Origin of the sequence: Pseudomonas sp. KB-10 (genome assembly GCF_018221585.1) — a bacterium.
Taxonomy (GTDB): domain Bacteria; phylum Pseudomonadota; class Gammaproteobacteria; order Pseudomonadales; family Pseudomonadaceae; genus Aquipseudomonas; species Aquipseudomonas yangonensis.
The window spans coordinates 279364-334809 of record NZ_QYYB01000003.1; the positions used below are offsets into that span (position 1 = coordinate 279364).

Consider the following 55446-nt stretch of genomic DNA (forward strand, 5'->3'; position numbering starts at 1 on the left):
TGACGAGATTCGCCGCCTGCGCGGCGAGTACCCGCAGACCAAGGTCTATGCGGTGATCAGTGACCTGGGGGCCTCTGGTGCCTATTACATCGCCAGTGCGGCCGATGTGATCTATGCCGACAAGGCGAGTCTGGTCGGTTCCATCGGTGTCACGGCAGCCAGTTTCGGTTTCGTCGAAACCATGGAGAAGCTCGGCGTCGAGCGTCGCGTCTACACCTCGGGTGAGCACAAGGCATTCCTCGATCCGTTCCAGCCGCAGAAGGAAGAGGAAACCCGTTTCTGGAAAACCGTGCTCGATACCACTCATCGCCAGTTCATCGACAGTGTGAAGAAGGGGCGTGGTGATCGTCTCAAGGCAGACGAGCATCCCGAGTTGTTCTCGGGGTTGGTCTGGTCTGGAGAGCAGGCGCTGCAACTTGGATTGGTCGACGCGCTGGGCAGTGCCAGTTACGTGGCGCGTGAAGTGATCGGCGAGAAGGAAATGGTCGATTTCACCCAGCGTGACACGCCGTTCGACCGCTTCGCCAAGCGTCTGGGTACCAGTGTGGCCGATCGCATTGCGTTGTGGATGGGCTTCCAGGGGCCGACGCTGCGCTGAGTTACAAGAAGGCCCGTTCACAGGCCGTGTGAAAACGTAGCGAGCGAAGGTCAGACAAGGCAAAAAACGGCGAAAAAGCGCAGTTTACGAGCTGTAAATGAGCATTTTGAGCCGTTTTTTAACGCAGCATGGCCGAGCGCAGTAGTTTTCTCACAGTCTGCTCAGCGGGCCTTCTTCTTTTTATGGGTGGCTCAAGGGACTTCGATTCCCTCGTTCAGCAGCATGTCCACCAGGCGAATCAGCGGCAGGCCGATCAGGCTGGTGGCGTCCTCGCCCTCGGTGCTGCGGAACAGGCTGATACCCAGTCCTTCGGACTTGAAGCTGCCGGCACAGTCGAATGGCTGCTCGCGTTGCAGGTAGCGCAGAATCTGCTCGTCGCTGAGCGGGCGGAAATGTACGGTAAAGGGCACGCAGTCCACCTGGCACCTACCGGTACTGGTATTGAGCAATGCCAGGCCGGTCAGAAAGGTAACACTGCTGCCGCTGGCGGCGCGCAGCTGTTGCTGGGCTCTTGGCAGGTCGTGTGGCTTGCCGAGTATCTGGCCGTTGCCCAGTACGGCGACCTGGTCAGAGCCGATGATCAGGTGGTCGGGTTGGTCGGTGGCGAGGGCGCGGGCCTTTTCTTCGGCCAGGCGCTTGACCAGATCGATGGCCGCTTCGCCCTCTCGTCGGCTTTCGTCGATGCTGGGCGACTGCCAGGTGAAGGGCAGTCGCAGGCGTTCGAGCAGCTCGCGGCGGTAGGGGGAGCTGGAGGCGAGCAGCAGCGCGGGCATGTTCTTTTCCTTTTATATATGTCTGCAGGCGGGCGGGAAATTCTACTGATCGTTGCTATTGGACGACAGGCCGAATTTCCTTTGACATGGGCAGGGTGCATCCCTAGAATGCTGCGCCTATGTTGAATGGGCCGATTCCACCTCACGTTGATCCGCGCAAGCTCGCCGACCGCGAAGCTACCCTCGAAGGGCAGCTCGAACTGGCCAGCCTGCCGCGTCTCTGCGACCCGCTTGCCGATACGGCTGGCACGGTGCAGGCGAAATTTCATTTCGGGCGTGACGAGCAGAAAACTGTGGTGATCCGCAGTGAGCTCGAGGTTGAGGTCAAAATGGTCTGCCAGCGTTGTCTGGAGCTGGTCGCGCTACCCATCCGCAGCGAATGTGAATACGCGGTGGTTCGGGTTGGAGCGAACACTCAGTCCTTGCCGAAGGGCTACGACGTGCTGGAAGTGGGTGAAGAGCCGCTGGAGCTGCTCGGTCTGGTCGAGGATGAATTGCTTCTCGCCCTGCCGATCGTTCCTGCTCATGCCCCAGGTGATTGCCAGCAGCCGGACGGTCTCGATGAGCCCGAGCCGGGCGAGGACGAGGTATCGCGGTCCAACCCGTTCAGTGTATTGGCGCAGTTAAAGCGTGACCCAAACGTTTAGGAGTTAATGAGTTATGGCTGTTCAGCAGAACAAAAAATCCCGTTCCGCCCGCGACATGCGTCGTTCGCACGACGCTCTCGAGGCCAGCACCCTGTCCGTAGAGAAGAGCACCGGTGAAGTTCACCTGCGCCACCACGTTTCTCCGGAAGGCGTGTACCGCGGTCGCAAAGTGATCGACAAGGGCGCTGACGAGTAATCCTTGTCCGCCTCGATCATCGCGATTGATGCAATGGGTGGGGACTTCGGTCCCCACTGCATTGTTCCGGCCTGCACTTCTGCGCTGGCTGAATTCCCCTCGCTGCACCTGGCTCTCGTCGGCCAAGCTCCCCTCATCGAAGAACAGCTCGCTCGCCAGTCCGGCGTCGATCGCTCGCGCCTGCAGGTTCATCACGCCAGTGAAGTGATCGCCATGGACGAGCGTCCGGCTCAGGCCTTGCGCGGCAAGCCCGATGCCTCGATGCGCGTGGCCCTGGAGCTGGTACGTCAGCGTCAGGCGCATGCCTGCGTCAGTGCCGGTAATACCGGTGCGCTTATGGCGCTTTCGCGTTATGTGCTCAAGACGCTGCCAGGTATCGACCGGCCGGCCATGGTCAGCCCGATTCCGACCGAGCGGGGCCATTGTTACCTGCTGGATCTGGGCGCCAATGTCGACTGCAGTGCCGAGCATCTCTATCAGTTCGCGATCATGGGCGCCGTGGCGGCCGAGACGCTGGGTGTGTCTCGGCCGCGGGTCGCCTTGCTCAATGTCGGTACCGAAGACATCAAGGGCAATCAGCAGGTCAAGCTGGCCGCCAGCCTGCTGCAGCAGGCGAGCGGGCTGAACTTCATCGGCTATATAGAAGGCGATGGAGTGTACCGTGGCGAAGCCGATGTCGTGGTGTGCGACGGCTTTGTCGGCAACATCCTGCTCAAGTCCAGCGAAGGCCTGGCGAAGATGATCACTGGCCGGGTCGAGACGCTGTTCAATGAGGGGTTGTTCGCTCAGGCGGTCGGGGCTTTGGCGATGCCGCTGCTGCGCCGTCTCAAGGCCGACCTGGCTCCCGCTCGGCACAATGGCGCGAGCTTTCTCGGGCTGCAGGGCATCGTGGTCAAGAGCCATGGCGCGGCGGGGCAGGAGAGCTTTCAGAGCGCCATTCGCTGTGCGCTGCGTGAGGTGCAGGAAAATTTGCCGCAGCGACTGCATGGTCGACTTGAGGACTTGTTGCTGTAGACTCGTCGCGTTTTCAGGGTATGGGCTGCGGCGGAATGTGACCGCGGCACGCGGCCTGTCATCCAACTGTCAGTTTGCTGCGCCAGGCTCGCCTGGCGCTGGTTTTTCGACTCAAGGGACTTATTCATGTCTGCATCCCTCGCATTCGTCTTTCCCGGTCAGGGTTCGCAAGCCCTGGCCATGCTCGCCGATCACGGTGCCCAGCAGAAGCTGGTGCTCGATACCTTCGGCGAAGCCTCCGAAGCGCTCGGCTACGACCTCTGGGCGCTGACCCAGCAAGGCCCGGAAGAGCAACTGAACCAGACCGACAAGACCCAGCCGGCCATTCTCACCGCCTCCATCGCCCTGTGGCGTTTGTGGCAGGCCGAGGGAGGCGCCAAGCCGGCGTTCGTCGCCGGTCACAGCCTGGGTGAGTACTCCGCGCTGGTCGCCGCGGGCAGCATCGGCTTTGCCGACGCCGTGAAGCTGGTGGAGCGCCGCGGTCAACTGATGCAACAGGCCGTTCCGGCCGGGCAGGGCGGCATGGCCGCCATCCTCGGTCTGGAGGATGCCGATGTGCTGGCTGCCTGTGCCGAAGCGGCGCAGGGCGATGTGGTCAGTGCAGTGAACTTCAACGCCCCGGGCCAGGTGGTGATCGCCGGTAGCGCGGCTGCCGTCGAGCGTGCCATCGAGGCGTGCAAGGCGCGTGGTGCCAAGCGCGCCATGGCGCTGCCGGTCAGCGTGCCGTCGCACTGCGCGCTGATGAAGCCTGCTGCCGAGCGTTTCGCCGAGTCGGTCGAGGCCTTGAACTGGCAGGCGCCGCAGATTCCGCTGGTGCAGAACGTCAGCGCCGCCGTGGTGTCCGACCTGGCCACCCTGAAGGCCGACCTGCTGGCGCAGCTGTACAGCCCGGTTCGCTGGGTCGAGTCCATGGTGCGTCTGTCCGAGCAGGGCGTAACCGATCTGGTCGAGTGCGGCCCCGGCAAGGTGCTCAGCGGCCTGAACAAGCGCTGCGTCAAAGGCATCAACACCCACAGTCTGGATACCCCCGACGCTTTCGCCGCTGCTCGTGCTGCGTTGGCTTGAGAAAGGAGAACGAACATGAGTCTGCAAGGTAAGGTCGCGCTGGTCACTGGCGCCAGCCGCGGTATCGGCCAGGCAATTGCCCTGGAGCTGGGCCGTCAGGGTGCCATCGTCATCGGCACAGCCACTTCGGCATCCGGTGCCGAGCGCATCGCTGCCACGCTGAAAGAGCACGGCATCAGCGGTACCGGCATGGAGCTGAACGTGACCAGTGCCGAATCCGTCGAGGCCGTGCTGGGTGCTATCGCCGAGCAGTTCGGTGCGCCGGCCATTCTGGTCAACAACGCCGGTATCACCCGCGACAACCTGATGCTGCGTATGAAAGACGACGAGTGGTTCGATGTCATCGACACCAACCTCAACAGCCTCTATCGGCTGTCCAAGGGTGTGCTGCGTGGTATGACCAAGGCACGCTTCGGCCGGATCATCAACATCGGTTCCGTGGTTGGTGCCATGGGCAATGCCGGACAGGCCAATTACGCTGCCGCCAAGGCCGGTCTGGAAGGTTTCAGCCGCGCTCTGGCGCGTGAAGTCGGTTCGCGCGGCATTACCGTCAACTCGGTAGCTCCTGGTTTCATCGATACCGACATGACTCGCGAGCTGCCGGAAGCACAGCGCGACGCGCTGCTGACGCAGATTCCGCTGGGCCGTCTGGGCCAGGCCGAAGAGATCGCCAAGGTCGTCGGTTTCCTGGCTTCCGATGGCGCAGGCTACGTCACTGGGGCTACTATTCCGGTGAACGGCGGTATGTACATGAGCTAAAAAGGGCGCCTCCGACTGTCCGGAGGTTCTCGAATGTGACGCGAGCCATCAGAAAACTGTCATAGTGGCTGTCTAAAATCCGTTATAAAGCTGCAACAGGTTTATAGACAGATCGTTGAAGTGTACCTGGGGGCTCCCCGGCATTCAGCTTGAAATGCTAAAAACCCTTTCTATACACTTGGCCGCTACCAGCTGCCTGGATTTGTCCAATAGGAGTGAAAACAAGGTATGAGCACCATCGAAGAACGCGTCAAGAAAATCGTTGCTGAGCAACTTGGCGTCAAGGAAGAGGAAGTAACCAACAGCGCTTCCTTCGTCGAAGACCTGGGTGCCGACTCTCTTGACACCGTTGAGCTGGTGATGGCTCTCGAAGAAGAATTCGAGACCGAGATCCCGGACGAGCAAGCTGAGAAGATCACCACCGTTCAGGAAGCCATCGACTACGTGACTGCCCACGCGCAATAAGTCACAGTCAGCTTTCTGACCGAGAAAAGCCGCACTGCCCTTATCAGGCGTGCGGCTTTTCTTTACGTGCAAGGCGCATGTAGCGCCTGAGTAGAACAAGAGGAGATTGCTGTGTCGCGTAGACGCGTCGTGGTTACCGGTATGGGCATGCTGTCGCCGCTGGGTAACGATGTGCCGAGCAGCTGGCAGGGCATTTTGGCCGGGCGCAGTGGCATCGGTCTGATCGAGCATATGGACCTGTCGGCCTACTCCACCCGTTTTGGCGGGTCGCTCAAGGGCTTCAACGTCGAGGAGTACCTCTCTGCCAAGGAGGCGCGCAAGCTCGACCTGTTCATCCAGTACGGTCTCGCTGCCTGCTTCCAGGCCGTGCGTGATTCCGGGCTGGAAATCACCGACGCCAATCGCGAGCGTATCGGTGTGGCCATGGGCTCAGGTATCGGCGGCCTGACCAATATCGAGAACAACTGCAAATCGCTGCACGAGCAGGGGCCGCGGCGCATTTCGCCGTTCTTCGTGCCGGGCTCGATCATCAACATGATTTCCGGTTTCCTGTCGATCCACCTGGGGCTGCAGGGGCCGAACTACGCCATCGCTACGGCGTGTACCACCGGCACCCATTGCATCGGCATGGCCGCACGCAATATCGCCTATGGCGAAGCTGACGTCATGGTCGCCGGCGGCGCCGAGATGGCGGCCTGCGGCCTGGGCATGGGCGGCTTCGGTGCGGCGCGTGCGCTGTCGACTCGCAACGACGAGCCGACCAAGGCCAGCCGCCCATGGGACAAGGGCCGTGACGGCTTCGTGCTGTCCGACGGTTCCGGCGCCCTGGTGCTGGAAGAACTGGAACACGCCAAGGCGCGTGGCGCCACCATCTATGCCGAGCTGATCGGTTTCGGCATGAGCGGCGACGCCTTCCACATGACCTCGCCGCCCGAGGACGGCGCCGGTGCAGCGCGCTGCATGGCGGCAGCCCTGCGCGATGCCGGCATCAATGCCGACCAGGTGCAGTACATCAACGCGCACGGCACCTCGACCCCGGCTGGCGATATTGCCGAAGCCGCGGCGGTGAAGAGCGTGTTCGGCGATCACGCCTACAAGCTGGCGGTCAGCTCGACTAAGTCCATGACCGGTCACCTGCTGGGGGCTGCGGGCGCGGTGGAGGCGATTTTCAGCGTGCTGGCGATCCGCGACCAGGTCGCGCCGCCGACCATCAACCTGGACGAGCCGGACGAAGGCTGCGACCTGGACTTCGTCGCGCACCAGGCCAAGGCCATGCCGATCGAGATCGCCCTGTCGAACTCCTTCGGCTTCGGCGGCACCAACGGCTCGCTGTTGTTCCGTCGGTACCACGGCTGATGCTGAGCTGGGTCAACGGCGCGCCCGGCGAGCAACTGTCGGTTCGCGACCGTGGCCTGGCTTACGGCGATGGTCTGTTCGAGACCATCGCTGTGCGTGGCGGGCGCATCCCGTTGCTGGCGCGGCATATGGCGCGCCTGGCTGAGGGCTGTCGGCGCCTGTCCATTCCTCTCGATCTGCCGCTGATGGAAGGCGAGTTGCAGGCCTTTGCCGGGCAACTGGGCGAGGGCGTGGCCAAGCTGGTCGTTACCCGAGGTGAGGGCCAGCGCGGTTATGCGTCGCCACAGCCCTGCCAGCCGCTGCGCATCCTGCAGGCCGCACCTTTGCCGCAGTATCCCGCTGTGCACGCCGATCAGGGCGTGCGTCTGTTCCCCTGCGTGACACGTCTGGCCGAGCAGCCCTTGCTGGCCGGTCTCAAACATCTCAACCGTCTGGAGCAGGTGCTGGCGCGTGCCGAGTGGCAGGACGCCGAGTGTGCCGAGGGGCTGATGCGTGACAGCCATGGTCGGGTCATCGAAGGCGTGTACAGCAACCTGTTTCTGGTCATCGAAGGCGGGCTGGTGACGGCCGATCTGTCGCGCTGTGGCGTGGCGGGGGTGATGCGTGCGGAGATTCTGCAGCAGGCGCAGATGCTCGGGCTGGCCATCGAGTTACGCGATATTTCATTGGAAGAACTGCTGAGTGCCGATGAAGTCTTTCTCTGCAACAGCCTTTACGGCATCTGGCCTGTACGGGCGCTGCAAGAGCGACACTGGTCGGTCGGGCCGCTCACCCGTAAACTGCAGGCCATCGTCTGCGACCTACTGAGTAAATAACTGGTGCTACGCAAGATCTTGTTGCTGCTCGAGTGCGGTGTGCTGCTGGCTGCGCTGCTGGTGGTAGGGGCCGCCTGGCAGCAGCACAGAGCGCTGGAACAGCCTCTGCATCTGACTGAAGAAATGCTCCTGGAGGTGCCGTCCGGCGCCACGCCGAGCGGCCTGCTCAATCGTCTGGAAGCCGACGGCGTGATCGACAACGCTTTCTGGCTGCGCCTTTACTGGCGTTTCAATCTGCGTGCTCCGGCCATGCACAGCGGCGAATATCGCCTGCTGCCCGAGCACAGCGCGCGGGACATGCTCGGCCTGTGGCAGCGCGGCGAAGTGGTGCAGTACAGCCTGACGCTGGTCGAGGGCTGGAACTTCCGCCAGGTGCGTGCGGCCCTGGGGCGTCAGGAGCGCCTGGAGCAGCGTCTGGCCGATCTCACCGATGCCCAGCTGATGGAACGTCTGGGTCTGGCCGGACAGAATCCGGAAGGGCGCTTCTTTCCCGACACCTACCGCTATGTGCGCGGCATGAGCGACGAAGACCTGCTCAAGCAGGCCAACACTCGCCTTGAAGCCGTGCTTGCCGAAGAGTGGCAGAAGCGCGCCGAGGGTTTGCCCTACCGCGAGCCGTACGAGGCACTGATCATGGCCTCGATGATCGAGAAGGAAACCGGCGTGCCCGAGGAACGCGGCGAAATCGCCGGTGTGTTCGTCCGCCGTCTGCGCATGGGTATGCGTCTGCAGACCGACCCTACTGTGATCTACGGCATGGGCGAGCGCTACAACGGTCGTATCACTCGTGCAGACCTGCGCACGCCGACGCCCTACAACACCTACACCATCGACGGCATGCCGCCGACGCCGATCGCCATGGTCGGGCGTGAGGCCATTCACGCTGCGCTCAACCCGCTCGATGGCACCACCCTGTATTTTGTCGCGCGAGGCGACGGCAGCCATGTGTTCTCCAACACCCTGGATGAGCACAACCGCGCCGTGCGCGAATACCAGCTCAAGCGTCGCGCCGACTACCGCTCCAGCCCCGCGCCTCGCGCGGCGGCCGAAACTGAATAAGGGCAATCCGTGACCGGTCTGTTTATTACCCTGGAAGGCCCGGAAGGTGCTGGCAAGAGCACCAATCGCGAGTATCTGGCCGAACGCCTGCGCGAGCAGGGCGTCGACGTGCTGCTGACCCGTGAACCGGGCGGCACACCGCTGGCCGAGCGTATCCGCGATCTGCTGCTCGATCCCAGCGACGAGCCGATGGCGGCCGATACCGAGCTGCTGCTGGTGTTCGCCGCCCGTGCTCAGCACCTGCAACAAGTGATTCGCCCGGCCTTGGCCAAGGGCAGCGTGGTGCTGTGCGACCGTTTCACCGACGCCACCTACGCCTATCAGGGCGGCGGGCGAGGACTGTCCATCGAGCGCATTGCGCAGCTGGAGCAGTTCGTCCAGGACGAGCTGCGCCCCAACCTGACGCTGATTTTCGATCTGCCTGTGGAAGTGGGGCTTGCGCGCGCAGCGGCGCGCGGGCGCCTGGACCGTTTCGAGCAGGAAGGCCGTGGCTTCTTCGAAGCGGTACGCCAGGCCTACCTGCAGCGCGCCGCGCAGGCGCCGCAGCGTTATCGCGTGCTCGATGCCGGGCAGAGCCTGGTCCAGGTTCAGGCTGATATCGATACCTTGTTGCCGAGCCTGCTGGAGGCCTGCCGTGGCTGAGATCTACCCCTGGCAGCAACCGCTCTGGCAGCAACTGGCCGGGCGCAGCCAGCATGCCCATGCCTATCTGCTGCATGGTCCCAGCGGCATCGGCAAGCGCGCGCTGGCCGAGCGCCTGATGGCATATCTTCTCTGTCAGAGTCCGAGCGGCCTGGATGCCTGCGGCAACTGCAAATCCTGTCATCTGCTAGTTGCCGGCACTCACCCGGACAACTTCGTGCTCGAGCCCGAGGAGGCGGACAAGCCGATCAAGGTCGATCAGGTGCGCGAGCTGGTCGATTTCGTGGTGCAGACCGCGCAGCTTGGCGGGCGCAAGGTGGTGTTGCTGGAGCCGGCCGAGGCGATGAACCTCAATGCCGCCAATGCGCTGCTCAAGAGCCTGGAAGAACCGTCCGGCAATACCGTGCTGCTGCTTATCAGCCATCAGCCCAGCCGCCTGTTGCCGACCATCAAGAGTCGCTGCGTACAGCAGGCCTGCCCGCTGCCGAGTGAGGCGACGAGCCTGGCCTGGCTGGCCCAGGCGCTGCCTGAGCTGGGCGACGATGAGCGCGCCGATTTGCTGACCCTGGCAGCGGGCTCGCCACTGGCCGCTGTGCGCTTGCAGGCGCAGGGCGTGCGCGAGCAGCGCGCGCAGGCGGTGGAGGGGGTGAAGAAGCTGCTCAAGCAACAGGTTTCGCCAAGCCAGCTGGCGGAAAGCTGGAACGCGCTGCCATTGAATCTGTTGTTCGACTGGTTCTGCGACTGGGCACAGCTGATGCTGCGTTACCAGCTGACCAGGGACGAGGAGGGCCTGGGCCAGGCCGATATGCGCAAGGTGGTGCAATATTTGGCGGACAAGACGCCGCAGGCCAGGGTGCTGGCCATTCAGGAATGGCTGCTTGGCCAAAGGCAGAAGGTGATCGGCAAGGCCAACCTCAACCGTGTGCTGCTGCTGGAAGCCTTGCTTGTGCAGTGGGCCGCTCTGCCTGAGCAGGGGCGCGGCTGACCGAGGTCGCATCGGGATTCGGCAAGGCGTCACATTCTGCTGGCTGCGTGCCACCCGGTGGTTTGCGCCGGAGTATGAACAGGCCCTAGAATCAAGCATTAAGCAATAAACGCCAGGAATGTGCTGATGAGCCTGCCACCCAATCTGGGGCCCCGTAACGGAATTCTGTCCCTGACCATCAAGGACAAGTCCGTGCTGTACGCGGCCTACATGCCTTTCATCAAGAACGGCGGGCTCTTCATTCCCACCAACAAGAGCTACAAGCTCGGTGATGAAGTGTTCATGCTGCTCAACCTGATGGACGAGCCGGAGAAGATACCGGTGGCCGGCAAGGTGGTGTGGATCACTCCGAAAGGTGCCCAGGGCAACCGCGCTGCCGGGGTTGGCGTACAGTTCAACGATGGTGACAATACCGCCCGCAACAAGATCGAAACCTACCTGGCCGGCGCGCTGAAATCCGACCGCCCGACGCACACCATGTAATGCGCTGGCCGCGAGCGAACTCTCCTCGCGGTCAAAGCCCCTCCCTCTTGACGACCAGGCACCTGCCTCTTTCGATTACAATTCGGGCTTTCCCTTTGCCCGAGTTTTCCCGCTGTGCTGATCGACTCCCATTGCCACCTTGATCGTCTTGACCTCGCTGCCCATGGCGGTTCGCTGGATGCTGCCCTGGATGCGGCGCGTGCCGTCGGCGTCGGCCATTTTCTGTGCATCGGCGTAAGCGCCGACAACGCGGCCACGGTCAAGGGCCTGGCTGAGCGCTACGCGGACGTCGATTGCTCGGTGGGCGTGCATCCGCTGGACCTCGAGCCAGGCGCGGAGCCGGCGCTGGACTGGCTGCTGGGCGAGCTGGCGCATCCGAAGGTGGTCGCCATCGGTGAGACCGGACTGGATTACCACTACGAGCCGGAGTCTGCTGCATTGCAGCAGGCGTCCTTCCGTCTGCATCTGGAAGCGGCGCGCATCACCGGCAAACCGGTGATCGTACATACCCGCGAGGCTCGCGCCGATACTCTGGCCCTGCTGCGCGAGGTGGCGCTGCCGCAGGCCGGCGTGCTGCACTGCTTCACCGAAGACTGGGAGATGGCCAAGGCCGCGCTGGACATCGGTTTCTATATTTCTCTGTCCGGTATCGTTACCTTCCGCAATGCCGAAGCGCTGCGCGAGGTCGCCCGCCAGGTACCGGCCGACCGCCTGCTGGTAGAAACCGACTCGCCTTACCTGGCGCCCGTGCCGCATCGCGGCAAGCCCAATCTGCCGCAATACGTTCGAGAGGTGGCTGAATACCTGGCGGTGCTGCGTGGCGTCAGTTACGAGACCCTGGCCGAGCAGACCTCGAGCAACTTCAAGCGCCTGTTCCCGCTGGCCAGCGTGGCCTGACGCCGGACTACGGTTCGCGCTTCTGTCATCAGACCAGGCAAAAAAAACCCGGACTCTGGGGGATGAATCCGGGTTAAGACCATTAGGAGTAAATCAAGGTACGCGGTCCACGGTACCTTGGCTGGCGGGGCACTTGGGGGGAGATGCCGCACACCAGTAAGTTTCAGTATTGGTCATGTTGGGCGAGCGTCCAGGCAAAATCGTGTGTTTTTTAAACAGATTTGGAATACCGCGGTCGCTGTTGAGTCCTCACCCTTTTGCCAGCTGGGCTAGAAGCGCCAGCGTTTCCTCGATTACCTGCTCCTGGGTGTAGAAGTGCGGTGACAGGCGGACCCCGGGCCCGCGCTGCACACAGATCACCTGTTCTTCGCGCAGGCGCTGATACAACGCAGCATTGTCCCGGCCCGCCAGGCTGAAGTTGAGGATGCCGGCGCGGCGTTGCGTATCCAGCGGACTGTGCAGCGTAGCGCCGGGTAACCTGGCTATGCCGTCGGTCAATTGCCGCACACGTTCCTCCAGCAAGGTGCCGACGCGCTCCATGCCCACTTCCTCGAGTAGCGCCAGGCTCGCTTCCAGGGCGAAGGCGCCGAGCATGTTCGGGCTACCGCATTCGAAGCGCCGGGCGCTCCGTGCCGGTTGCCAGTCCTGGCGGGTATAGTCGCCGGCATGCTCCAGCATATGCCAGCCGTATTCGTGCAGCTGCAACTGATCACGCACGGCGGTGCGGCAATAGAACACGCCGAGACCTTCCGGGCCGAGCATCCATTTGTGGCCATCGGCCATGGCGAAATCACAGTCGTAAGCCTGCACGTCGAAGGGCAGGGCGCCCAGCTGCTGGATGGCATCCACGCAGAACAGCACGCCGTGCTGACGGCAGCCGCGGCCGAGGCGCGGCAAATCCAGACGCAGGCCGCTGGCGAACTGCACGGCGCTGATAGACAGCAAGCGTGTACGTGGGGTGAAGGCTGCGAGCAGCGCTGCTTCCGGATCGTCGCCCTTGAGGCTGACTTCGACCACCTCCACGCCCTGGGTTGCCAGCGCCAGCCAGACGATGCGGTTGGAGGGGAATTCCTCGTCACTGATGATTACCTGGTCGCCGGGGCGCCAATCCAGACCGAAGGCCACGAACGACAGCGCTTCTGACGTGTTCTTGACCAGAGCGATATCGCCGGTGCTTGGCGCGTTCAGCAAGCGCATCAGACGTTCGCGCAGGCTACGCTCCAGTTTCAGCCAGTCGGGATAATCACGCGCCCCGCTGGTCACGTTCGCTTCCGAGAACCGGCGCACCGCTTCGGCACTGCGTTTCGGCCAGGGGGCAACCGCGGCATGGTTCAGATAACGCAATCCACTTTCTTGGGGAAACTCATCATGAAACACGTACATGGTCGGATGATCCGTGCAATTTGGCTACATTTGGGCATAATAGGCGGCTTCGATTTTTGACCCCGCAGTCCCTTTATGCAGAAAGAACCCCGTAAGGTCCGCGAATTCCGTCGCCGCGAGCAAGAAATTCTCGACACCGCGCTGAAACTCTTCCTCGAACAAGGAGAAGACAGCGTCACCGTCGAGATGATCGCTGATGCGGTTGGTATCGGCAAAGGCACTATTTACAAGCACTTCAAGTCCAAGGCGGAGATCTACCTGCGCCTGATGCTCGATTACGAGCGCGATCTGAACGAGCTGCTGCATTCGGCTGATGTGGATCGCGACAAGGAAGCGCTGTCGCGTGCCTACTTCGAATTCCGCATGCGCGATCCGCAGCGCTATCGCCTGTTCGACCGCCTGGAAGAGAAGGTGGTCAAGGGCAATCAGGTGCCGGAGATGGTCGAGCAGCTGCACAAGATCCGCGCCTCCAACTTCGAGCGCCTGACCCAGCTGATCAAGGGGCGCATCGCCGAAGGCAAGCTGGAAGACGTGCCGCCGTACTTCCATTACTGCGCCGCCTGGGCGCTGGTTCACGGCGCAGTAGCGTTGTACCACTCGCCGTTCTGGAGCAACGTGCTCGAGGATCAGGAAGGCTTCTTCCAGTTCCTTATGGACATCGGCGTGCGCATGGGTAACAAGCGCAAGCGCGACTGAGTCGGCGCGGGGCGCCGAGCCGAGGCGACACTGACCTGCGGCAAATGCGACCCCGCTCATTCAGCCGGCCGATGGTCCATGTGCCACGGCCGGTTACGGCGATATACTCCAGTCATCCTGCTTGGAGTACGCCATGATCGTTGACCGCCAGGGCAGACGCTTTCGCAACCTTCGCGTCAGCCTGACCGCCGCCTGCAATTACGCCTGCACCTACTGCGTGCCGAATGGCAAGCGCCTGGTCGCCGCTCAGGACGAACTCTCCGCTGACGCCATGGCACGCGGTGTTGCCTACCTGATCGAAGCGGCCGGCATCGAACGTCTGCGCATCACCGGTGGCGAACCGCTGGTGAGCACGCGTCTGGAGCCTTTCCTGCGCCAGGTCAGCCAGCTCGGCCTCGATGACATCAGCCTGACCACCAACGGTCAGTTGCTCGAGCGCAAACTGCCGGTGCTGGTCGAATGCGGTATCCGTCGCTTGAACGTTTCCCTCGATACCCTCGATGCCGAGGCTTTTCGCGGCATCGCCCGTGGCGGGGACCTGGCTACCGTGTTGGCTGGCATGGAAGCGGCGCGTGATGCCGGGATGAAGATCAAGGTCAATATGGTGCCGTTGCGTGGGCAGAACCTCGACCAGGTGCTGCCGCTGCTCGACTATTGCCTGGAACGCGGCTTCGAGTTGCGCTTCATCGAGTTGATGCGCATGGGCCACCTCGCACGTGACCCCAACACCTTCAATCAGCAGTTCGTCGGCATGCCCGAGCTGCTGGAACTGATAGGGGGTCGTCACCAGTATGTCCAGGCCAGCGCTCCGGTGGATGCCACCGCGCTGCGCTACGCCATTCCCGGCGTGGGGCACTTCGGTGTGATCGCCAATGAAAGCGTACCGTTCTGCCGGACCTGTTCGCGCCTGCGCCTGTCCTCCACCGGCTGGCTGCATGGCTGCCTGTCGTCGAGCAATCGCCATTTCGTCGGCGACCTGCTGGACAAGCCGCGCCACCAGGCCCTGCCAGCGCTGCAGCGTCTATTGGTCAAGGCGCTGGGTGACAAACAGGACCTGGCTTTTTCCGGTGGCGTGACGGTGATGAAGATCATCGGCGGCTGAGCCGCAGGGCGCGCCATGCACAACGCTGGCGGCAAGACGGCTGGGGCGATGTTCGCCTGCTGCGATAGTCCGCGTGGCTCGGCAGTCACGTCCGACCCGGATACACTGCCGGGGCGTCAACCAACCGAGTGCCCTCCCGCATGTCCGCCACCTTTCCCATCGCCTACATCGAGCCGGTGTTCCGTCCGCCGAGCGAAGCCCAGTCGTTGATTTTGCCGGTCACCAATGGCTGCTCCTGGAACCAGTGCACCTTCTGCGAGATGTACACCGCACCGCAGAAGAAATTTCGCGCCCGTGACGAGGCGCAGGTGCTGGAGGAGATTCGTCGCGCCGGCGAGCAACTGATCGTCAGCCGCGTATTTCTTGCCGACGGCGATGCGCTGGTGCTGCCGACCCGGCGTCTGCTGGCCATACTGCAAGCCATACGTGACTACATGCCCGAGGTCCGCAGGGTCTCCAGCTATTGCCTGCCGCGCAATCTGCGTAAGAAGTCGGTGGAAGAGCTCAGGGAACTGGCCGATGCCGGGTTGAAGATGGCCTATGTCGGTTGCGAGTCCGGTGATGACGAGGTGCTGGCACGGGTCAACAAAGGGGAAACCTTCGACTCCAGCCTCAGCGCTCTGGACAAGCTCGGCCAGGCCGGCATCATCCGCTCGGTGATGATTCTCAACGGGCTGGGCGGCCAGGCGCTCAGCGATCAGCACGCCGACAATTCTGCGCGCCTGATGAACGAAGCTCAACCCGAGTACCTGTCCACCCTGGTGGTCAGTTTCCCCATGGGCGAGGCGCGCTTTCGCCAGCAGTTCGCCGATTACCAGCCGCTGACGCAGTTGCAGCTGTTCGCCGAAGTCGAGCGGTTGCTGCAGGGGCTGGAGCTGCAACAGACGGTGTTTCGCAGCGATCACGCCTCCAATTATCTGGTGCTCAAGGGCAACCTGGGGCGCGACAAGGAACGTCTTCTGGCCCAGGTGCGCAGCGCCATCGAGCGACCGCAGCAGGCGAACCTGCGTCAGGAGTGGCAGCGCGGGCTTTAACAAGGCTGGCGCAAAATCTGCATCTATGCCTCATTCGCCGGTTTTCCGTCACCGGCACGAGGAGGATTCATTCATGCGTAACCTGCTTCTACTGGTGGCCTTGCTGGGGCTGGCTGGCTGCATGAAGGTCAGCGATCTGGCCAGTGGCGCCGAGTACCACCTGCGCGATGCCGGTTTTCTCGATCATGGCCGCACCGAGCGCATGGCTTCGCGGCGCCTGCAGCAGGATTCGTTCATCTATATCGCCCAGGGCCATTTCGTACCGCCGGGCCACGGTTACCCGCGGCCCAACGTGGTGGCCGAGGAAGCCTTCAAGGGCTTCGTCGAATACTTCCCGTTGGTGCGCCGTGCCAGTCAGCCTGCAGGCCTGGATGAGGCCATGGCCGAGGCGCGTAGCGCTGGCGCGCACTATCTGTTGTATGCGCGCTTCGCCTACAGCGATGACCGCATCGGCACTCTGGAAGAATGGGAAGATCAGGAAGTGGTGGACCGGCTCGGTACCGACCGTGCTTCGATCCAGTTGATGCTGATCGAAACCAATACCCGATATCTGGTGGATACGGCGCGGATTCGTAGCCGTGGCGGATTCCTGACGTTTTACGATGCCAAACCCCAGGACCTGATCGGCCCGCCGCTGCATGACTATGCACGCAGCCTGATGGGCGTTGGGCGCTAAGGATAGGGGCAATCGGGGCGCCGGACTTGTGGGAGGGGCTTTAGCCGCCACAGGTGGCACGGTGTATCCTCTTCGGTTCGCGGCAATCTGAACGAGGAGAGAGCATGAGCGATCCAGGCAAGGCTGGCGACCTGCTGGCGCAGATCCCCGAGGGCGAAGGCAAGGGCCTGCCACCCGTTCACCTGTGGAACCCGGATTTCTGTGGCGATATCGACATGCGTATCGCCCGTGACGGCACCTGGTATTACCAGGGGACGCCCATTGGCCGCAAACCCATGGTGCGGCTGTTTTCCACCATCATCCGCCGTGACGGCGACGACTACTTCCTGATCACGCCGGTGGAGAAGGTCGGCATTCAGGTCGAGGATGCGCCCTTCGTGGCCGTGACCCTGCAAGTGGAAGGCGAGGGCGAGGCGCAGGTGCTGCGCTTTACCACCAATGTCGAGGATGAGGTGGTGGCCGGCGTCGAACACCCGATCCGTGTACAGATCGATCCTGCGACACTCGAACCCTCGCCCTACATTCTGGTGCGGCGTAACCTCGAAGCGCTGATTCACCGCAATGTGTTCTATCAGTTGGTAGAACTGGCGGTGGAGCGCGAAATCGACGGAGAGCCCTGGTTGGGCGTGTGGAGCAGCGGGCGGTTCTATCCCATAGGGCCATCTCCGGCCTGAGAGTGATTGGCTTGAGCGACTGCGACGGTGCGCGCGGGCACACCACTGGTATGAAGGGAGACGCAAATGGATGAGCAGCGCATCGAAACCGAACGCCTGACACTGCGACCGCCGCAGCCGCAGGATGCCGACGAGGTGCAGCGCCTGGCCGGTGATTTTCGTATTGCCGATGTCACCCGCAGCATTCCCCATCCCTATCCGCCCGAGCTGGCGCAGCGGTGGATCGAACGCTGCGCGCAGGAGTGGGCCAGCGGCGCGGCGGCCAACTTCATCATCACCGAGTCGGGCAGCGGCCAGCTGGTCGGCAGCATTGCGCTGAAGGATATCGGCCGCGGCGAGGCCGAGGTGGGTTACTGGCTCGGCGTGCCGTACTGGAGCCGTGGCTATGCCAGCGAGGCCTGCAATGCACTGGTGGATTTCGCCTTCCGTCAGCTGCGTCTGCGCCGCTTGCATGCCAGCCATCTGGCGCGCAATCCGCAGTCCGGGCGTGTACTGTTCAAGGCCGGATTTCGCCATCTCGGGCTGGGTCATAGCACGTGCGGCAGCCAGGGCAAGGTCGAGCCGGTGGAGTTGTACGAGCGCGTTTGCGGCGAGTGATCGTAGGGTGCGTCAGCGTACCCGGTCGCGACTCTGCACTGCCAGGTCCAGCGCCTTCTGCATATCCAGCCGTGCGGAGCGGCCTACGTCCTTGTCGCTCAGTTCATAGTTGCGCTCGGACGGCAGGATGGGTGCGGTCAGGTCCTCGGCGTCCATCGGCTCGAAATCGTATTCGCCGCCGATGGTCATGGCGCTGCGCCTCAGCAGCATGCGCACCTGCTCCGGTTGCAGGTCCGGGTTGATCGACAGCATGGCGGCGACCACGCCGGTCACCAGTGGGGTGGCGTAGGAAGTGCCGCAATGCACGTCGCCAGTGGCGTCAACTTCGCTGGTCGAAGCCTGAGCACAGGCGGCCGCGGTGATGTCGACGCGCATGTCGACGTTCGACGAGTTGCGTTTGACCACGTAGCCCGGGTCGTCTATTTCAACCTCGTCCTTCTTGCTGCGCTGGTGCCCGCCGACCACCAGCAGCTGTTCGGTGATGAAGGAGGAGGGCAGGCGGTACTCGTCTCTGCCGGAGTAGGAGGAGCCATTGCCGGCTGAGTTGATCACCATCACGTCCGGGTGTTCCTTGCGCAGCCAGAGGAAGAATTCCTCCAGCAACTCCTCATAGCCACTCATAGCGATGCCCGAGCGCACCAGCGAATCGATCTCGTCGCCTTCGACGTTGCGCGTGCCGACGCGGTGGATGCCCCAGCTCCAGTTGAGGACGCGTACGCCGTCTTCCACCAGATTGACCGACGCGGCGATATTGGCCGTGATGCCCGCATCCGAGTTGCGCTCGACTATGACGTCGAAGCCGTTGCTGGCCTTGTCCATCCCGCGCAGGAAACCGGTGTTGCCGCCCTTTTCCCAGTGCGCGGCGAGAATGCCGGCGACGGTGCTGCCATGGTTGTCCGGCTCGTCGGCGTCGCGCGCGTAGACGCAGGTGCGCGACTTGCCGTCCGGGCAGGCGCCCAGGTAGTCGGCAAAATCAGGCGCGTCGAAGTCGACGTTACGTTCGATCACGCCCACGCGGATGCGCTCGGCCTCGATGGGCGAGTCGCCTGCGGGAATGCGCCGCTGGTAGTAGTTCACCGCATCCATGAAACGGTTGGCGGCCCATTCCTCGGAGTTCTTTTCCGGTTTGCGTGCCGGCTTGCGCGCGGCTTCGCTCTCCTCGCCGCGTTCGGGGGCGCTTTCCTCCACGACCACGGCATCGACGCTGGTTTCGTTGCCGATACGCAGTACCAGCGCATCGCGCTCGGTAAGATCTTTCACTGGCAGGCGCAGCTGGTAGACGTTTAGCGGCGGGATGGCGCCGACCACCTTGGCGTCGTATTTCTTCGCCAGACGCTTGGCCTCTTCCAGGCCGTCGTGGCTTTCCTCGATCAGCAGGCTGACCAGATCGACGTAGGTGGTCAGGCCGTCCATGTTCTTCGCCACTTCATCGGGGCCGGCGGCGAGCACATGGCTGCGATGCAGTGACAGCCATACCGGGTTGCTCGCGCGGGCGCCGTCTGCCAGCCACAGTGGCGCGCTGCGGTGTTCGTTGCTGTTGAGCCGCAGGCGCAGGGTGTCGCCGCTGCGTTGCACCGCCGAGGTGGGCAGGGTGTCGTCGCCGAGGTGCAGCTTGGGCAACGTCTGGCCAAGGCCACGCACCTGCATGCACCATTGCTGCTGTTCACTGGCAAGCAGATCGCCACAGCGTTGCAGGCTCTGGATGCGCAAAGCTTCCTGCGCATCGGCAAGCGGGCTGAGCACAGCCATGACGAGAGCGGACAGAAGAACGCGGTTGGGCAGCATGGGGCGGGGCCTCCGTGGCGGATGTTCAGCTTTTCCGACTTTTTTCGGCCGCCTTCGTTCAGCTTGGGTGCGTGCGCTCGGTCGCTGTGAATCCTTGTGGCAGTGGCGCCGTTGCGCCTGATTTTGGTTATAGTATTACGTTTCAATCACGTCCTGCTCGAAGTCTTACATGCCCTCCAATCGTCTGCTTTCGATCGATGCCCTGCGCGGCTTGGTCATCCTCTTCATGCTGCTCGATCACGTTCGCGAAACCTTCTACCTGCATCAGCAGGTTGGCGACCCCATGGATGTGGCTGTCACGGAACCGGCGTTGTTCTTCAGCCGGACCCTGGCGCATCTGTGCGCGCCGGTGTTCATCCTGCTCACCGGGCTTTCGGCCTTTCTCTACGGGGAAAAGCAGATGAGCCGCACGGCGACCAGCGCCTTTCTGTTCAAGCGCGGGCTTTTCCTGGTGGTGCTGGAATTCACCCTGGTCAACTTCGCCTGGACCTTCCAGTTCCCGCCCACGGTGATCTACCTGCAGGTGATCTGGGCCATCGGCCTGAGCATGCTGGCGCTGTCCCTGCTGCTATGGCTGCCGCGCGCGTTGCTGGCCGTGCTGGGCCTGATGCTGGTGGCCGGGCACAACCTGCTCGACGGGCTGCACTTCGGTGTCCAGTCGGCCATGCACATTCCCTGGGCGATCCTGCATGACCGTGGCTGGCTCGAGTTTTCCGAGTCGCTGCGTCTGCGTACCTCTTACCCCGTGTTGCCGTGGATCGGTGTGATTGCCCTGGGCTATGTGATCGGTCCCTGGTTCCGCAGCTCGCGCGACCCGCGGCAGCGTCTGCACTGGCTGCAGTTGTCTGGGTTCGGCGCGCTGGCGTCGTTCGTGGTGCTGCGCCTGGTCAACGGCTATGGCGAGAAACCCTGGACGGTCGGGGAGAGCGGGTTGCAGACGCTGATGAGCCTGCTCAACATCACCAAGTACCCGCCGTCGCTGCTGTTCCTGGCGCTGACGCTGGGCGTCGGCCTGCTACTGCTGGCTGTTTTCGAGCGCCGCAATGAAGGGCGCATGGTGCGTACGCTGGCGGTGTTCGGCAGTGCGCCGATGTTCTTCTATCTGCTGCACCTGTATGTGCTGAAGCTGCTCTACATCGCCGCGTTCGCCATCTGGGGCGCAAACCAGGGGCATTATTTCGGCTTCGCCTCGATGGTCTGGGTCTGGGCCGCGACAGTGGTGCTGGCCGTGTTGCTGTTCCCGCCAACGCAATGGTTCGCGAGGCTCAAGGCGCAGCGTCGCGACATTCGCTGGCTGAAGTACTTCTGATCAGCAAATAGAAAAGGCCAGGGTTGTTCCCTGGCCTTTTCATTCGAGCTTCTGGCGCACCTGCGGCGCGGCGTGTTGGGCTTACAGTTTCATGTTCACCGACAGATAGGCCGAGCGACCCGGCGCCGGGGAGAACATCGGCTGGTCGTCACCGCCCCAGAAGAAGTTGTCGAACCACACGTACTCATACTCGCGATCGGTCAGGTTCTTCAGCTGCAGGTCGAGGCTGGTGGTCGCGGAGACCTGATAGCGCACGTTGGCATCGAGCACCGCGAAGCCGCCGTACTTGCCCTGTTCGTTGAGCGTGTCGATGTAGTAGTCGCCCTGGGCGCGGGCTTGCAGGCCGAAGCGCCAGGCGTCGTTGAACTGGTAATCGACACCGGCATTGCTGATGTAGCGCGGGGTGGAGATCACTTCGTTACCTGCCAGGGAGCGACCGCCGTCGGTGAAGGCGCTGCGTACCTTGGCTTGCTGGATGGCGTGCGAGCCCCATACCGTCCACTGCTGGTTGAGTTGCGCGGTGATCTGCATGTCGACACCGCGGCGGCGGGTTTCGCCGAGGCCGACCGTGGTACCGGTCGCGGGCATGTTGGAAACCTCGTCGGTGGCGTCCTGCTGCCATACGGCGATCCGCGCCTCGGAGCCGGCGAAGGGCTTGAACTTCACGCCCACTTCCTTGCCGGTGTTGATCGAGGGCTTGTACGCAGCCTGGCCGGCGGTCATGTAAGCCGGGCCCTCCGAACCCGTGAGAATCTGGAAGGTACGGCCCCAGTTGGCATATACGTTCGTATCCGGGGTGATGCTGTACACCACGCTGAGCTTGGGTTGCTCGATCCAGCCGTAGTCCTGCAGCTTGGCTTTCTCACCGCTCATCAACTCGGTGTTGCCGGAAAACTTGTCCACCCGGTAGGCCGGGATGATCTTCAGTTTTTCGATGGGCTGGATGATCGCCTGAGCGTAGGCACCGGTGTTGTACAGCGTGTAGCTGTCATCGTTCTGCGTACGTGCCGGCGGCGCGTCGAAGTCGGTGGGGATGCCGAAGTTGTAGCGATAGCGGCGGTACTCGTTGTTCTGCTGCTCGTAGTTGACGCCACCATCGAGGGTGAGCATCTCGTGGGCGCGCCAGGTCAGGTTGCTCAGCACGCCGGTCTTGCGTTCCTGCCACTGGCGGCGCTGGCGTGGGGCGTTGCCGACCGGGTAGTCGGTGAAGGTCACGGTGCGGTCATCGTCGTAGCTGTTGTAGTACAGCTTGTTGCTCAGGCTCAGGTCGTCGCTGAGCTGGAAATCGGCATGCCCGCTGAAGTGCTTCATGTCGCGGTCGTCGCCGTCGTTGGCGTTCTTCGCTGGCGACTGCGTGCGGCTGGCGGCCAGCTGCCGGGCGGTGAGAAAGCCCGGTTCCTCGGCTTCGTGATGATAGAGGCGGGCGACGACACCGAGCTTCATGGTCTGCTCGTCATCGGTGACGAACCACTTGCCGCCCAGTGAGTATTTGTTGGAGTCGCTATGGTCGCGGAAGCCGTCGGAGTCCTGCTTGGCCAGGAAATAGTTCTGCGCGAAGTTGCCTTCTTCATGGCCGACCGCCAGCTGGAATTCGCGGGTGTTGAAGCTGCCGTAGGTCAGGCGGCCATCGGTGTAGTTGCCGCCCTGACGGGTGACGAAGTTGATGTTGCCGCCAATGTTGTGCAGGCCGTAGCGCGGATCGTTGGTGCCGCGCACCACCTCGATGTAGTCGATGTCCAGCGGGAAGACCATGTCGATGAAGCGCTGGTTGCCGCTGTTGACGTTGCTCGGCACGCCGTCGATCAGGGTCTTGATGCCGTTGATGTAGCCCTCGCCGTTGAAGGCGCGGAAGGTCACCTTGCCCGATTCGGCGCCCATGCGCGTTTCGGTCAGCTGGATGCCGGGCATCTGGCCCACCAGCTCCCAGCTGTTCATCACGGTTTTGTCCTCGATCTTGTCGCTGCCCATGATGTCGACCGAGGTCAGGATATTGTCGGTGCGCAGCGTGCCGGTGGCGTCTGGGGTGACGTAGACCGAGCCGAGCGAGACGGTGGAATTGCCGGAGGAGGCTGCATGGATCTGAGGCGTGACCAGTGCGGTCATGACGGCGAGGGAGGCCGAAGTGGCTTTCATGGGTATTCCTAGCATTGCTTTTCTAAGTGTCGGGAGGTTGTTGCGTTGGCCTGCAGCGCGGGCTGGCGAATCTCCAGGCCGCAGCGAGCTGTCCGGTTGTGCCGGAGCGTTGCCAATTATGTGGTGATAAATATGTTATATCATAATGATTTTGTGGCGGACGGCCAGCCTTAAAGCCCCGTGGCCGGCACCCGCGGATACTCAGGCTAGACGCCTTGGTCACCTGGTGGCGCTGCAACGCCACCGACATTCACCTGAACGGCATACCGGAGCCAGTCCGTCATGAGCGTCGGGCGAAATTTCTGAATTACCAGTAGATGGATGCGCAGGGCTGACAACCGTACGCCTGGTGGACGGGGATTATGCAGCGGTGTTCAGTCAGGCGAGCCTGGAACTGGCCAGGCACGACGCCGCGCGCTTTCAGAGCCAACTGGCCCGTCAATCAAGCCAGCAGCCAGGAGAACCGATCTGCCTGGCCGCCAGCGTTGGCATCTCAACGCTCGATGCTAGCGTCGAAACTGCCTTGTCGCGCAGCGACATCGCCCAGTGCTGCGTCAGGCGCGGCGGGCGAAATCGCCTTGAGCACTTTTGATGGCCGACTCGATCAAGCCGCCCGCAACGCCTGGCTGATCGCATCGTTGAACGCAGGAATGTCGTCCGGGTTGCGTGAGGTGATCAGCGTCCAGTTCTGCCCCGGGCACACCTGCACTTCGGCGTCTACCCAGCTGGCGCCGGCGTTGGCCAGGTCCAGGCGCACGCTGGAATAGGAGGTCATCACCTTACCCGGCACCACGCCGGCATCGATCAGCAGCCAGGGCCCGTGGCAGATCGCCGCGACCGTCTTGCCGGCAGCCTTGAACTCCTGAACCAGGCGCTGGGCATCCTCGTCCTGGCGCAGGTTGTCGGCATTCACCGTGCCGCCGGGGATCACCAGCAAGTCGTAATTCTCTGCGCTCTGCCCCTTGATCTGCGAGTCCGACTGCACGGTAACGTCTTTCTCGCTGTCCTTGAGCCAGGTTTCGGCCTCGCCACCCTTGACGCTGGCATGGGTGACGCTCGCTCCCTGATCCTTCAGGGCCTGCATCGGCTTGAGCAACTCGTCGCGCTCGATGCCACTGTTGGCGGTGATAAACAGCACCTTTTTGCCTTGCAGATTCGAACTCATGATCGATACCTCCGCTGATGCGCCGCACGGACGCGATGAGTGGCCGCGTAGGTGAACGCGGCATGTATCAGGATTGAAAGGTTCGAGACGCAGAAGTTCGAATTGATTACTCGTCGTTGATGGGGCGCTGATGGCCAGCCTCGATTTCGACAACGTGGCCTCAGTCGCGCGTTTCGATCCGGCTAAGCACGAAGCGATGATCGAAGCGTAGCGGAAAACTATTGCGTGCCGGCATACCCTCCAGCAGAGGCGCCTGATAGTGAATGTTTCGGCAGAGCTTGCGCAGGCAGGCCTGCATGATGTCAAGCGTGACCCATTCTCCCGGGCAGCGATGCCCTGTGCCATGAGATCCGCCGCCCTGGGGGATCATCGTGTAAGGGTCTGGTTGCCGAGACAGGAAGCGTTCCGGGGCGAATACATTGGGATCATTCCAGGAATCGCGCTCGCGGTTGCTGCCATATAAATCGAGCAATACCCTCGCGCCTCGTTCCAGGCGCATGCCGCGCCATTCGAAGGGGCAAATCACTCGCGCAGCGACGAAAGGAAAAAAGGCGTACAAGCGCCGTACTTCCTGGATGAAAGGCAGTAGCCAGACGTCATCGCATCGCAGCCGCTCCTGCCAGATGGGTCGACGCGTGAGCTCTACCATGGCGTAGAGCAAAAAGTAGCTGATGGCCACGATAGGGCGCAGGAGGTTGAGTAATTCAACCGCTGCCACTCTTGGCGCCAACGGTTGGTCGTCCAGGTCCCGATAGTGCGCGATCTGATCTGCGGGGCTGCCGGCTGGCATCGCCCCTGAGCTATGGCGCTGTTGAAGGATTCGCTTGGCTCCCCAGCGTTCGGTCTCCCGGCGTGCCCAGCGCCCGCGCAAATGGTCCAGGCCGATACTGCCGGCGCCCTCGATCAGTTCTACGAAATGGCGTTGTCGCGTCTGCGAGATATCTTCCGGCAGCCCTGCCCAGGACATGGCGGAGCGGAACAGTACCGTTTGTATCTCGTCGAGAAAATCGACGGTTCCTGCCACCTTCCAGCGTGGCAGAGCCGCATCAAGTTCTGCTTCAACTCTGTGCGTCAGCTTGGCGGCCGGTTCGCCACTGAGCAGATCGAGAAATAGCGCTTTGCGCCGTTTGTGGGATGGACCATCCAGACCCTGAATTGCCTGACTGCCGAACAGTGTTCGAATAAGCATTCGCGGTGCGGCATTGACCCGGCTGAGATGCGGGCTTTCATAGAACATCGCGGCGGCGTCGTGCCCCTGTAGGCAGTAGGTGCGTTGCAGCAGGATCCGACTCTCGAAGATTGGACTACGTAGCTTCTGGACACCGTTGCCGATGAACTCGTAGCCCTCGCGTAGCAGCGCAATGGTGCTCTCTGGGCGTGGATCGCGTGGGATTTTCAAGCTATCGGCCCTCATCACAGGTACGATCCTGATGGCGTGTAGGGTACAAGCGTGAGGGGGAAGCCCGCACGATATGCCAGCTACCGCTGGTGCAGAACATCTCGGGTCGGTTAGTGCGGGCCGTTGCGCAGACGTAGCAAGCCCCAGCCGACCAGCAGAATAGCTGCCGTACCCACCAGCACGCCGGCACCCTTTAGATTGCCCGCCTGGGTGCGCCAGCCACCTTCGATCCGTCGCTCTCCTGACGGCGGTTGGAACAGATTGCCGGTAGAGCGCTGCGCGGGCTGCCCGCGCCTGATGGCACGCCCCACCAGCAGCGCTGAGATCTGCGCGAACCCTGGCACCAAGAAGTGGCCGAGGCGCAGCAGGGTCGCCGTACTGCCGACGGTTCTGCTGGGCCGTGGGTTCAGTGCCATCTTGACCATGGCTTCGGCTACGCGAGGTGGATCGTAACGGGGCGGGGGCGGGCTCAGCTCATGGCCGGTGAAGTTGCCGCCGTCACGGAAGCCGGGCGTGTCCATCACCGCCGGGTAGAGGTCGCAGACATGAATGTCCGGCCAGCTTGCCAACTCGCCCCGCAGCGCCTCGGTGAGGCCACGCAAACCGTACTTGGCTGCGGAGTAGGCTGCCGCGTAGGGCTGGGCGACCCAACTACCGAGTGACAAAGTGTTGATCAGTACACCCGAGGACTGGGCCTTGAAATAGGGCATGACGACATAGGCGCCGCGCAGGTAGCCGAGCAGATCGGTCTGAACCACCTGCTCATGTGCGGCCAATGGAGTGGCCTCGAAACTGCCCACCGCGCCAACGCCGGCATTGTTCACCCATATATCGATGCGTCCATTGCCAAACGCCGCGGCTTGCTCGGCCAGCTTCTCCATTGCCTCGTTACGGGTGACGTCGGTGGGTACAGCCAAGGCGTGTGCCCCGAGCCGTTCACATTCGTCGACGACGCAAGCCAGCGCCTCGCGGTCGCGTGAAGCCAGTACCAGACGCGCCCCGTGCCGGGCGAACTCGTGGGCGGCGCAGCGGCCAATGCCGCTCGAAGCCCCCGTGATCACCACCAGTGCGTCATTCAGTCGGGCTGAATTCATCGGTTTCTCCTGCAATGAGTCGGGAAGATTGACGGGGGACCGTTGCCGTCTGGGGCTCAGATAGCTTGGCAATAGCGGCGCAACAGCTTCTTGCTCGGACGCTTGACCGGCATTTCGCGCAGCTCCGCCAATGCGAACCAGCGGCAATCCGCTATCTCGTTCTGCGGCCGTGGCGTCTGTGTGTCAGCGACCGACTGGTGAAAGACATGATGCACACCTGCGCCGAACTCATGTCTTGCCAGGTATTCGAGGCTGCTGAAGCTGAGCCCCGTTTCTTCGTCCAGCTCGCGTAGCGCAGCTGCCGCGGCGCTCTCGTTCGCCTCGATCTTGCCTCCGGGCAGGTTCCATTTCGCCTCGGCCTTGCGTACCAACAGAAACTTGTCGCCACGTCGGCAGATGACGGTAGCGCGTACTTTGCTCGCTTTGCCCATCGATAATTCTCGACAGTCTGGAAAGGACAGGCCCTGAGCGACTTAGGCGTCTCAGGTCGCCATGGCGTTGCAGATCGATCACTTGCTAGGGTGAGGCGGTTATCGAGCCTTCACATGCCCCCTTGGCGGCATTGCTGCAATGATCGGATCAGTTCATATGCGAGCATGCCTGGCTCCCGAAGAGGCCCTTGCCGGGCCTCCTATCGGGTTAACGCTTATTGGTTGCGGCCGCCGTGGCTGTTCTGACCGCCTTTCTTGCCGGCCTCGGAAGCCTTTTCGCGATCATTGGCAAAGTTGCCGCCACTTGCCTGACCGCCCTTCTTGCCAGCCTCGGAGGCTTTTTCACGATCGTTGGCGAAATTACCCGGATTGTTGTTACCAGTGCTTTTGCTAGTGGTCATCTCGGTACTCCCGATTGCAGAGGCGGAATTGCCTCGTTAAGCAATGGAGGAAAATGCTGCCGCTAACGTTCAGCCTATTTCCACGCTGCGCTTGGCAAAAGCTGACGAACGGTGGAGCGGCGAAGGGCCAGCTCACAGATTCGCAGAGGGCAGTTGCAGCCAGAGGGAGAACAGGCCGAGCACGCTCCAGAACACGATGAACAGCCAGGGCGAGCGCAGAAAGAACAGCAGCGATTTGTAGGTGCTTTCCCTGCTTGCCTCCTGCTCGCTGAACAGCGGCGAATCGTCATAGGCATGGCCGAATTCCGGGTCGCTGCGCAGCAACTGCTCCTGCTTGTAGTGCCAGTGCTCGATGATCGTGGCGGAGGCTCTGATGCCAGGCCAGGCGTGCAGTGAGCTGATGATGCCCAGCAGCGTGAACAACGCCGGAACCACCAGGGTGAACACTGCTCCCCAGTTTTCGTTCAGATTGGCCATGGACGATGCATAGGCGATCACCAGAAACGACTGCGCGGTCAGATAGGAATTGGTACGTCCGGCCAGCAGGCTGGTTTCATACTGAATTTCCCGCCGATAGAAATCGAGTCGCTCCTTCGGCGTGCCGAAAATAAGCAGCTCCGCCTGCTTGTCCATCTTCGTGTCACGTGTGTCGGAGGTAATGATTCGTGAGGTTTTCATCGACGTGGCTCGACTGTTTGTTGGGCTTCGCCGCATAGCGAGAAGTAGCCGGGCAATAGGACGTTAGACTGCGGGGGCTGCAGTTATTCAGTGTTTTTATTGGGAGGGCTTGCGCCGCCTGACTCGCGGGTGATCTGTCGAGTCACCTGCGCAGGCTAGCCCCCTCGGCTTTGCCTACCGTTGATCGTGCGAGCCGAACCTGGGCATGGGGCCAGTGACCCAAACAAGGGTCATAAACCGAAGTGAGAACGCCCCCATGAAATCCATGCCAGTCGTCATTGCTACAGCCGCCTTGCTATTCGCTACCACTGCTCTGGCCCAGGCTCCTGCAGGAAGTCCGGATGCCGGACGAGGCTCGGCGCCGAGCCCGAGCGGCACCCCCGCGCCTCAACACGAGATGGATGTTCACCGGGAAGATGGCCAGTTGCGGACCGAGGAGGGGCACAAGGTGAACACCCGCGATGGCAATATGCAGAACGACGGTGGTCGTGATGGCTCTGCCGAACATTCCTCACCCGGCGGCCCTACCGACCCTTCCTCCGACCCCGGCTCACTCGAGTAGTGTGCAGCGCTCGCATCGGACGTTGCCCGCAATCGTTGAAACAGCCCGACCAGACGATTGCCTGATCGCGGCGGAACGGTTTCTGTCGATTAGTGCTTTGGGTCATTTTTTACCCACTGGCGAGTCGTTTACAGACCAGCGGGGCTGCGGCGTAAAGGCATGAGTAGTGAGAAAGTCCGTCCATACGCTCGATGCGTACGGGCAGTGGGAGGCGGCCGGCCAAACCCTCCGACATGCTGAAAGGCGACCAGTTGTCCTCGGTGCCGTGCCAAAGGCTGATGTCCGCCTCGCCGGAGAAAGCGTCGGCTGACCAAGGCTGGAGATACTGCTGGATGTCCCGTATATAGCCGGCTGCACCTGAGGCGAAGGCCTGCTGTAGCACTTGGCACAGCAGCGCTCTGAATTTCGGGTCTTGCACCCGCTTGCAGTCCTGGCCTCTGGCGCTGGCGAACAGCATACGAAACAGAAGGGGGAATGCTCGCTTCGCCAGCAGCGCCTGACACCTAGCGAGCCAACCGAATAAACAAGGGCTTTGCCTGGCTAGTGAGAACACGGCCTTGCCGGCCATTTCATCGAGATAATCCCCTGCATCAAGAGGGGCGGCTGCTGATATCAAGTGCAGGTTGCGAATCTGGTCCTGCATAAGCGCGCCGACCTCCAGCGCAACATGGGTACCGAGGGAGAAACCGATGACGTCTAGGTGAGCGCCTTGTACTGCTTCGCTGATCGATTGAACAATATGTCGGTAGTAGTCGGTGCCGGTTATGGTGCGGTCGATGGCGAAGCGATTGAAACAGAGGATACGCAGACCGTGTTCCCGCGCTGGCGCGTCGAATAAGGAGCTCTCATGCGGCGAGCCCGGCACCCCGTGAAAGTAAATAACCGGTTTGCCTGCAGGGTCTCCGTAATCGGTGAAGTCCATTTCTTATTCCGAGGTGGTGGTACTGCGATCTAGTATCACTGCAGCGCTGAACCTGCGCTGGGACGAACTGCCGCATAGGCTGACGTAAGGGGCTTGAATGCAGTGGATAGGTGAACCCCGCCTATGAATATCGGCAGTCGCACAATCTCCAGCATTATATGTATGGCCGGAAAACCTCGTGCAGTTGCTGACGGGCGCAGGCGTATTCAAATAGCCCGGCTGACCGTCCTTTGCGAGAAGCCGAAAGGACTGGAACCTTTACTGCTCTAATCCTATCCCCGGATTGCGGTAGGCGCTCGGCGTTACGCCCACTTCCCGGCGAAAGACTTGCGAGAAATGGCTGGCGCTCGAGTAGCCCACTTCCAGTCCGATGTCGATCACGCTGCGCTCGGTTTCCAGCAGCAGTTGCCGGGCGCGAGCCATGCGCAGGCCAATGAAATAGTGCGACGGCGACAAGCCGGTAGCGCGTTTGAACAGGCGGCTGAAGTGGTACTCGCTCAGTTGCGCGGCCTGCGCCAGCGTGGCCAGGGAGAAGTCTTGCGCCAGGCGCTGGTTCATCAAGTCGAGGACGCGTCTTAATTTGTAGGCTTGCAAGGCATTGCTGCGCCTGCCGGTGGGCAGCGCGGCGCGATAGGTACGCACGAGGTGAATCGCCAGGGCTTGTGCCAGGCTGTGCACCAGCAGGCGGCTGGGCATACGGCTGTCGACAAGCTCCGAACGCAGCTGTTCGAGCAGCAGGCGAACCCAGTCGTCACGACCGCCGGATACGTCGACGAAATTTACCGGACCGGCCGCTCGGAGCCCAAGGTCGCGTGCCGCCTGCTCGATCAGCGCGGGCGCGAGATAAAGATGCATCACTTCGAAACTGTCGCCGCCCGTGGTCTGCCAGCGCATTTCGTAGGGCTGCGTGGTACTGGTCAGAAAGAAGTCGCCGATGCGTACCTCGCTCTTTTCCCATTCGCCGCCCGCTGCACGCTCTTCGACGATGGCCGATCCCGCCAGCACCATCACCAGCAGCGGCTCGGCCACGGCAGGTACGAGGATCGGTTCGGCGATGCTGCGGTGGGTGAACAGGTGCAGCACCACGTCCTGCGGGGCATGCGGCTGTGGCGCCGCGGGGGCGTCGCTCGGCAGGTATTCCGACATGGCCTCGGCCGTGATCCGCAGGGCGTCGGAAAGGGGGGCGGCAGGTTCGGATTGGCTCACCAGTAACGCGTCCATCGATGGGGCCCGATGTCAGGGCGGCGCTGGACAGGTTAGCGCACCGGCGCCGGGCTGCCAGCCGTGCATGCCTGAGCGGACTCATGCGGATTGCGCGCAAGATCGCGACAGCCCACGCAACGCGGCGAAAGCCGGCCATGGCCAACCGGGAGAGGATGAAACCGTCTTCTAACGCACCCTGTGTGCTCGCCGAATGAGGAGAAATCACCATGGCTGACATCAAGAACATCACCACCCAGGAAGTCGCGGGCAAAGTCGCCCTGATCACGGGCGCTGCCAGCGGCATCGGCAGGGCTACCGCGCTTTTGCTGCATGCTCGCGGAGCCAGGGTCATCGCCGAAGATATCGATCCTGCCGTGGAACAGCTGGCCCGGCCGGGGCTGGTGCCGCTGGTGGCGGACATCACCGAGGACGGCGCCGCCGAGCGTGCGGTGACGCTGGCGGTCGAGCACTTCGGTCGGCTCGATATCCTGGTGAACAATGCGGGCATCATCATCAACAAGGCGCTGGTGGAAATGACCCGACAGGATTGGGAGCGCATTCAGGCCGTCAACGCCACCGCCGCCTTTCTGCATTGCCGCGAGGCGATGAAGGTGATGATGCCGAACAAGGCCGGTGCGATCGTCAACATCGCCTCCTATGCCTCTTACTTCGCCTTTCCCACGATCGCTGCCTATGCCGCTTCGAAGGGGGCGCTGGCCCAGCTCACCCGCACGCTGGCGCTCGAGGCCATCGAGCATGGCATTCGGGTCAATGCCGTCGGCTCGGGGGACGTTGTGACCAACATCCTCAACGATGTGGTGGAAGACGGTCCGGCGTTTCTGGCCCAGCACGGCGAGAGCGCGCCGATCGGTCGTGCGGCTCAGCCGCAGGAAATTGCCGAAGTGGTTGCCTTCCTGGCGTCAGAACGGGCGAGCTTCATGGTTGGCGCCGTGGTCATGGTCGATGGCGGTATGACCGTGACGGCTGGCTGACCAGCCCTGGGTGATGCGCTGCGTCTTGCTGCGGCTGGGGCAGCGCATTGCCCTCGGATGAGCGTGCACGGCACCTTTGCGCCGAGGTTTCAGTTTGCATCAATCCGGCAGCCGGACCTTTTTCTTTGCCGCGAACAGATTCCAACTGGCGACGAACAATGCGGCCACCAGCGGGCCGATCACGAAACCGTTGAGGCCCAGCAAAGAGAGGCCGCCGAGGGTGGAAATGAGGATGAGGTAGTCGGGCATGCGGGTGTCCTTGCCGACCAGAATGGGACGCAGGATGTTGTCCACCAGCCCGATCACCAGTACGCCGAAGGCGGTGAGAATCACGCCTTGCCACAGGCTGCCGCTGAACATCAGGTACATCGCAACTGGCGCCCAGACGATACCGGCACCGGCTGCCGGCAGCAGCGACAGGAAGGCCATCAGCACGCCCCACAGCAGCGGGCTGTAGATGCCCAGCACCCAGAAGATGAGACCGCCTAGGGTGCCCTGTACCGCGGCGACTACCACGTTGCCTTTCACCGTGGCGCGTACCACACGGGTGAATTTGATCTGCAGGCGGCGTTTGGTGGTGTCCGCCAGAGGAATGGCGGTGCGGATCTTGCGGACCAGCTCCTTGCCGTCGCGCAGCAGGAAGAACAGCAGGTACAGCATGACAAAGAAGCCGATGAAGAATTCGAAGGTGCCCTGGCCGATTGCGAAGACCTTGGTGGCCAGGTATTGGCTCCCGGCCATGGCGCCTTTGGAGATCTGCTCGCGCAGGCCGTCGAGATCGCTCATGCCGACGCGATCGAGTTGTTCCTGTACCGAGGGCGGCAACATCTGGACGAAGCTGGTGACATAGGTGCCGATGTCCAGCTCGCCGGACTCCAGTTTCTGATAGAGGGCAGTGCCTTCGGCCACCACGGCAGAAGCGATGAAGATCACCGGCAAGATGGCCACCAGCAGACAGATGACCGACGTCAGCAGGGCCGCCAGATTGCTTCGCCCGCCAGTGCGGCGGATCAGGCGCTCCTGCAGGGGGGCGAACACCACCGCCAGCACCATGGCCCAGAACACCGCCCCGTAGAACGGCAGCAGTATCCAGAAGAAGGCGATGGTCACCAGCACGAGTAGCAGGATGAAGGCTTTCTGTTCGAAGGTCGGGTTCTGCATGTCGGGTCCGCTGGGAGTGGGCATGCCCGTTAGTCACCCGAAGCTCTGGCAAAGTGCCGACAAATTCAACATTGGCAGATCGCTCATTCCCGCGTTGTGGCTGATTCCATTTCGGGCCGGCGGGAGGGCTTGACAGCTCTGGGATACTGGAGAGCGTAAGGACGATCATTCGACGGAGGCTTCGCGATGCGTGACGAGGAAATCAAGGCGCTGTTCGACCAGCAGGCGGCAGGTTACGACCAGCAATGGGCAGGTATGGCGCCCATTCGCGAGGCGCTGTATCTGCTGCTCGATGCGCTGCTCATCGGGCTGCCGGCCGATGCGCGGATTCTCTGTGTAGGCGCCGGTACGGGGGCCGAGATCGCTCATCTGGCCGAGCGCTTTCCCGGTTGGCGCTTCACGGCACTGGACCCCTCCGCAGCGATGCTGCAAAAGTGTCGCCAGCGGGCAGAGCGCGGCGGTTTTGCCCATCGCTGCGACTTTCATGAGGGCTATCTGGAGACGCTGGCGGCAGGTCAGACCTATGACGGCGCCACCTGCTTTCTGGTATCGCAGTTTTTCACCGACGTGCAGAGGCGTACCGGCTTCTTCCGGCAGATCGCGCAGCGGTTGAAGCCAGGCGGGCTGCTGGCCAATGCCGACCTCGCATCGGATATCCAATCGCCAGCCTACGAGGTGCTGCTGCCTGGCTGGATGATGTTGATGTCATCGGCTGGCGTCGATGCGCAGATGCTGGAGCGGGTGCGAGCGGCCTATGCACGCGACGTCGCAGTGCTGCCGGCGCAGCAGGTGGCCGGCATCATTCAGGCGGGCGGCTTCACGGCGCCGACGCAGTTCTTCCAGGTCGGGCTGATGCACGCTTGGCTGTGCTCTCGCGAGGCAGCGGTTTGAAGGTCGCTCGCTACTCCTGGCGCTGGCTGCGGTCCCGGTCGCGCGGGTAGTGCCGGTTGAAGGGAAAGGGCGGCAGCCACGCCTCGCGGCGGATGGTCCAGAGTTCGTAGGTCGGAGTGAAACGGTCCGGTTCGTCCAGCGAGCCGACGTTCACTTCGATTTCATCCGCCGAGCGTCCGTATACCGATGAGCCGCAGCGCGGGCAGAAGTGCCGACCGGCGTACTGGCCGGTTTCGCCCTCTATCGTCACCGCGTCCTGCGGGAAGATCGCAGACGTATGAAAGAGTGCGCCATGGTGCTTGCGGCAGTCCATGCAGTGGCAAACGCCGACGCGATAAGGCTGGCCGCTGGTTTCGAAACGTACCTGGCCGCACAGGCAGCCGCCGGTGTGCCGATCCATGTCCTCGTCCTCCAGTGGTTTGGCATGCAGGAACTGAAAACATAGCAGGAGATGGCAGGAAGGCCGGGGAGCGATCAAGCCCTGCGCAATCTTGCCCGGTCCTTCGCCGGTCATGAGCCTTCCTGAAGCACAGTGCCAAGGCTGCATAACATCGCGAAGAGCCTGAGCATCGGCCGCAGACTGCTGCTCAGGCTCGGCGGCATGTATCATCGGGCACATAGTTGCGCGGCTCGATCTGCCTGTGAGCATCGGCCGTGAACGCACTGCTTTCTCACCCGGGGCCGGCGAGACCGGCCCGCCCTCTGCGAGTGATGACACCATGATCGAGGTAACCGAAGTTTCCATCGCCGAGCTGCGCGCCGCGCTGGAGTCCGGCCGCACCACGGCGGTCGAACTGGTCAAGGCCTACCTGGCACGTATCGATGCTTATGATGGCCCGAACACACCCACCAAACTCAATGCAGTGGTGGTGCGCAACCCCGATGCACTCAAGGAGGCTGAGGCTTCCGACGCTCGTCGCGCCCTTGGCGAAACCCTCGGTCCGCTCGATGGCATCCCTTACACCGCCAAGGACAGCTATCTGGTCAAGGGCCTGACGGCCGCCTCCGGCAGCCCGGCATTCAAGGATCTGATCGCACAGCGCGACGCCTTCACCATCGAGCGCCTGCGCGCCGCTGGTGCCATCTGCCTGGGCAAGACCAACATGCCGCCAATGGCCAACGGCGGCATGCAGCGCGGCGTGTATGGCCGCGCTGAAAGCCCGTACAACGCCGATTACCTGACTGCACCCTTTGCCTCGGGCTCGTCCAATGGCGCCGGCACGGCCACTGCTGCCAGTTTTTCGGCCTTCGGCCTCGCCGAGGAAACCTGGTCCAGCGGGCGCGGGCCGGCCTCGAACAACGGCCTGTGTGCCTATACGCCGTCGCGTGGGGTGATCTCGGTGCGCGGCAACTGGCCGCTGACGCCGACCATGGACGTGGTGGTGCCCTATGCTCGCACCATGGCCGATCTGCTCGAGGTGCTCGACGTGGTGGTGGCCGATGACCCGGACACCCGTGGCGACCTGTGGCGCATGCAGCCCTGGGTGCCTATCCCCAAGGCTTCCGATGTGCGCCCCGAATCCTATCTGGCGCTTGCCGCCAAGGCCGACGCGCTCAAGGGCAAACGCCTGGGCGTGCCGAAGATGTTCATCAACAAGGACGAAGCCGCCGGAACCAGCGAGTCGCCCGGCATCGGTGGGCCTACCGGTCAGCGCATCCACACCCGGCCGACGGTGATTGCCCTGTGGGAAGCCGCGCGTCAGGTACTGGAAGCGGCGGGCGCCGAAGTGGTGGAAGTGGACTTCCCGCTGGTGTCGAACTGCGAGGGCGACCGCCCCGGCGCGCCGACCGTGTTCAATCGCGGCATCGTCACGCCCGACTTTTTGCATGACGAGCTGTGGGAGCTGAGCGGCTGGGCTTTCGACGACTTCCTGCGTGCCAATGGCGACCCCAAGCTCAATCGCCTGGCCGACGTCGATGGTCCGCAGATTTTCCCGCATGACCCGGGCACGCTGCCGAACCGCGAGGGCGACCTGGCGGCGGGCATGGACGAGTACGTCAACATGGCCAAGCGCGGCATCAAACCCTGGGATCAGATCGCCACGCTGCCCGATGGCCTGCGCGCCCTGGAGCAGATTCGCAAGATCGATCTGGAAGACTGGATGGATCGACTGGGGCTGGATGCGGTGCTGTTTCCCACGGTGGCCGATGTGGGTCCGGCCGATGCCGACGTCAACCCGGCTTCCGCCGATATCGCCTGGAGCAATGGCGTGTGGGTCGCCAATGGCAACCTGGCGATCCGTCACCAGGGTGTGCCGACCGTGACCGTGCCGATGGGCGTGATGGCCGATATCGGCATGCCGGTGGGGCTGACCTTCGCCGGCCGTGCCTACGACGACAATGCGCTGCTGCAACTGGCGGCGGCTTATGAGTCTACCGGCAACAAGCGCCAGGTGCCGCCGCGTACGCCGCCTTTGGGCTGATCAGGCCCCGCTGGTCGCGCGCATTGCGTGTAGGAGCGAGCTCCGCTCGCGAATCGCTTTTCGCGAGCAGAGCTCGCTCCTACAGAGGGGCACCTAACGCCTCTTTCCATCGTGGAAAGGGAAGCAGCGCTGACTAAGTGGGAGCGGCTTTAGCCGCGATTGCTGTAGAGACCGTCGCCGCTAAAGCGCCTGCCACGGTTCGTGACGCGCCACGATCCAGTGCGTAGGGCGGGAGCAACCCGCCATATTCCGGCGGGTGGTGCCCAGCGCCCCGTCTTACTGGCGCAAATCCACCGCCGGTACGCCCTGACCTTCGAACAGCTGGCTCGGCTGGCTGGGCAGGATGCTTGGGCGGCCGTCGTTCCTGCCGCCATTGCCGATGATGCGGATATCGCTGTACTTCTTGCCGGAAAGCGCCGCCAGGCCGGCCCCGTCACGCACCACCGTGGGCCGCAGGAAGACCATCAGGTTGCGTTTGATGTGCGAGTCGCGCGTTGAGCGGAACAGGCCGCCGAGCAATGGGATGTCGCCCAGCAGCGGCACCTTGGAAGTGGCCTGGGTGACATCGTCCTGAATCAGGCCGCCGAGCACGATCACCTGGCCGTCGTCGGCAAGGATGGTGCTCTTGATCGAGCGTTTGTTGGTCACCAGGTCGACTGCCTGGGCGTTGAGCCCGGTACTCGGGGCGATGGAGGAAATCTCCTGCTCGATCTCCAGGCGCAGGGTGGCACCTTCGTTGATATGCGGGGTGACCTTGAGGGTCACGCCGATGTCCTTGCGCTCGATGGTGGTGAAGGGGTTGCCGGCACCCGAGGCGTCGGTGGTGTAGGAACCGGTCTGGAAGGGCACGTTCTGGCCGACGAGGATTTCCGCCTTCTGGTTGTCCAGGGTCAGCAGGCTCGGGGTGGACAGCAGGTTGCTCTTGCTGTTGGCCGACAGTGCGGTGATCAGCGCGCCGAAACGGTCGCTGCCGACACCGATGATGGCGCCGTCGGGCAGGGTGGTGTTTTCCGGTATCTCGCCGCTCTGCAGAATCTGCAGCACGGTGCCGACCGACAGGCCGGTACCGCCGAAATTCACCCCGCCCAGGCCGCCGGTCCGGCCGCGAGCATCCACCGCCCACTGCACGCCGAGGGCATCGGTGATGTCACCGGATACCTCGACGATGGCGGCCTCGACCATCACCTGCGCGCGCGGCACATCGAGCTGACGCACGATGTCTTCGAGGGTGGCGACCAGATCGGGTTCGGCCAGCAGCACCAGGGCGTTGAGGCTCTCGTCGGCGCGGATGAGGATATTCGACTGTCGGCCGGTGGTTTCGCTGCCTTCCTGATTCTTCAGCCCTTCGGAGATTTCGCCAAGGGTTTCGGCCAGGGATTTTGCGTCGTTGTGGCGCAGGCGAATCACTCGCGTATTGGCTGAGCGGCTGCTGGGACTGTCCAGCGAGCGGGCGAGGTCGGCCAGTTTGGCGCGGGCTTCCGGTGGGCCGAGCAGGATCAGACGGTTGGTGCGGGCATCGGCCACCACCTGAGTGGCACTGGTACCTTTGGCCTGGCCGCGGGCGATGGAGGCATTGAGCACCTCGGCGGCGTCCATCACCCAGGCGTGCTGCAGGGTGACCACACTGAAGTCCTGCGCGCCGCTCTGGTCGAGCTGGCGCATCAGGTCTTCGATGCGTGCGATGTTGGCGCTGCGGTCGCTGATGATCAGCGCGTTGGCCGAGGTAACGGCCGCCAGGTGGCCGTACTGCGGCACCAGCGGGCGGATCAGCGGGATCAGTTCGGCTACTGGCGCGTGCTGTACCTGGATCAGCCGGGTTTCCAGGCGATCCGGCGCCGGGCGGCCGGCATCGGCTTCGGCCTTGGCTTCGGCGTTGGGCACGATGCGTGCCTGGTCGCCCTGGGTCAGCACGCTGAAGCCATGGGTGGCCATCACCGAGAGGAACAGCTGATAGACCTCGGACAGCCCCAGCGGCGTGCTCGATACCACGTTGACCTGGCCCTTCACACGCGGATCGACGACGAAGGTCTGCCCGGTGATGCTGGCGATCTGGTCGATGAACTCGCGGATGTCGGCGCCTTTGAGGTTGATGGTCCAGCTTTCCTCCTGCTGATTGGCGCTGGCCGGCACCTGTTCGATCTGCGCGAGCAGGGGCAGGGGAGCAGTGGCCAGGCCGGCGGCGAGGAGGGCAAGGGTCAGTCGGCTTCGGAGAACATGCATCGGTTCAGTCGCTTTCCATGGGCTGTTCGGCGGGCGTTTCCTCCGGCGGGGTGCCGGAGGCTTCCATCTGTTCGCGCAGCTCTTGCATGCGCTGGCGCAGTTGTTCGAGGTTGTCCTGGTCGAGTTGATCGAGTTGCTGCAGCGAATCGTCTTCGCTGACTTCGACCGGCGGCGTATAGCTGTACTGGCCGCTTTGCTGGCGCGGGAAGGTGAGGCTTTCGCGGCGGCCATTGCGCAGCAGTTCGACGCGGTCGGCGTAAACGGCGTCCAGACGCACGCCGCTGTCCACTTCCGTGCCGACGCTGTAGCGCTGAGCGCTCTGGCCGTGGCGCTGGATCAGCGCGCTTGAGCGCTGCGGGTCACTGTGGACGAAGCTGCCGAGCAGGGTCAGCTGCAGGTTGGTGGCCGGTGGCGGGCCGCTATCGGTCTGAGTCGGGGTGCCGAACAGTTGGGCGATTGGCGCCTCGGCGCGTTGTTCGGTACTAGGCGCGTTCTGCGCGGTGGGCGGCTGAACCGGGCCGCGCACCAGGCGCAGCAGTTCAGCGCTCTGCCATGCCAGGCTGACGCTCAGGGCGATCAGCACGAGCATGCCGATCAGGCTCGGGGCATTGTCCTTGAGCCGTTGGGAAAGGGCCGGGGTGGGCAAAGGCATTACTCCGCAAACGACGTTTTATTTCTTCTTATGGCCTGGGCGTCGCGGGCTGATCATAGCAGTCTGCGCGCGCTTGGCATCCCCCAAATGGAGTGGGTGTGCACTTGAGGTCAATGTGTTAAAGATAATTTGATAACCATTACAAAAAAGACCGTCCTAGGTGTAGTCATTGGGTCAAACAGTCAGGTTAGGCTGTACGACTCGGGATAAGGTTCTGCTCTAAGGTCTCGCATGAACGCTTCGCTGCTCGAAACTCCGCTGCGCCGCCTGCCCTTCAGCTTCGCCAAGCGTCATGGCGTGGTGTTCGTCGTACATGACGGCCGCGCCAGCCTGGCTCATCGCGCCGATTGCGACCTGGTCGCGCTGGCCGAGGCGCAGCGCTTCGCCGGTCGAAGCCTGCCGCTGCAGGTGCTCGGCGCCCAGGAATTTGCCCAGGCGCTGGGCGCTGCCTATCAACACGACTCCGCTTCCATGCAGCTGGCCGAGGACATCGGCGGCAGCCTCGACCTGGCCTCGCTGGCCGATCAGGTGCCGGAAACCGAAGACTTGCTGGAGCAGGAGGACGACGCGCCGATCATCCGCCTGATCAACGCCATCCTCGGCGAGGCGATCAAGGAAAACGCCTCCGATATCCACCTGGAAACCTTCGAGAAGCGTCTGGTGGTGCGCTTTCGTGTGGACGGCATCCTGCGTGAGGTGCTCGAGCCCAAACGCGAACTGGCCGCTCTGCTGGTTTCAAGGGTCAAGGTGATGGCGCGGCTGGACATCGCCGAGAAGCGCGTACCGCAGGACGGACGCATCTCGCTCAAGGTCGGCGGGCGCGAGGTGGACATTCGCGTGTCGACCCTGCCGTCGGCCAACGGTGAGCGTGTGGTGTTGCGTCTGCTCGACAAGCAGGCCGGGCGCCTGTCACTGCAACATCTGGGCATGCGCGGCGAGGACCGCGCGCTGATGGAGCAGACCGTGCGCAAGCCGCACGGCATCCTGCTGGTCACCGGGCCCACCGGCTCGGGCAAGACCACCACCCTGTACGCCAGCCTGGTCAGCCTCAACGACCACACGCGCAACATCCTCACCGTCGAGGACCCCATCGAATATCACCTCGAAGGCATCGGCCAGACCCAGGTCAACACCAAGGTGGACATGACCTTCGCCCGTGGCCTGCGCGCCATCCTGCGCCAGGACCCGGACGTGGTGATGGTCGGCGAGATCCGCGACAAGGAAACCGCCGAGATCGCCGTGCAGGCCTCGCTGACCGGTCACCTGGTGCTCTCGACCCTGCACACCAACAGCGCCATCGGCGCCATCACCCGTCTGGTGGACATGGGCGTGGAGCCCTTTCTGCTTTCGTCCTCGCTGCTCGGCGTACTGGCCCAGCGCCTGGTGCGTGTACTGTGCCCCGCGTGCAAGGAACCTTACCCGGCCGATGCGGCCGAATGCGCGTTGCTCGGTGTGCCGGCCAGCCAGCCGCCGACGCTGTATCACGCCCGCGGTTGCGCCCACTGCCATCAGCAGGGCTATCGCGGGCGGACGGGTATCTACGAACTGGTGGTGTTCGACGAAACCATGCGCACCCTGGTGCACAGCCGTGCGTCCGAGCAGGACATGACCCGCCACGCCCGTACCCTGGGTCCGAGCATTCGCGACGATGGGCGGCGCAAGGTGCTGGAAGGGGTGACCACGGTGGAAGAAGTGCTGCGCGTGACACGAGAAGAATGATGCTGAGAGGGATACTGGCAATGGCTCTTGCAGGAGCGGCAGGGCGGCATTGCGCTTCAGCCGCGGGCCATTGTGAATCGCGGCTGAATCCGCTCCTACGCAGACAGCTGGGGCGACCTGTCGATGGCGGCCTTTGAATATATCGCCCTGGATGGGCGCGGCCGCCAGCAAAAAGGCGTGCTGGAGGCCGATAGCGCGCGTCAGGTGCGCCAGCTGTTGCGCGAGCGCCAGTTGGCGCCGTTGGAGGTCAAGGCCACCCGTAGCCGCGAGCAGGGCAGTGGCGGCGCTCGCCTGGGCTTTGCCCGTGGTCTTTCGGCGCGTGATCTGGCGCTGGTCACTCGCCAGTTGGCGACGCTGATCCAGGCGGCGCTGCCCATCGAGGAGGCACTGCGCGCCGCTGCCGCGCAATCCACCAGTTCGCGTATCCAGGGCATGTTGCTGGCGGTGCGCGCTCGTGTGCTGGAGGGGCACAGCCTGGCCGGTAGTCTCAAGGAATTCCCGGCCGCCTTCCCCGAGCTTTACCGCGCCACGGTGGCGGCGGGTGAGCACGCCGGTCACCTCGGCCCAGTGCTGGAGCAATTGGCCGACTACACCGAGCAGCGCCAGCAGTCGCGGCAAAAGGTGCAGCTGGCCTTGCTCTATCCGGTGATTCTGATGTGCGCCTCGCTGCTGATCGTCGGTTTCCTGCTTGGCTACGTGGTGCCGGATGTGGTCAAGGTGTTCGTCGATTCCGGGCAGACCCTGCCGGCCCTGACCCGCGGTCTGATCGCCCTGAGCGACTGGGTCAAGGCCTGGGGGCTGGTTGCGCTGGTCGCGCTGATATTGGCGGTGATCGCCTTGCGCGCAGCGCTGCGTGATGAGGCCTTCCGCCTGCGCTGGCATCGCTTTCTCCTGCGCCTGCCGCTGATCGGCCGGCTAGGCCGCGCCACCGATTGCGCGCGCTTCGCCTCGACCCTGGCGATCCTTACCCGCAGTGGCGTGCCGCTGGTCGAGGCGTTGGCAATCGCCGGCGAGGTGATCGGCAACCGGGTGATCCGTGGCGAGGTGCTGGTGGCGGCGCAGAAGGTGCGCGAGGGCGGCAGCCTGACCCGTTCGCTGGAGGCCACCGGGCAGTTCCCGCCGATGATGCTGCACATGATCGCCAGCGGAGAACGCTCCGGCGAGCTGGATCAGATGTTGGCGCGCACGGCGAAAAATCAGGAGAACGATCTGAGCGCGCAGATCGCCTTGCTGGTCGGCTTGTTCGAGCCGTTCATGCTGGTATTCATGGGCGCAGTGGTGCTGGTGATCGTGCTGGCCATCCTGTTGCCGATTCTTTCTTTGAACCAAATGGTGGGGTAATTAGGTGATACGCAGACAAGCAGGTTTCACGCTCATCGAGATCATGGTGGTTGTCGTCATTCTGGGCATTCTGGCAGCGCTCGTGGTGCCGCAGGTGATGAGCCGGCCGGATCAGGCCAAGGTCACCGCTGCGCAGAACGACATCCGTGCCATCGGCGCGGCGCTGGACATGTACAAGCTCGACAACCACAACTACCCCAGCACTCAGCAGGGGTTGGAGGCGCTGGTGAGCAAGCCGAGCGGCAACCCGCCGGCGAAGAACTGGAACAAGGACGGCTACCTCAAGCGCCTGCCCATCGACCCCTGGGGCAATCCCTATCAGTACCTGGCACCCGGCACCCGCGGCGCCTACGATCTCTATTCGCTCGGCGCCGATGGCAAGCAGGGCGGCAGCGACCTGAACGCCGATATCGGCAACTGGGATCTCTGACCCGACCATGCCGTCGTTCGCCTGTAGGAGCGAGTGCCGCGAGCGAAGCGTTCGACAACGCCCATGTTCGCGAGCAGAGCTTGCTCCTACAACCTCTGGCCAGCGCGGTTTCACCCTGATCGAGCTGCTGGTGGTGCTGGTCATCCTCGGCAGCCTGATCGGTCTGGCGGTGTTCAGTACCGGCATCGCGGGGCCGTCGCGCGAGTTGCGTAGCGAGGCCGAGCGGCTCAGCGGGCTGATCGGCGTGCTGGTCGACGAAGCGGTGCTGGACAACCGCGAATACGGGCTGAGCTTCACCCGTGAGGGTTACCGGGTGATGCGTTACGACCCGCTGCGCGCCGAGTGGCAGGCGCTGGATCGGCAGACACACCCCTTGCCGGAGTGGGCCGAGTTGGCGTTCGAGGTCGAGGGCGAGGCGCTCGCCCTGCCGGCAACGAGCAGCACGGGCGCACCGCAGCTGCTGATTCTCTCCAGCGGCGAGCTGACGCCCTTTCGCCTGAGTCTGGCCGAACGCCGGCGCGATGGTTTGCGCCTGCAATTGTCCAGCGACGGCTTCGGCCTGCCGCGTGTCGAGGAGCTGGGTACGGGGCGTGCGCGATGAAGGGCGCGCGCGGCTTCACCCTGCTCGAAGTGCTGGTAGCCCTGGCCATCTTCGCGCTGGTCGCCGCCAGCGTGCTGACCGCCAGCGCACGCAGCGTGCGTACCGCCAGTCAGCTCGAGGACAGGACCCTGGCCATGTGGGTGGCCGACAATCGCCTGAGCGAGCTGCAACTGGCCGATACGCCGCCGGCCGACGGTCGTGATCAGGGGCAGGTGGAGTTCGCCGGGCGTCGCTGGCTCTGGCAAAGCGAGATTCAGGCCACCAGCGAGCCGGCCATGCGTCGGGTGACGCTGTGGGTCGCCGCTGAAGAGCGTGGCGCCAGCGGTGATCTGCGTGAGCGGGCACTGGTCAGCCTCAGCGGCTTTCTGGGGGCGCCGCAGTGATTCGTCTGCCCTGTGGAAGCCAGCTTTGCTCGCGAAACGGTATGGATGCGGGTTCGCGGGCAGCGCTCGCTCCTACAAAACCATCTCAGCGCGGCTTTACCCTGTTGGAGCTGCTGATCGCCATCGCCATCTTCGCTCTGCTGGGCCTGGCCACCTACCGCATGCTCGACAGCGTGCTCAGCGCCGATGCCGTCACCCGTGAACACGAGCGCCAGTTGCGCGAGCTGACTCGTGCTTTGTCCGCTTTCGAACGCGACCTGCGGCAGGTGACGGTGCGGCCGATTCGCGATGCCTTCGGTGATACGCAGCCGGCGCTGCACAGTGATCTGGCCGACGCCACGGCGCTGGAGCTGAGCCGTGCCGGCTGGCGCAACCCACTCGGCCAGCCGCGCGCCGAGATACAGCGCGTACGCTGGCAGCTCAGTGGCGGCCAATGGCAGCGGCGTTACTGGCGTGTGCTGGATCGGGCGCAGGACAGTGCGCCGCAGATCCAGCAGGCGCTCGAGGGTGTCGAGTCGCTGAGCCTGCGCTACCTGGACAAGGACGGGCAGTGGCAGCCCGACTGGCCGCCGGCCAATGCGACGGGCGACGGCCTGCTCACCGAGCTGCCGCGTGCGGTGGAGCTGCGCCTGCAGCATCGTCGCTATGGCGAGCTGCGTCGTCTGTTGCGCCTGCCGGACCTGCCGGTGCAGAACCGCAGCGGTGCGCCGGCGGGCGATCCGGCCGAGGTGCCGCAGTCATGAGGCGCCAGAACGGGGTGGCCCTGATCACCGTATTGCTGGTGGTTGCCGTGGTCACGGTGGTCTGCGCCGGGTTGATCGCGCGGCAGCAGCTGTCGATCCGCAGCAGTGCCAACCAGTTGCACGTGACCCAGGCCTGGCACTACGCGCTGGGCGGCGAGACCCTGGCCAAGGCGGTACTGGAGCGAGATCTGCGCCGCGGCGATCCGCGTCAGCCGGTTGATCACCTCATGGAGCCTTGGGCCAGGCCACTGGTGTTCCCCCTGGATGAAGGCGGTGAGCTGCGGGTACGCATCGTCGACCCAAGCGGGCGCTTCAATCTCAACAGCCTGGTGCGCCAGGGGCGGCCCAATGAGTTGGCGGTGTTGCGCCTGCGTCGCCTGCTGCTGCGCCTGGGCATCGACAAACCTTACGCCGAGCGCCTGCTGGACTGGCTGGACCATGACAGTGAGCCGCAGGGCGGCAACGGCGCCGAGGACAGCCAGTACCTGCTGGCGACACTGCCGTACCGTGCGGCCAACCGCGAGATCACCGACGTCTCCGAGTTGCGCCTGTTGCTGGAGATGGAGGAGGCCGACTATCGCCGTTTGCTGCCCTTCGTCAGCGCGTTGCCCAGCGAGGCGCTGCTCAACGTCAACACGGCCAGTGCCATGGTGCTCTCCAGCCTGTCAGAGGGTCTGACGCCGGATGCGGCCATGGCACTGATCGCCGCACGGGGCGCCGAGGGTTATGCCAGCCCGGCAGCCTTCGCCGCGCAGCCTGCGCTGGCCGGGCTGGGGGGGCAGGTGGTGCAGGGCTTGGCGGTTGGCAGCCAGTATTTCGAAGTGTTCAGCGAGGTCAGCCTGGGCGAGCGCCGGGTGGTCTTGCGCAGCCTGTTGCAGCGCAGCAATGATGGCCAGGTCAGTGTCCTGGCGCGTGACCTGGGGCAGGGCGGGATGCCACCAGCACCGATCGAGGAAGAACAAGAATGACACCCCTATGGATCTTTCTGCCGCCCGAGGCGAGCCACGACCTCTCCGCGGACCTGTCCGTGCAGTGGGTCACGGCAGATGGCAGCCGTGCCCTGAGCCTGTCCGATGCCCTGGCGGATTTGCCGGCGCACTGGGAGCTGGTGCTGCCGGTGGAGGCCGTTGCCGCATGTGCCGTGCAATTACCGACGCAGAAGGCGCGCTGGATGCGCCAGGCGCTGCCGTTCGCAGTGGAGGAGCTGCTCGCCGAGGACGTCGAATTGATGCACTTGGCGCTGGGCGAGCGCCTGGCCGATGGCCGGCATCGGGTCTATGCCGTGCGCGCCGCCTGGCTGCGCGAGTGCCTGGCGCTGTTCGTCGCGCAGCCGCCGCAGGCCATCCGTGTCGATGCCGATCTGCTGCCGCGCCAGGGCAGCCAGTTGCTCTGGTTGCAGTCGCGCTGGCTGCTGGGCGGGGAATCGCCCTGGCGTCTGGCCCTGCAGCGCGAGGATTGGCCGGCGCTGGTGGCACGTTGCACGTCGCCATGCATCGCACGAGCGCCGGCCGGCCAGGCGCTGCCCGAGCCGGTCGACGAAGGCCTGCAGTTGCTGGATGCGCACCAATGGCTGGCGCAGCAGGGTGGTTCCGTCGATCTGGCGCAGGGCGCGTTCGCCCTGCGCCAGAGCGGCGAGGGTTGGCTGCGCTGGCGCCCGCTGGCCGGGGTGTTGGCGCTGTGCCTGGTCTTGCAGTGGGGCTTCAATCTGGCGCAGGGCTGGTACCTGCAGCGTGAGGCCGATGCCTATTCCGCGTCCAGCGAGGCGCTGTATCGCCAGCTGTTTCCGCAGGACAACAAGCTGATCAACCTGCGCGCGCAGTTCGATCAGCATCTGGCGCAGTCCGCCGGCAGCGACAGCCCGCTACTGGGATTGCTAGCCGAGGTAGCTGCCGCTTTGCATGCCGATGGCGCTGCGCAGGTGCAGGTCAACCAGCTCGACTACAGCGCGACTCGCGCTGATCTGTCGCTGCAGTTGCAGGCGCCCGGGTTCGCCGAACTGGAGCGCTTGCGCGAACGCCTGGAGGCGGCGGGGCTTTCCGTGCAGATGGGCTCTGCCAGCCGCGAGGCCGAGGGCGTCAGCGCACGCGTGGTAATAGGGGGATGAGCGGCATGTCGAAGATGAGCCTGAGCGAAAGCCTGCAGCAGCATTGGCAGCGCTCGCCGTTGGCACTGCGCTGGCAGGGGCTGCCGGCGCGTGATCGTCTGGCGCTGATGGCGCTGAGCGTCTTTCTGCTGCTGGTGCTGTTCTATCTGGCGTTGTGGCAACCGGCGCAGCGCCACGCAGATGAGGCACGCGCCGCGTTCGAGGAGCAGCGCGCCCTGTATGCGTACCTGCAAAGCCGTGCGCCGCAGGTACAGGGCCGTGACCTGCTGCCACGCCCCAGCCTCGACCCCGCGCGCCTGCAGGGTGTGGTCACAGCCACTGCGGCCGAGCAGGGGCTGGTAATCGAGCGGCTGGATACCGAAGGCTTTGGCGCCGTGCAGGTCAACCTGCAGCCGGTCGCATTCGCCCAGTTGCTGCGCTGGATCGAGGCGCTGGAAGAACAGGGCATACGCGTCGAGGAGGCCGGGCTGGATCGCGCCGAGGAGAACCGGGTGATCTCGCGCCTCAGCCTGCGCGTAGAGGGGTAGGGTGCGCCACGCGCAACGGCTTTTTGTGAGGGACGCTGGCGGGTGCTGCCGTGTGGGTGTGCTGCATGGTCACGGTAACATCGCGCACCCGATTGGGCGGTTAGGGAACGTTGGTGCCCGGTTAGGGTGCCGGTTTCAACGACGATGACCGGAGCGAGAGTCATTGGCGCCCATGAAATGGGCCTTTATTGATACCTGGCCTGAGTCTTGCTGTAGATATCCGTTTACCTTTTTCTGCTTGATCACCCCTTTTTGAAGCTGTCAATATCTTCGCCCGGCGCATCCAATGCTTCTGTAATTAGTTGTCGCATTGAGGAAATATCGCCTCATTGCCTGCCGCTAGAATGCCGCTCACCCAGCCAAGGCCCCTTTGTCGCCCGTCCACCACGACAGCGCAGCACTGCCTTATACAACCCATAAAAGGCCCGGGCCCCTCACTGCCATCGATGCCATACCCAATTCGAAGGAGCAAAGAATGAAGAAGATCGCACTGCTAGGCGCCCTGGCGCTGTCCCTGATGTCGCCCCTGGCGCTGGCTGAAAAGCCGCTGCGCATTGGCATCGAGGCGGCCTACCCACCCTTCGCATTCAAGACTCCCGATGGTCAGATTGCCGGCTTCGACTACGACATCGGCAATGCCCTGTGCGAAGAGATGAAGGTCGAGTGCAAGTGGATCGAGCAGGAGTTCGACGGTCTGATCCCGGCGTTGAAGGTGCGCAAGTTCGACGCCGTACTGTCGTCCATGTCGATCACCGAAGATCGCAAGAAGTCCGTGGACTTTACCGGCAAGTACTACGCCACTCCCGCCAAGTTGGCGATGAAGGCCGGTACCGAGTTCAAGGATCCGCTGGTCGACCTGAAAGGCAAGAAGGTCGGCGTGCAGCGTTCCTCCGTGTATGACCGTTACGCCACCGATGTCTTCGCCCCGGCGGGTGCCGAGATCGTGCGTTACAGCTCGCAGAACGAAATCTTCCTCGACATGCAGTCCGGCCGCCTGGATGCCACCCTGGCCGACTCGGTGAACATCGATGACGGCTTCCTCAAGACCGACGGCGGTAAGGGTTTCGCCTTCGTAGGCCCGGACTTCACCGACGTTAAGTACTTCGGTGAGGGCCAGGGTATCGCCGTGCGCAAGGGTGACAAGGCGCTGGCCGACAAGATCAGCGCAGCCATCCTGGCCATTCGCGCCAACGGCAAGTACAAGGAAGTGCAGGACAAGTACTTCGACTTCGACGTTTACGGCGAGTAAACGCGCCGAGGCAGATGAAGTGGCACTAACCTTTGCCGAGGTTGTGCCACTTTTTTCTTGGTTCATTCTCTAGGGATCGTTGCCTGTTCGCCTGTGCTGGCATTCAGGTGTGTTCGTCGCCCCGGCGACATCCATTTTCTTTGTGCGATACGGCGCCATCCTGGTGCCTGCGAGGTATTGGCGCATGCTTCAAGGCTACGGCTCGACCATTCTCGACGGTGCCTGGCTTACCGTGCAGCTGGCGCTGCTGTCGATGGCGGTCGCTGTCGCGCTTGGCCTGCTCGGCGCGGCTTTTCGTCTGTCACCAGTGAGATGGCTGGCCCTGATGGGTGAGACCTACGCCACGGTGATTCGCGGTATTCCCGAGCTGGTGCTGATCCTGCTGATCTTCTTCGGCGGCCAGGATCTGGTGAACCGCATCGCTCCGTTGCTGGGCTATGAGGATTACATCGACATCAATCCGTTCGTGGCAGGTGTCGGCACGCTGGGCTTCATTTACGGCGCCTATCTGTCGGAGACCTTCCGCGGCGCCTTCATGGCCATCCCCAAGGGGCAGGGCGAGGCGGGCTTGGCCTATGGCATGAGCCCGCTGCGGGTGTTCTTTCGCATCCTCGTGCCGCAGATGATCCGTCTGGCGATTCCCGGCATCACCAACAACTGGCTGGTACTGGTCAAGGCCACCGCACTGATCTCCCTGGTCGGGCTGCAGGACATGATGGCCCGCGCCAAGAGCGCCGGTGATGCGACCCGCGAACCGTTCACCTACATTCTCCTGGCGGCGGCCGTGTATCTGGCAATCACCAGTGTGTCGCTGCTGGTGTTGCGCTATCTCGAGCGGCGCTATTCGGTCGGCGTGAAAGCCGCCGAGCTCTGAGGGAGTGACCATGCTTTTCGATTACAACGTGGTACTCGACAGCCTGCCGCTGTATTTCGGTGGTGTGCTGGTGACCCTCAAGCTGCTGATCATCGCGCTGGCCGTGGGTCTGCTGCTGGCGGTGCCGCTGGCGATCATGCGGGTGTCCAGACAAAAGCTGATCAACTTCCCGGCGTGGCTCTACACCTATGTGATCCGTGGCACGCCCATGCTGGTGCAGCTGTACCTGCTGTATTACGGGCTGGCCCAGTTCGACGCCGTGCGTGAGAGTTTCATGTGGCCCTACCTGTCCAGCGCCACCTTCTGCGCCTGCCTGGCCTTCGCCATCAACACCAGTGCCTACACGGCTGAAATCCTCGCAGGCAGCCTCAAGGCCACGCCGCCCGGCGAGATCGAGGCAGCCAAGGCCATGGGCATGTCGCGCGGCAAACTGTATCGGCGCATTCTGCTGCCGTCGGCGTTGCGTCGCGCGCTGCCGCAGTACAGCAACGAGGTGATCATGATGCTGCACACCACCAGCCTGGCCTCGGTGGTGACCCTTATTGACATCACCGGTGCGGCCAAGACCGTCAGCTCGCAGTACTACCTGCCGTTCGAAGCCTACGTCACTGCCGGCCTGTTCTACCTGGCGCTGACCTTCATCCTGGTGCGCCTGTTCAAGCTGGCCGAACGCCGCTGGCTGGCCTACCTGGCGCCGCGCAAGGCCTGACGCCATGACGATTCAAGAGAACCCGAACATGTACAAACTCGAAGTTCAGGACCTGCACAAGCGCTACGGCAGCCACGAGGTGATCAAGGGCGTGTCGATGGCGGCCAAGGCCGGCGACGTGATCAGCATCATCGGCTCCAGTGGCTCGGGCAAAAGTACCTTCCTGCGCTGCCTGAACCTGCTGGAACAGCCGCATGCCGGCAAGATTCTGCTCAACAACGAAGAGCTGAAGCTGGTGCCGGCCAAGGACGGTTCGCTGCGCGCCGCCGATGCCAGGCAGTTGCAGCGCATGCGCTCGCGCCTGGCCATGGTGTTCCAGCACTTCAACCTGTGGTCGCACATGAGCGCCCTGGAAAACGTGATGGAAGCGCCGGTGCACGTGCTTGGCATACGCAAGGCCGAGGCGCGTGACAAGGCCGAGCACTACCTGGCCAAGGTTGGCGTGGCGCACCGCAAGGACGCCTACCCGGCGCACATGAGCGGTGGCGAGCAGCAGCGCGTGGCCATTGCCCGTGCCCTGGCGATGGAGCCGGAAGTGATGCTGTTCGACGAGCCGACTTCGGCACTTGACCCGGAGCTGGTCGGCGAAGTGCTCAAGGTGATGCAGGATCTGGCCACCGAAGGCCGCACCATGGTGGTGGTGACCCACGAAATGGGTTTTGCCCGCGAGGTGTCGAACCAACTGGTATTCCTGCACAAGGGGCTGGTGGAGGAGAGTGGTTGCCCGAAGGAAGTGCTGGCCAACCCGCAATCCGAGCGGCTCAAGCAGTTCCTTTCCGGTAGTCTCAAATAATAAGAAGCTAGACTGCGCACTTAACTGGTGCGCTGAACCTATTGAATAGACGCTAATGACCCCCCATCGAATCGGCTTTCTCTACTGGCCCGGCACCAAGGCTCTGACGTTGTCTCTGGCGGAGGAAGCGCTGCGTGTCGCTCAGCGTGTGCATCCGGAAGTGGTATACGAGCTGGTATTCCTCCAGGCCGAGCCGCTGGCGGCCGGTGACTGGCGTCTGCCGGGCGAACCCTGGGCCGGGCATCTGGAGGGGCTGGACAAGCTGTTCCTGCTGGCCGATGCGCCGCCGGCGCAGGTGTCCGCCGGCCTGGCGGCCGCGCTCAAGCAACAGGTGCGCAGCGGTTGCGTGATCGGCGGGCTGTCTGCAGGGGTCTATCCGCTGGCTCAGCTCGGCCTGCTCGATGGTTATCGTGCGGCGGTGCACTGGCGCTGGCAGGATGATTTTTCCGAGCGCTTCCCCAAGGTCATCGCCACCAGCCATCTGTTCGACTGGGATCGTGATCGCCTGACTGCCTGCGGCGGCATGGCCGTGCTCGATCTGCTGCTGGCGCTGCTGGCGCGCGATCATGGCGCCGAACTGGCCGGTGCTGTGAGTGAGGAGCTGGTGGTCGAGCGCATTCGCGAGGGCGGTGAGCGTCAGCGCATTCCGCTGCAGAATCGCCTCGGCTCCAGCCACCCGAAGCTGACCCAGGCCGTGCTGCTGATGGAGGCCAATATCGAGGAGCCGCTGACCACCGACGAGATCGCCCAGCACGTGTGCGTGTCGCGCCGGCAGCTGGAACGCATCTTCAAGCAGTATCTCAATCGTGTGCCCAGCCAGTACTATCTGGAGCTGCGCCTGAACAAGGCGCGCCAACTGCTGATGCAGACCAGCAAGTCGATCATCCAGATCGGCCTTTCCTGCGGTTTTTCCTCGGGGCCGCACTTCTCCAGCGCTTACCGCAACTTCTTCGGCGCCACGCCGCGCGATGATCGCAACCAGCGCCGCAGCAACAGCCCCTTCGAGTTGACCTCCAGCCCCGTCGAGCGCGGTTGATCAGCGCTGTCGCGGCTAAAGCCCTTCCCACGGTGCGCTAGCTGAAGCCCGGATGAAATCCGGGGGTATCTGACGTCGATCCCGGCTTTCATCCGGGCTAGGCGAGCAGGACTTTCGATACTGACCAGTCAGCCTGCGGAGATTTTTTCCGGCGGCGTGCTCCCGGCGGCGATCTGCGATTAAACTGCGCCTTTCCGACGCTTTCTGTCGCTTGGGCGACAACCCGCGGAAAACCTGGGGTGGCGCTGTAAGAAGTTGTCGCATGGCGACAATGCCGGCCCCGATTCAGTCCCTACAATCCTTGCATTCCCTGTCGTTTCGGGCGTTTCGTCGCCTGCCTGCGACCGGTATTTCTCATCAGGAGAGCTTTGATGTCCGTTCAGCACGATGCGGTGCAACGCGCCGACTTCGACCAGTTCATGGTCCCCAACTACGCCCCCGCTGCCTTCGTCCCCGTGCGCGGCCTGGGTTCGCGAGTCTGGGATCAGAGCGGCCGAGAGCTGATCGACTTCGCCGGCGGCATCGCCGTCAACGTGCTGGGCCACTGCCACCCGGCGCTGGTCGCGGCGCTGACCGAGCAGGCCAATACCCTGTGGCACATCTCCAACGTGTTCACCAACGAGCCGACGCTGCGTCTGGGCAAGAAGCTGGTCGAGGCGACCTTTGCCGAGCGCGTGTTCTTCTGCAACTCCGGCGCCGAGGCCAACGAGGCCGCGTTCAAGCTGGCGCGTCGCGTCGCTCATGACCGTTTCGGCGCGGAAAAGCACGAGATCATCGCCGCCACCAACAGCTTCCACGGCCGCACCCTGTTCACCGTCAGCGTCGGTGGCCAGCCGAAGTATTCCGACGGTTTCGGCCCGAAGATCCAGGGCATCACTCATGTGCCGTACAACGATCTGGAAGCGCTGAAAGCCGCCATCTCGGACAAGACCTGCGCCGTGGTGCTGGAACCCGTGCAGGGTGAGGGCGGGGTGCTGCCGGCGGACAAGGCCTACCTGGAAGGCGCCCGTGAGCTGTGCAACGCGCACAACGCGCTGCTGGTGTTCGATGAAGTGCAGAGCGGCATGGGCCGTACCGGCGAGCTGTTCGCCTATATGAACTACGGCGTAGTGCCCGACATCCTGTCCAGCGCCAAGAGCCTGGGCGGCGGTTTCCCCATCGCGGCGATGCTCACCACCACCGACCTGGCCAAGCATTTCTCGCCCGGCACCCACGGCACCACCTACGGCGGCAACCCGCTGGCCTGTGCGGTCGGCGAGGCGGTACTGGACATCGTCAACACCCGTCAGACCCTGGATGGCGTCAAGGCCAAGAGCGAACAGTTCAAGACTCGTCTGCTGGCGCTGGGCAAGCAGTACGGCCTGTTCGAGCACGTGCGCGGCATGGGCCTGCTGCTCGGCTGCGTGCTGAATGACGCATGGAAGGGCAAGGCCAAGCAGGTGCTCGATGCCGCCACGGCCGAAGGCCTGATGATTCTGCAGGCCGGTCCGGACGTGGTGCGTTTCGCCCCGAGCCTGGTGGTCGATGAGGCCGATATCGAAGAGGGCCTGGCCCGGTTCGAGCGTGCGCTGAGCAAACTGACGGTGGCCTGAGTCCTTGCTGACTCGCTGTGAGATGGGCTTTGGCCGCGAATATCGCCGCTCAAGCGCCTCCCACGGCGGTGTGCCCGAGCCTGACTACGAATCTTGTAGCTTCCGTGTTTAGAAGGAGTGACCCATGCTGGTGATGCGCCCTGCGCAAATGGCGGACCTGGCGGATGTGCAGCGACTGGCTGCGGACAGCCCGGTGGGTGTCACTTCCTTGCCGGACGACGCAGGCCGGCTGGGCGACAAGATCGCCGCATCGGAGGCGTCCTTCGCCGCCGAAGTCAGTTTCAACGGTGAGGAAAGCTACTTCTTCGTCCTCGAGGATACCGACAGCGGCCGACTGGTCGGCTGCTCCGGCATCGTCGCCTCGGCTGGCTATTCCGAGCCCTTCTACAGCTTTCGCAACGAGACCTTCGTGCACAACTCGCGCGAGCTGAAGATCCACAACAAGATTCACGTGCTGTCGCTGTGTCACGACCTGACCGGCAACAGCCTGCTCACCAGCTTCTATGTCGAGCGCCCGCTGGTCAGTAGTGCGTTCGCCGAGCTCAATTCGCGCGGGCGCCTGTTGTTCATGGCCGGACATCCGGAACGCTTCGCCGACGCGGTGGTGGTGGAGATCGTCGGCCATAGCGACGAGAACGGTGATTCGCCGTTCTGGGATGCGGTGGGGCGCAACTTCTTCGATATGACCTACGCCGAAGCAGAGCGTCTGTGCGGCCTCAAGAGCCGTACCTTCCTCGCCGAGCTGATGCCGCATTACCCGATCTACGTGCCGCTGCTCTCCGACGAGGCGCAGGAGGCCATGGGGCAGGTGCATCCGCGGGCGCAGATCACCTTCGACATTCTCATGCGCGAGGGCTTCGAGACCGATCATTACATCGACATCTTCGACGGTGGCCCGACGCTGCATGCGCGCACCTCTGGCATTCGCAGCATTGCACAAAGCCGCCTGGTGCCGGTGAAGATCGGCGAGGCCGTGGCCGGTGGCCGCCAGTACCTGGTCAGTAATGGTCAGCTGCAGGATTTTCGCGCCATCGTCGCTGACCTCGACTGGGTGCCGGGCAAGCCTGTGGTGCTCAGCGCGCAGGCGGCCGAGGCACTGGGTGTCGGGGAAGGTGCCAGCGTCAGGTTGGTAGCGGTTTAACAGGCTCTTCTCCGGTTGGAGAGGGCGCCCTTCGAGGGCGGATGAGAGCGCCGAGGGTGCTCTTGAGGAATCTGGAGGATTTATGATCGTTCGTCCCGTGCGCAGCGCCGATTTGCCGGCCCTGATCGACCTGGCTCGCAGTACCGGCGCAGGCCTGACCACGCTGCCGGCCAACGAGCAGCGCCTGGCGCATCGGGTCGGCTGGGCAGAGAAGGCCTTTCGCGGTGAGGCCGAACGTGCCGATGCCGACTACCTGTTCGTCCTCGAAGACGATGCCGGCAAGGTGGTGGGCATTTCTGCGGTGGCTGGCGCCGTCGGCCTGCGCGAGCCCTGGTACAACTACCGCGTCGGCCTGACCGTTAGCGCTTCGCAGGAGCTGAACATCCATCGCCAGGTGCCGACGCTGTTCATGGCCAACGACCTGACCGGCAATTCCGAATTGTGCTCGCTGTTCCTGCATGCCGATCACCGCAGCGGCCTCAATGGCCGCCTGCTGTCCAAGGCACGTCTTCTGTTCATTGCCGAGTTTCGCGAGCTGTTCGGTGACAAGGTCATCGCCGAGATGCGCGGGATGTCGGACGACCGCGGGCGTTCGCCGTTCTGGGAAAGCCTCGGCCGGCATTTCTTCAAGATGGAATTTTCCCAGGCCGACTACCTCACCGGCGTCGGCAACAAGGCCTTCATTGCCGAGCTGATGCCCAAGTTTCCGCTTTACACCTGTTTCCTTTCCGACGATGCGCGGGCCGTGATCGGTCGCGTGCACCCGGACACCGAGCCGGCGCTGACCATGCTCAAGGCTGAGGGTTTCAGCTATCAGGGCTACGTCGACATATTCGATGCAGGCCCGGCCATCGAGGCGCAAACCGC

56 protein-coding genes and 1 pseudogene (2 of these 57 cut by a window edge) are annotated in these 55446 nt (G+C 63.4%); 41 read left to right on the top strand and 16 right to left on the bottom strand.

Annotated features, from left to right (window positions below):
• On the top strand, window positions 1–598 hold the 3' portion of the coding sequence (gene sppA / locus DXK50_RS09815) for a signal peptide peptidase SppA (RefSeq protein ID WP_212630179.1). It extends 380 nt beyond the left edge of the window; 598 of the gene's 978 nt are visible here — the last part of the coding sequence; the start codon falls outside the window, past its left edge; its stop codon occupies window positions 596–598.
• Window positions 599–789: 191 nt separating this feature from the next.
• Here sppA and DXK50_RS09820 read toward each other — a convergent pair whose 3' ends face one another.
• Window positions 790–1371, bottom strand: coding sequence for a Maf family protein (locus tag DXK50_RS09820; RefSeq protein WP_212630180.1), 582 nt, complete (start codon window positions 1369–1371; stop codon window positions 790–792).
• A gap of 119 nt (window positions 1372–1490) precedes the next feature.
• Between DXK50_RS09820 and DXK50_RS09825 the strand changes: the two genes are divergently transcribed.
• The 13 genes from DXK50_RS09825 to DXK50_RS09885 all read left to right on the top strand — a co-directional run bounded on the left by DXK50_RS09825 (window position 1491) and on the right by DXK50_RS09885 (window position 11754).
• Complete coding sequence (locus DXK50_RS09825) at window positions 1491–2018, top strand: YceD family protein (RefSeq protein WP_003245186.1); 528 nt, start codon at window positions 1491–1493, stop codon at window positions 2016–2018.
• A gap of 13 nt (window positions 2019–2031) precedes the next feature.
• The gene (rpmF, locus tag DXK50_RS09830) at window positions 2032–2214 is read left to right on the top strand and encodes a 50S ribosomal protein L32 (protein ID WP_003245185.1); all 183 of its coding nucleotides are present in this window, start codon (window positions 2032–2034) and stop codon (window positions 2212–2214) included.
• Between the two features lie 3 nt (window positions 2215–2217).
• Window positions 2218–3228 carry a phosphate acyltransferase PlsX gene (gene plsX / locus DXK50_RS09835; protein ID WP_161866450.1) on the top strand — a complete coding sequence of 337 codons (1011 nt, stop codon included), beginning with the start codon at window positions 2218–2220 and terminating at the stop codon, window positions 3226–3228.
• Between the two features lie 126 nt (window positions 3229–3354).
• On the top strand, window positions 3355–4293 hold the full coding sequence (gene fabD / locus DXK50_RS09840) for an ACP S-malonyltransferase (RefSeq protein ID WP_212630181.1): 939 nt from the start codon (window positions 3355–3357) through the stop codon (window positions 4291–4293).
• 15 nt (window positions 4294–4308) lie between these two features.
• On the top strand, window positions 4309–5052 hold the full coding sequence (gene fabG / locus DXK50_RS09845) for a 3-oxoacyl-ACP reductase FabG (RefSeq protein ID WP_013714817.1): 744 nt from the start codon (window positions 4309–4311) through the stop codon (window positions 5050–5052).
• Between the two features lie 228 nt (window positions 5053–5280).
• On the top strand, window positions 5281–5517 hold the full coding sequence (gene acpP / locus DXK50_RS09850) for an acyl carrier protein (protein WP_003245177.1): 237 nt from the start codon (window positions 5281–5283) through the stop codon (window positions 5515–5517).
• A gap of 111 nt (window positions 5518–5628) precedes the next feature.
• Complete coding sequence (gene fabF / locus DXK50_RS09855; RefSeq protein WP_161866448.1) at window positions 5629–6873, top strand: beta-ketoacyl-ACP synthase II; 1245 nt, start codon at window positions 5629–5631, stop codon at window positions 6871–6873.
• Window positions 6873–7688 (top strand): aminodeoxychorismate lyase, encoded by an 816-nt coding sequence (pabC, locus tag DXK50_RS09860; RefSeq protein WP_212630182.1) that lies wholly within the window; start codon window positions 6873–6875, stop codon window positions 7686–7688. Before fabF ends, pabC begins: the two co-directional genes overlap by 1 nt.
• 3 nt (window positions 7689–7691) lie before the next feature.
• Window positions 7692–8747: an endolytic transglycosylase MltG gene (gene mltG, locus DXK50_RS09865; RefSeq protein WP_212630183.1), complete on the top strand. Its 1056-nt coding sequence runs from the start codon at window positions 7692–7694 to the stop codon at window positions 8745–8747.
• A gap of 9 nt (window positions 8748–8756) precedes the next feature.
• Window positions 8757–9389, top strand: coding sequence for a dTMP kinase (gene tmk / locus DXK50_RS09870; protein ID WP_212630184.1), 633 nt, complete (start codon window positions 8757–8759; stop codon window positions 9387–9389).
• A complete protein-coding gene (locus tag DXK50_RS09875) occupies window positions 9382–10374 on the top strand; it encodes a DNA polymerase III subunit delta' (RefSeq protein ID WP_161866444.1) in 993 nt (330 codons plus the stop codon). Before tmk ends, DXK50_RS09875 begins: the two co-directional genes overlap by 8 nt.
• A gap of 126 nt (window positions 10375–10500) precedes the next feature.
• Complete coding sequence (locus DXK50_RS09880; protein WP_003245164.1) at window positions 10501–10857, top strand: PilZ domain-containing protein; 357 nt, start codon at window positions 10501–10503, stop codon at window positions 10855–10857.
• A gap of 114 nt (window positions 10858–10971) precedes the next feature.
• Window positions 10972–11754, top strand: a complete 783-nt coding sequence (locus DXK50_RS09885; protein WP_212630185.1) for a TatD family hydrolase — start codon at window positions 10972–10974, stop codon at window positions 11752–11754.
• A 249-nt stretch (window positions 11755–12003) separates the two neighbouring features.
• On the opposite strand, the gene DXK50_RS09890 is transcribed toward DXK50_RS09885, so the two are convergent.
• Window positions 12004–13137 carry an aminotransferase class V-fold PLP-dependent enzyme gene (locus DXK50_RS09890; RefSeq protein WP_212630186.1) on the bottom strand — a complete coding sequence of 378 codons (1134 nt, stop codon included), beginning with the start codon at window positions 13135–13137 and terminating at the stop codon, window positions 12004–12006.
• A 75-nt stretch (window positions 13138–13212) separates the two neighbouring features.
• On the opposite strand from DXK50_RS09890, the gene DXK50_RS09895 reads away from it, so the two are divergent.
• From DXK50_RS09895 to DXK50_RS09920, 6 genes are all read left to right on the top strand, one after another.
• Complete coding sequence (locus DXK50_RS09895) at window positions 13213–13833, top strand: TetR/AcrR family transcriptional regulator (RefSeq protein ID WP_003245158.1); 621 nt, start codon at window positions 13213–13215, stop codon at window positions 13831–13833.
• 133 nt (window positions 13834–13966) lie between these two features.
• Window positions 13967–14935, top strand: coding sequence for a GTP 3',8-cyclase MoaA (locus DXK50_RS09900; RefSeq protein WP_161866441.1), 969 nt, complete (start codon window positions 13967–13969; stop codon window positions 14933–14935).
• A 140-nt stretch (window positions 14936–15075) separates the two neighbouring features.
• Complete coding sequence (locus DXK50_RS09905; RefSeq protein ID WP_212630187.1) at window positions 15076–15969, top strand: radical SAM protein; 894 nt, start codon at window positions 15076–15078, stop codon at window positions 15967–15969.
• 73 nt (window positions 15970–16042) lie between these two features.
• The gene (locus tag DXK50_RS09910) at window positions 16043–16645 is read left to right on the top strand and encodes a DUF4823 domain-containing protein (protein WP_212630188.1); all 603 of its coding nucleotides are present in this window, start codon (window positions 16043–16045) and stop codon (window positions 16643–16645) included.
• Window positions 16646–16749: 104 nt separating this feature from the next.
• Window positions 16750–17319, top strand: coding sequence for a DUF1285 domain-containing protein (locus tag DXK50_RS09915; protein WP_212630189.1), 570 nt, complete (start codon window positions 16750–16752; stop codon window positions 17317–17319).
• 66 nt (window positions 17320–17385) lie between these two features.
• Window positions 17386–17916 carry a GNAT family N-acetyltransferase gene (locus DXK50_RS09920; protein ID WP_212630190.1) on the top strand — a complete coding sequence of 177 codons (531 nt, stop codon included), beginning with the start codon at window positions 17386–17388 and terminating at the stop codon, window positions 17914–17916.
• A gap of 12 nt (window positions 17917–17928) precedes the next feature.
• On the opposite strand, the gene DXK50_RS09925 is transcribed toward DXK50_RS09920, so the two are convergent.
• Window positions 17929–19665 (bottom strand): S8/S53 family peptidase, encoded by a 1737-nt coding sequence (locus DXK50_RS09925; protein WP_461818798.1) that lies wholly within the window; start codon window positions 19663–19665, stop codon window positions 17929–17931.
• 205 nt (window positions 19666–19870) lie between these two features.
• On the opposite strand from DXK50_RS09925, the gene DXK50_RS09930 reads away from it, so the two are divergent.
• The gene (locus DXK50_RS09930) at window positions 19871–21010 is read left to right on the top strand and encodes a DUF1624 domain-containing protein (protein WP_212630191.1); all 1140 of its coding nucleotides are present in this window, start codon (window positions 19871–19873) and stop codon (window positions 21008–21010) included.
• An 81-nt stretch (window positions 21011–21091) separates the two neighbouring features.
• Here the strand turns inward: DXK50_RS09930 and DXK50_RS09935 are convergent, their stop codons facing one another.
• From DXK50_RS09935 to DXK50_RS09975, 9 genes are all read right to left on the bottom strand, one after another.
• Window positions 21092–23143, bottom strand: a complete 2052-nt coding sequence (locus DXK50_RS09935; protein ID WP_212630192.1) for a TonB-dependent receptor — start codon at window positions 23141–23143, stop codon at window positions 21092–21094.
• 604 nt (window positions 23144–23747) lie between these two features.
• Window positions 23748–24308 (bottom strand): type 1 glutamine amidotransferase domain-containing protein, encoded by a 561-nt coding sequence (locus DXK50_RS09940; RefSeq protein WP_161866435.1) that lies wholly within the window; start codon window positions 24306–24308, stop codon window positions 23748–23750.
• Window positions 24309–24468: 160 nt separating this feature from the next.
• The gene (locus DXK50_RS09945) at window positions 24469–25707 is read right to left on the bottom strand and encodes a cytochrome P450 (RefSeq protein ID WP_212630193.1); all 1239 of its coding nucleotides are present in this window, start codon (window positions 25705–25707) and stop codon (window positions 24469–24471) included.
• A gap of 110 nt (window positions 25708–25817) precedes the next feature.
• Entirely contained in the window at window positions 25818–26801 is a 984-nt protein-coding gene (locus tag DXK50_RS09950; RefSeq protein WP_212630194.1) for an SDR family oxidoreductase, read from the bottom strand.
• Window positions 26802–26857: 56 nt separating this feature from the next.
• Window positions 26858–27232, bottom strand: a complete 375-nt coding sequence (locus DXK50_RS09955) for an NUDIX hydrolase (RefSeq protein ID WP_212630195.1) — start codon at window positions 27230–27232, stop codon at window positions 26858–26860.
• A 215-nt stretch (window positions 27233–27447) separates the two neighbouring features.
• Window positions 27448–27633 carry a con-10 family general stress protein gene (locus DXK50_RS09960; protein WP_161866430.1) on the bottom strand — a complete coding sequence of 62 codons (186 nt, stop codon included), beginning with the start codon at window positions 27631–27633 and terminating at the stop codon, window positions 27448–27450.
• A gap of 132 nt (window positions 27634–27765) precedes the next feature.
• Window positions 27766–28311: a hypothetical protein gene (locus tag DXK50_RS09965; protein WP_161866429.1), complete on the bottom strand. Its 546-nt coding sequence runs from the start codon at window positions 28309–28311 to the stop codon at window positions 27766–27768.
• 671 nt (window positions 28312–28982) lie between these two features.
• Window positions 28983–29795 (bottom strand): alpha/beta fold hydrolase, encoded by an 813-nt coding sequence (locus DXK50_RS09970; protein WP_212630196.1) that lies wholly within the window; start codon window positions 29793–29795, stop codon window positions 28983–28985.
• A gap of 258 nt (window positions 29796–30053) precedes the next feature.
• Window positions 30054–31016, bottom strand: coding sequence for an AraC family transcriptional regulator (locus DXK50_RS09975; protein WP_212630197.1), 963 nt, complete (start codon window positions 31014–31016; stop codon window positions 30054–30056).
• A gap of 209 nt (window positions 31017–31225) precedes the next feature.
• Here DXK50_RS09975 and DXK50_RS09980 point away from each other — a divergent pair, with 209 nt between their 5' ends.
• Window positions 31226–31990: an SDR family NAD(P)-dependent oxidoreductase gene (locus tag DXK50_RS09980; RefSeq protein ID WP_212630198.1), complete on the top strand. Its 765-nt coding sequence runs from the start codon at window positions 31226–31228 to the stop codon at window positions 31988–31990.
• Window positions 31991–32089: 99 nt separating this feature from the next.
• On the opposite strand, the gene DXK50_RS09985 is transcribed toward DXK50_RS09980, so the two are convergent.
• The gene (locus DXK50_RS09985; RefSeq protein WP_161866425.1) at window positions 32090–33151 is read right to left on the bottom strand and encodes an AI-2E family transporter; all 1062 of its coding nucleotides are present in this window, start codon (window positions 33149–33151) and stop codon (window positions 32090–32092) included.
• A 186-nt stretch (window positions 33152–33337) separates the two neighbouring features.
• Here DXK50_RS09985 and DXK50_RS09990 point away from each other — a divergent pair, with 186 nt between their 5' ends.
• Complete coding sequence (locus DXK50_RS09990; RefSeq protein WP_212630199.1) at window positions 33338–34042, top strand: class I SAM-dependent methyltransferase; 705 nt, start codon at window positions 33338–33340, stop codon at window positions 34040–34042.
• A gap of 10 nt (window positions 34043–34052) precedes the next feature.
• Here the strand turns inward: DXK50_RS09990 and DXK50_RS09995 are convergent, their stop codons facing one another.
• Entirely contained in the window at window positions 34053–34442 is a 390-nt protein-coding gene (locus DXK50_RS09995) for a GFA family protein (protein WP_161866615.1), read from the bottom strand.
• A 319-nt stretch (window positions 34443–34761) separates the two neighbouring features.
• Between DXK50_RS09995 and DXK50_RS10000 the strand changes: the two genes are divergently transcribed.
• On the top strand, window positions 34762–36465 hold the full coding sequence (locus tag DXK50_RS10000) for an amidase (protein WP_212630200.1): 1704 nt from the start codon (window positions 34762–34764) through the stop codon (window positions 36463–36465).
• Window positions 36466–36741: 276 nt separating this feature from the next.
• Here the strand turns inward: DXK50_RS10000 and gspD are convergent, their stop codons facing one another.
• Both gspD and DXK50_RS10010 read right to left on the bottom strand, forming a co-directional pair.
• On the bottom strand, window positions 36742–38685 hold the full coding sequence (gspD, locus tag DXK50_RS10005; protein ID WP_212630201.1) for a type II secretion system secretin GspD: 1944 nt from the start codon (window positions 38683–38685) through the stop codon (window positions 36742–36744).
• Between the two features lie 4 nt (window positions 38686–38689).
• Window positions 38690–39337, bottom strand: a complete 648-nt coding sequence (locus tag DXK50_RS10010; protein ID WP_249186765.1) for a type II secretion system protein N — start codon at window positions 39335–39337, stop codon at window positions 38690–38692.
• Between the two features lie 231 nt (window positions 39338–39568).
• Here DXK50_RS10010 and gspE point away from each other — a divergent pair, with 231 nt between their 5' ends.
• The 17 genes and pseudogenes from gspE to astA form a co-directional block, all read left to right on the top strand.
• Window positions 39569–41056, top strand: coding sequence for a type II secretion system ATPase GspE (gene gspE, locus DXK50_RS10015; protein ID WP_161866420.1), 1488 nt, complete (start codon window positions 39569–39571; stop codon window positions 41054–41056).
• A gap of 123 nt (window positions 41057–41179) precedes the next feature.
• A complete protein-coding gene (gene xcpS / locus DXK50_RS10020; RefSeq protein ID WP_161866419.1) occupies window positions 41180–42397 on the top strand; it encodes a GspF family T2SS innner membrane protein variant XcpS in 1218 nt (405 codons plus the stop codon).
• 4 nt (window positions 42398–42401) lie between these two features.
• Window positions 42402–42827, top strand: a complete 426-nt coding sequence (gspG, locus tag DXK50_RS10025; protein WP_349292093.1) for a type II secretion system major pseudopilin GspG — start codon at window positions 42402–42404, stop codon at window positions 42825–42827.
• A 103-nt stretch (window positions 42828–42930) separates the two neighbouring features.
• Window positions 42931–43428: pseudogene (gspH, locus tag DXK50_RS10030) on the top strand (type II secretion system minor pseudopilin GspH); the annotation flags it as partial.
• Window positions 43425–43811: a type II secretion system minor pseudopilin GspI gene (gspI, locus tag DXK50_RS10035; RefSeq protein ID WP_161866417.1), complete on the top strand. Its 387-nt coding sequence runs from the start codon at window positions 43425–43427 to the stop codon at window positions 43809–43811. The pseudogene gspH and the gene gspI, both read left to right, overlap by 4 nt.
• A 41-nt stretch (window positions 43812–43852) precedes the next feature.
• The gene (gene gspJ, locus DXK50_RS10040) at window positions 43853–44554 is read left to right on the top strand and encodes a type II secretion system minor pseudopilin GspJ (RefSeq protein ID WP_212630203.1); all 702 of its coding nucleotides are present in this window, start codon (window positions 43853–43855) and stop codon (window positions 44552–44554) included.
• Entirely contained in the window at window positions 44551–45522 is a 972-nt protein-coding gene (gene gspK, locus DXK50_RS10045; RefSeq protein ID WP_212630204.1) for a type II secretion system minor pseudopilin GspK, read from the top strand. Before gspJ ends, gspK begins: the two co-directional genes overlap by 4 nt.
• On the top strand, window positions 45519–46658 hold the full coding sequence (gene gspL / locus DXK50_RS10050; protein ID WP_212630205.1) for a type II secretion system protein GspL: 1140 nt from the start codon (window positions 45519–45521) through the stop codon (window positions 46656–46658). Before gspK ends, gspL begins: the two co-directional genes overlap by 4 nt.
• A 5-nt stretch (window positions 46659–46663) precedes the next feature.
• Window positions 46664–47185 carry a type II secretion system protein M gene (locus DXK50_RS10055; protein WP_212630206.1) on the top strand — a complete coding sequence of 174 codons (522 nt, stop codon included), beginning with the start codon at window positions 46664–46666 and terminating at the stop codon, window positions 47183–47185.
• Window positions 47186–47660: 475 nt separating this feature from the next.
• The gene (locus DXK50_RS10060; protein WP_212630207.1) at window positions 47661–48434 is read left to right on the top strand and encodes an ABC transporter substrate-binding protein; all 774 of its coding nucleotides are present in this window, start codon (window positions 47661–47663) and stop codon (window positions 48432–48434) included.
• Window positions 48435–48618: 184 nt separating this feature from the next.
• Window positions 48619–49308 carry an ABC transporter permease gene (locus DXK50_RS10065; RefSeq protein ID WP_161866411.1) on the top strand — a complete coding sequence of 230 codons (690 nt, stop codon included), beginning with the start codon at window positions 48619–48621 and terminating at the stop codon, window positions 49306–49308.
• A gap of 10 nt (window positions 49309–49318) precedes the next feature.
• Window positions 49319–50017, top strand: a complete 699-nt coding sequence (locus DXK50_RS10070) for an ABC transporter permease (protein ID WP_161866410.1) — start codon at window positions 49319–49321, stop codon at window positions 50015–50017.
• Between the two features lie 28 nt (window positions 50018–50045).
• On the top strand, window positions 50046–50810 hold the full coding sequence (locus DXK50_RS10075) for an ABC transporter ATP-binding protein (RefSeq protein ID WP_212630435.1): 765 nt from the start codon (window positions 50046–50048) through the stop codon (window positions 50808–50810).
• A 55-nt stretch (window positions 50811–50865) separates the two neighbouring features.
• Window positions 50866–51846: a transcriptional regulator ArgR gene (argR, locus tag DXK50_RS10080; RefSeq protein WP_161866409.1), complete on the top strand. Its 981-nt coding sequence runs from the start codon at window positions 50866–50868 to the stop codon at window positions 51844–51846.
• A 371-nt stretch (window positions 51847–52217) separates the two neighbouring features.
• The gene (locus tag DXK50_RS10085) at window positions 52218–53438 is read left to right on the top strand and encodes an aspartate aminotransferase family protein (RefSeq protein WP_161866408.1); all 1221 of its coding nucleotides are present in this window, start codon (window positions 52218–52220) and stop codon (window positions 53436–53438) included.
• A 124-nt stretch (window positions 53439–53562) separates the two neighbouring features.
• Window positions 53563–54579, top strand: a complete 1017-nt coding sequence (aruF, locus tag DXK50_RS10090) for an arginine/ornithine succinyltransferase subunit alpha (RefSeq protein WP_212630208.1) — start codon at window positions 53563–53565, stop codon at window positions 54577–54579.
• 82 nt (window positions 54580–54661) lie between these two features.
• Window positions 54662–55446: the 5' portion of an arginine N-succinyltransferase gene (gene astA / locus DXK50_RS10095; RefSeq protein ID WP_212630209.1), read on the top strand. 232 nt of this gene lie beyond the right edge of the window; 785 of the gene's 1017 nt are visible here — the first part of the coding sequence; the start codon lies at window positions 54662–54664; the stop codon falls past the right edge of the window.

Excerpts from the sequence above, each read along its gene's own strand:
- DXK50_RS09820 (WP_212630180.1), bottom strand. The coding sequence starts at position 1,371 with ATGCCCGCGCTGCTGCTCGCCTCCAGCTCCCCCTACCGCCGCGAGCTG.
- DXK50_RS09825 (WP_003245186.1), top strand. The coding sequence starts at position 1,491 with ATGTTGAATGGGCCGATTCCACCTCACGTTGATCCGCGCAAGCTCGCC.
- rpmF (WP_003245185.1), top strand. The coding sequence starts at position 2,032 with ATGGCTGTTCAGCAGAACAAAAAATCCCGTTCCGCCCGCGACATGCGT.
- fabD (WP_212630181.1), top strand. The coding sequence starts at position 3,355 with ATGTCTGCATCCCTCGCATTCGTCTTTCCCGGTCAGGGTTCGCAAGCC.
- fabG (WP_013714817.1), top strand. The coding sequence starts at position 4,309 with ATGAGTCTGCAAGGTAAGGTCGCGCTGGTCACTGGCGCCAGCCGCGGT.
- acpP (WP_003245177.1), top strand. The coding sequence starts at position 5,281 with ATGAGCACCATCGAAGAACGCGTCAAGAAAATCGTTGCTGAGCAACTT.
- pabC (WP_212630182.1), top strand. The coding sequence starts at position 6,873 with ATGCTGAGCTGGGTCAACGGCGCGCCCGGCGAGCAACTGTCGGTTCGC.
- DXK50_RS09880 (WP_003245164.1), top strand. The coding sequence starts at position 10,501 with ATGAGCCTGCCACCCAATCTGGGGCCCCGTAACGGAATTCTGTCCCTG.
- DXK50_RS09890 (WP_212630186.1), bottom strand. The coding sequence starts at position 13,137 with ATGTACGTGTTTCATGATGAGTTTCCCCAAGAAAGTGGATTGCGTTAT.
- DXK50_RS09895 (WP_003245158.1), top strand. The coding sequence starts at position 13,213 with ATGCAGAAAGAACCCCGTAAGGTCCGCGAATTCCGTCGCCGCGAGCAA.
- DXK50_RS09900 (WP_161866441.1), top strand. The coding sequence starts at position 13,967 with ATGATCGTTGACCGCCAGGGCAGACGCTTTCGCAACCTTCGCGTCAGC.
- DXK50_RS09905 (WP_212630187.1), top strand. The coding sequence starts at position 15,076 with ATGTCCGCCACCTTTCCCATCGCCTACATCGAGCCGGTGTTCCGTCCG.
- DXK50_RS09910 (WP_212630188.1), top strand. The coding sequence starts at position 16,043 with ATGCGTAACCTGCTTCTACTGGTGGCCTTGCTGGGGCTGGCTGGCTGC.
- DXK50_RS09915 (WP_212630189.1), top strand. The coding sequence starts at position 16,750 with ATGAGCGATCCAGGCAAGGCTGGCGACCTGCTGGCGCAGATCCCCGAG.
- DXK50_RS09920 (WP_212630190.1), top strand. The coding sequence starts at position 17,386 with ATGGATGAGCAGCGCATCGAAACCGAACGCCTGACACTGCGACCGCCG.
- DXK50_RS09925 (WP_461818798.1), bottom strand. The coding sequence starts at position 19,665 with ATGGCTGTGCTCAGCCCGCTTGCCGATGCGCAGGAAGCTTTGCGCATC.
- DXK50_RS09930 (WP_212630191.1), top strand. The coding sequence starts at position 19,871 with ATGCCCTCCAATCGTCTGCTTTCGATCGATGCCCTGCGCGGCTTGGTC.
- DXK50_RS09935 (WP_212630192.1), bottom strand. The coding sequence starts at position 23,143 with ATGAAAGCCACTTCGGCCTCCCTCGCCGTCATGACCGCACTGGTCACG.
- DXK50_RS09940 (WP_161866435.1), bottom strand. The coding sequence starts at position 24,308 with ATGAGTTCGAATCTGCAAGGCAAAAAGGTGCTGTTTATCACCGCCAAC.
- DXK50_RS09950 (WP_212630194.1), bottom strand. The coding sequence starts at position 26,801 with ATGAATTCAGCCCGACTGAATGACGCACTGGTGGTGATCACGGGGGCT.
- DXK50_RS09955 (WP_212630195.1), bottom strand. The coding sequence starts at position 27,232 with ATGGGCAAAGCGAGCAAAGTACGCGCTACCGTCATCTGCCGACGTGGC.
- DXK50_RS09960 (WP_161866430.1), bottom strand. The coding sequence starts at position 27,633 with ATGACCACTAGCAAAAGCACTGGTAACAACAATCCGGGTAATTTCGCC.
- DXK50_RS09965 (WP_161866429.1), bottom strand. The coding sequence starts at position 28,311 with ATGAAAACCTCACGAATCATTACCTCCGACACACGTGACACGAAGATG.
- DXK50_RS09970 (WP_212630196.1), bottom strand. The coding sequence starts at position 29,795 with ATGGACTTCACCGATTACGGAGACCCTGCAGGCAAACCGGTTATTTAC.
- DXK50_RS09975 (WP_212630197.1), bottom strand. The coding sequence starts at position 31,016 with ATGGACGCGTTACTGGTGAGCCAATCCGAACCTGCCGCCCCCCTTTCC.
- DXK50_RS09980 (WP_212630198.1), top strand. The coding sequence starts at position 31,226 with ATGGCTGACATCAAGAACATCACCACCCAGGAAGTCGCGGGCAAAGTC.
- DXK50_RS09985 (WP_161866425.1), bottom strand. The coding sequence starts at position 33,151 with ATGCAGAACCCGACCTTCGAACAGAAAGCCTTCATCCTGCTACTCGTG.
- DXK50_RS09990 (WP_212630199.1), top strand. The coding sequence starts at position 33,338 with ATGCGTGACGAGGAAATCAAGGCGCTGTTCGACCAGCAGGCGGCAGGT.
- DXK50_RS09995 (WP_161866615.1), bottom strand. The coding sequence starts at position 34,442 with ATGGATCGGCACACCGGCGGCTGCCTGTGCGGCCAGGTACGTTTCGAA.
- DXK50_RS10000 (WP_212630200.1), top strand. The coding sequence starts at position 34,762 with ATGATCGAGGTAACCGAAGTTTCCATCGCCGAGCTGCGCGCCGCGCTG.
- gspD (WP_212630201.1), bottom strand. The coding sequence starts at position 38,685 with ATGCATGTTCTCCGAAGCCGACTGACCCTTGCCCTCCTCGCCGCCGGC.
- DXK50_RS10010 (WP_249186765.1), bottom strand. The coding sequence starts at position 39,337 with ATGCCTTTGCCCACCCCGGCCCTTTCCCAACGGCTCAAGGACAATGCC.
- gspE (WP_161866420.1), top strand. The coding sequence starts at position 39,569 with ATGAACGCTTCGCTGCTCGAAACTCCGCTGCGCCGCCTGCCCTTCAGC.
- xcpS (WP_161866419.1), top strand. The coding sequence starts at position 41,180 with ATGGCGGCCTTTGAATATATCGCCCTGGATGGGCGCGGCCGCCAGCAA.
- gspI (WP_161866417.1), top strand. The coding sequence starts at position 43,425 with ATGAAGGGCGCGCGCGGCTTCACCCTGCTCGAAGTGCTGGTAGCCCTG.
- gspJ (WP_212630203.1), top strand. The coding sequence starts at position 43,853 with ATGGATGCGGGTTCGCGGGCAGCGCTCGCTCCTACAAAACCATCTCAG.
- gspK (WP_212630204.1), top strand. The coding sequence starts at position 44,551 with ATGAGGCGCCAGAACGGGGTGGCCCTGATCACCGTATTGCTGGTGGTT.
- gspL (WP_212630205.1), top strand. The coding sequence starts at position 45,519 with ATGACACCCCTATGGATCTTTCTGCCGCCCGAGGCGAGCCACGACCTC.
- DXK50_RS10055 (WP_212630206.1), top strand. The coding sequence starts at position 46,664 with ATGTCGAAGATGAGCCTGAGCGAAAGCCTGCAGCAGCATTGGCAGCGC.
- DXK50_RS10060 (WP_212630207.1), top strand. The coding sequence starts at position 47,661 with ATGAAGAAGATCGCACTGCTAGGCGCCCTGGCGCTGTCCCTGATGTCG.
- DXK50_RS10065 (WP_161866411.1), top strand. The coding sequence starts at position 48,619 with ATGCTTCAAGGCTACGGCTCGACCATTCTCGACGGTGCCTGGCTTACC.
- DXK50_RS10070 (WP_161866410.1), top strand. The coding sequence starts at position 49,319 with ATGCTTTTCGATTACAACGTGGTACTCGACAGCCTGCCGCTGTATTTC.
- DXK50_RS10075 (WP_212630435.1), top strand. The coding sequence starts at position 50,046 with ATGTACAAACTCGAAGTTCAGGACCTGCACAAGCGCTACGGCAGCCAC.
- argR (WP_161866409.1), top strand. The coding sequence starts at position 50,866 with ATGACCCCCCATCGAATCGGCTTTCTCTACTGGCCCGGCACCAAGGCT.
- DXK50_RS10085 (WP_161866408.1), top strand. The coding sequence starts at position 52,218 with ATGTCCGTTCAGCACGATGCGGTGCAACGCGCCGACTTCGACCAGTTC.
- aruF (WP_212630208.1), top strand. The coding sequence starts at position 53,563 with ATGCTGGTGATGCGCCCTGCGCAAATGGCGGACCTGGCGGATGTGCAG.